The sequence below is a fragment of the Microbacterium sp. RG1 genome (assembly GCF_005347485.1).
Taxonomy (GTDB): Bacteria; Actinomycetota; Actinomycetes; order Actinomycetales; family Microbacteriaceae; genus Microbacterium; species Microbacterium binotii_A.
In genome coordinates, this window is record NZ_CP034121.1 from 2,871,540 (window position 1) to 2,927,297 (window position 55,758).

Genomic DNA, 55,758 nt, shown 5'->3' on the forward strand with positions numbered 1-55,758 from the left:
GTGCGCTGCTCGCGACGTGCGACGAAGCATGGCTCGACACATACCTTGCCGCCCCCCTCATGCCCGAGACGCGGCACTCGATCACCGACCCCGACGTGCTCCGTGCGGACATCGTGCTCACCCGACGCCGGGGCTACGCCGTGACCCGCGAGGAGATGACGCTCGGCAACATCTCGGTCGCCGCCGCTCTCGGCACGATCTCGGGGCTGCCGTCCACTGCGCTCGGCGTCGTCACGCACCTCGACGGCGCCGATGAGAGGCGTCTCGCCCCGCTGGTCGTGCAGGCGGCGAAGGATCTGACCAAGGCTCTCCGAGGATCTGATTCTCACTGAGTGAGAACGGAGGCGACCGGATGCGGCCCGCCGGTGCAACCCTGGACACCCCACCCGTGTGACGTCGAAGGAGACGGTTCCATGTCCACCCCTCCGCCCCAGGCTGCGGCTCCCGAGTCGCTGTTGGCCTCGGCCGACATGCCCACGCAGTCGAAGATCAACCAGGAGATCGCGGACGCTCACGCCGACGCCGCCCGTCGCGTGGCCGCCGGCGAGGACGTGCCCACCACGCTCTACGACTTCGCGCCCTACCGCTCGAGCCTGCTGCGCCACCCCACCAAGAACCCGCGGCTCGTCGACCCCGAGACCATCGAGCTGTTCTCGCCCGCGTACGGACAGCGCGACGTCGCGCAGATCGAGTCCGACCTGACGCTCCAGCACCGCGGCGAGCCGCAGGGTGAGCGCATCACCGTCACGGGGCGCCTGCTCGACAGCTGGGGACGTCCTCTGGCCAACCAGCTCGTCGAGATCTGGCAGGCCAACGCGGCCGGCCGCTACATCCACCAGCGCGACCAGCATCCGGCTCCGCTGGATCCGAACTTCACCGGTGCCGGCCGCACCATCACGGGCGACGACGGCGGCTTCACGTTCACGACCATCAAGCCCGGTCCGTACCCGTGGAAGAACCACATCAACGCCTGGCGCCCCGCCCACATCCACTTCTCGCTCTTCGGCGGCGGCTTCACGCAGCGCCTGATCACGCAGATGTACTTCCCCGGCGACCCGCTGTTCGCGCTCGACCCGATCTACAACACCATCCGCGATCAGCGCGATCGCGACCGCTTGATCGCCGCCTACGACCACGACCTCACGGTGCCCGAGTTCTCGATGGGCTACCGCTGGGACATCGTCGTCGACGGCCCGGATGCGACCTGGTTCGAGCCCGAGGGAGAGCACTGAGATGTCCGAAGCCACGCGCCTTCCCGCCACCTCCGGCCAGACGGTCGGACCCTTCTTCGCCTTCGGTCTCGAGTACCCCAAGATGCACGAGGTCGTCTTCCCGCACTCCAGCGGCGCGATCGTGCTGTCGGGGACGATCTACGACGGCGCGGGGGCTCCGATCCCCGACGCCGTGATCGAGATCTGGGGAGCCGACACCGACGGCACGATCTCTCGCGCGCGCGGCTCTCGTCGCCGCGACGACCACACCTTCACCGGCTTCGGCCGCAGCTTCACGACGGATGAGGGCGCGTACGACTTCTGGACGCGCAACCCCGGTCCGATCGACGGCAAGGCGCCGTTCTACGCGGCCGTCGTCTTCGCTCGCGGGCTCCCGAACAAGCTGCACACGCGCATCTACCTGCCGGACGACGAAGAGCTGCTCGCGGCGGACCCCCTGCTCTCCTCGCTCGAGCCCCACGAGCGCGCTACGCTCGTCGCGACGCGCACGCCCGAGGGTGATCTCACCCACGACATCCACCTGCAGGGCGAGAAGGAGACCGTTTTCCTTGCCTTCTGACGAACCCGGGGCGCCCTTCACGGATGTGGGGCTGCTCTCCCCGGTGACGGTGTCGCACGACTCCCTCGTGGCCGACGATGCCGTGGCTGCCGCTCTCGTGACCGCCGAGGTCGCCCTCGTGCGGGCCTGGGCCGTCGTCGGTGTCGCCCCGGATGCGGTCGCCGCTGCCGCATCCGAGGAGTTCGGGTGGTCCGGGGGTGGCGCGCTCGTCGACGCCGAGTGGCTCGACACCGCGCGGCTGGCGAGTGCGGCCGTCGCGGGCGGCAATCCCGTCATCCCTCTCATCGCCCGGCTCGACGATCGCGCATCGATCCAGGTGCGTCCCTGGCTGCACCGCGGTGCCACGAGCCAGGACATCCTCGACTCGGCACTCATGCTTGTCTCCCGGCGCGCGGGGCTGCATCTGCTGGGGGTTCTCCGGCAGGTCGAGGCGCAGCTCTCCGGGTTCGCCGTCGTCCATCGCGACACGGTCGCCGCCGCCCGCACGCTGACGCAGCATGCCGTGCCGACCACCGTGGGTGCTCGTGCCGCGGGCTGGTTGCGCGGTGTCACCCGTGCGCGCGTCCGGCTCGGCGATGCCGTCGGGCAGCTTCCCGCGCAGCTGGGAGGCGCGGGCGGCACCCTCGCCTCCTTCGTCGAGATCGGCGGGACGGATGCGGCATCCGCTCTCCCGTCCGCGTACGCCGCGGAGCTCGCGCTCGCCGCCCCCGACGCGCCGTGGCACGTCTCGCGCTGGCCCGTCACCGAGTTCGGCGATGCGCTCGTGCAGGCGATCGACGCTCTCGGCAAACTCGCGACCGATGTCGCGACCGGCTCGCGCACCGAGATCGGCGAACTCGCGGAGGGCGTCGGCGGCGGTTCGAGTGCGATGCCCCAGAAACGCAACCCCACCGGCGCCGTGCTCGTACGCTCGGCGGCGCTTCGGGCACCGCAGCTGGGAGCCACTCTGCACCTCGCGGCCGCGCTCGCCGCGGACGAACGCCCCGACGGTGCATGGCACGCGGAGTGGCCGACGCTGCGGGAGCTGCTGCGTCTCGCGCTCGGCGCTGCCGAGACGACACACGCGCTCGTGACCGGGCTGCAGGTCGACGAAGACGCCGTGGCCCGTGCGCTCGCCGTGACCGATGGCCAGCTGGTGTCGGAGCGGCTGTCCATCGTGCTCGCGCCCGTGATCGGCACCGACGAAGTGCGCCGCATCGTCGGTGCCGCGACCGCGGGCGGCGACCTCCGCGCGCTCGTGCGCCAGGCGCTCGAAGCGGCGCTGGACCGGGTGCCCGGCGCGCCGCATCCCGCCGACGACGTCGACGCCTTGCTGGATCCCGCCGCCTACACGGGACTCGCGGGCGCACTCGTCGACCGGGCTGTCGCCGACGCGCCGGCGGATGCCGCGCGCGAGAGCATCGAAGCGCCGACGGAGGAGCCTGCATGACGCAACCCGCGATCGCCCTGACCGAGCCGACCGGCCCTGCCGATGCGCCCCTGGTCGTGCTCGGTCCGTCGCTCGGCACATCCACGATCCTGTGGGAGGACGTCGTCCCTCTCCTCGTGGACGACTACCGGGTGGTGAGCTGGGACCTTCCCGGCCACGGAGCTGCGCCCGCGCCGACCGCGCCGTTCACGGTCGCCGAGATCGCCGATGCCGTCGCCGATGCGGTCCGCTCGATCGGTGGCGACCGCATCCTCTACGCCGGGGTGTCCCTCGGCGGAGCGACCGGACTCGAACTGCTCCTGCGTCACCCCGGTCTCGTGCGCGGCGCGGCGATCGTCGCCTCCGGTGCTCAGCTCGGCGACGCGGCGAGTTGGCACGAACGAGCCGCCCAGGTGCGCGCGCAATCGACCTCGTCGGTGATCATCGGCTCGGCGCAGCGCTGGTTCGCCCCGGGCTCGATCGAGCGCCGCCCGGAGCTGAGCGGCCGGTTGCTGCACGCGCTGCAGGATGCGGACGACGAGGGTTACGCCCGGTGCTGCGAAGCACTCGCCGCGTACGACGTACGCCCGCAGCTGGGTGAGATAGCGGCTCCCGTCCTCGCGGTCTTCGGGCGCGACGACCAGGTGGCACCGGAGGCGAAGAGCGTCGAGATCGCCGAGGGCGTGCGCGACGGGCGCGTCGCGGTGATCGAGTCCGCGGCGCACCTGCCGCCGGCCGAGGAGCCGGAGCAGACAGCGGCCGTGCTGCGCGAGTTCTTCCGTGAGGTCGCGCGATGAGCCGGCCGAGCGGGGAGGGCCGCAGCGACGAGCAGCGCTACGACGACGGGATGCGGGTGCGCCGCGAAGTGCTCGGCGACGCCCACGTCGATCGCGCCGTCGCCGGCACGGCCCCCGAGACCGCGGACTTCCAGGACCTCATCACGCGCTACGCGTGGGGCGATATCTGGTCACGAACGGGTCTGGCCCGGCGCGACCGTTCGATCGCGGTGCTGACGGCGCTGATCGCCCTCGGTCACCACGAGGAGTTCGCGATGCACGTGCGCGCCGCGCAGCGCAACGGACTGACCCGCGAGGAGATCGTCGAGGTCGTGCTGCAGTCGGCGATCTACTGCGGCGTGCCGGCGGCGAACACCGCGTTCCGCATCGTGAAAGACGTCTTCGCCGAGGAGTGATCAGCCGGCGGCGCCGTCGAGGAACCGCTTCGTCTCGGCGGCGATCTGCGCCGCGAGCGTGTGGTGCAGGTACTGGTCCCCGGTCATGACGACGAGCTCGCCGCGGTCCACCGATGCCGCCTGACGCTCGTGCAGCGACACCCAGTCCGCCACATCCGTGTCGTTCTCCCGGGCGAACAGCAGGACGGGAAGGGATGCGGGGAACCGCGCGCCGCTCGCATCCGCGAAGTTCCGGCTCGCGTGCTGCATCTCGTCGATCATGGTCGCGGCCGTCGTGTTGCGCGCGGCGAGCATGCGCATCTGCTGCTTCGTGAGCTCGTCGTAGGGGAGCCCATCGTAGGGATCGGGCGAGACGGTCTGCAGCGCGCGTGTGATGCCGAGGTCGTTCAGCAGCACGAGCGCGTCAGTGGGGATCGGCTCGTCCGATCCCGGCTGGTCCGGCACGCTGTTGTCGATGCCCACGAAGGCGGTCACCTCATCCGGGAAGAGCGAGGTGTAGGCGAGTGCGTAGATTCCGGCGATCGAGTGGCCCATGAGCGTGTACTTCTGCACCCCGAGCTGCTGCAGAGCCTCGTGCACCTCGCGGGAGATGTTCTCCGAGGTGCGGGGGACGTCGGTGGCGTCGCTGAGCCCCGTGCCGAACGGCTCGACGGCAATCACGCGGTAGCGGTCGTCGAGCTGGTCGATGAGCGGGGCGAAATCGAGACCGGGGGCTGCCGTCCCGAGTCCGGGCAGCAGCACGATCGTCTGCTCGTGATCGCCGCTGACGACGACGTTCATCTGGCGACCGTCGACGCTCACGCGCTGCCCGTAGGGCTCGATCCGGGAGGCTTCGGAGTTCGTGGCGATGGCATTCGCCGTGGCCATCGCGCCCACTGCGACCGCCGGTGCGGCGACGAGGATGGCGGCGACGGTGAGCGTGATCCTGGTGCGTTTCTTCATGGTGTCCTGGGTGCGGGTCTCCTGCGCGACGCGGGTGACATCGCCCCTTCAGGACATCAGCCGCGTGGCCGCCGCGGCAGTGTCACCGCGTCACCGCCCGCGGTGACAAATGTCACCGAACGGCGGGGGCGGCCGCATCCGGCCACGTCTTCGGGCGGGGGCCGTACCCGAGGGCGCGGTCTGCGCCGACGTGGAACAGCCAGCAGGCGGCGATGATGGCGAGGGCGGGCGCAGCGACGCCGGCGGCGGTCAGCCCGGTGTACACGCCCCAGAGCGCCAGGGGTGCCGCGTAGTTGTGGGCGATGTTGTAGGCGAGCGCGCCGATGCGGATGCCGAACGCGTAGCCCAGCATCGACAGATCGAACAGCAGGAAGAGCGCGGCCAACCACCACCACGCGAAGCCCGCCGTCACGAACACGACGACCGTGGCGACGGCGATGGCCGCGCCCTCGACCCGGTGGATGGGAGGTACCCGCGCGGAGGGTATCTCCGCCCCGTGATGCGCGGCGGTGGTCACGCCCGGCCCCAGGTCTCGAAGGATGCGGCGACGGTGTCGATCGTCCGCGCGAAGGTCCGCTCGATGTCGACGGGCAGCTCGAACGCGTGACAGGTCTCCAGCGAGAGGAAGCCGTGGAGGCTCGCGCGGAGGAAGCGGATCGCGTCGATCGCGTCGTCGCCCTCGAGGCCGTACCCGACGAGCACACCCGTGACCACCTCGAGAACGGATGCGGAGGCTCGCTCGTCCTCCGTGTCGCCCGCGACCGGGGCGGTGATCGTCAGCGGGTACTGGCCCGGGTGGGCGAGTGCCCAGTCGCGGTAGGCGTGCCCCATCGCGCTGATGGCGTCGCCCCGGGAGCGGCCCACTGTCGCGCGGGCGAGCGTGTGCCCGAGCTCGGTCTTGGCGCGGAGCATGACGCCCCGTTCCAGTCCCGCGAGGCCGTCGACGTGTTTGTACAGCGACGGTGCACGAACGCCGAGGTCGTCGGCGAGCGCGGCGAAGCTCAATGGTCCCGCATCCGGAGCGTCGAGCAAGGCGGCCGCGCGTTCGATGACGATCGCAGGTGTGAGCCCGGCCCTAGGCACGCTCGCTCCCCTCGTGCAGGAACGTGAGGATGGCATCGGCCGTGCGCTCGGGCTGCTGGGACTGCGGGTAGTGGCCCGCATCCTCGATCATGACGCTCGTGCCGTGCAGGGTCTCCGCGATCCAGGCGGCCTCGGCGGCGGGGTCGGCGAAGTCGGGGTCGGCGCTGCCCATGACGACCAGCGCGGGCGCGGTGACGCGTGCGAGGCTCCGCTCGGCGTCGCCGTGGTCGGTGCGCGTCGTGAGGCGGAAGGACCGCGCGTACCCGGGACGCCGCATCGCCTGGATCATCGCGGCGCGGTAGGTCTCGAAGTCGGCGGGCTTCGCGCCCGAGTACAGAGTGGGGAGGTACGCGTTCCAGGCTGCGACGGCCCAAGGGCGGGCCATCAGCAGTCGGAACATCAGGGCCGCGACCTTGCTCTGGTTCGGCGGGATGCGCACGAACGGCCCGACGAGCACGAGACCCGACACGAGCTCGGGGTGCTTGGCGGCGACGATCACCGCGGCGCCGGCCGCCATCGAGTTGCCGACGATGGTCGCGGCGGCGCCGAGGTGCCGGACGAGGGCGGCGATGTCGGATGCGGTGGGCACGTCGCCGTAGGCGCCGAAGTCCGCCGAGCTGTCGCCGTGACCGCGGAGGTCGGCCGTGGCGACGCGGTAGCCCCGCGCGATGAGCAGGGGGGTGAGATGCCGGTACGAGGAGCGAAGCTCGCCCATTCCGGGCACGAGCAGCAGGAGCGGGCCCTCGCCCGCGACGTCGAAGCCGATCTCGCCGCCGTCGACGCGGAGGCGCTGCGTCGACGGGGCGGAGGAGGATGAAGAGGTCATGTCCGAAACAATACATAGCTATAAAGCTATCCGCAATAGCCAAGCCGTCTTTCGCTGAGCGCTTATAGGTGACAGGGGATGGCGGCGGGTGAGGGCGCGCGGTAAGATGTTCGCTATACGCACTTGCGTTCGCAGAGCGAACACTTCCGAAGGGGGACGTGTGATCGACAAGACTGTCGCCGACATCGCGTCGGCGGTCGCCGGGATCGAGGACGGCTCCACCGTCATGATCGGAGGGTTCGGCCGTGCCGGCCAGCCCGTGGAACTCATCGACGCCCTCATCGCACACGGCGCGAGCGACCTGACGATCGTGAACAACAACGCCGGCAACGGTGACACGGGCCTCGCCGCCCTGCTCGCGGCCGGACGCGTGCGCCGCATCGTGTGCTCCTTCCCCCGGCAGTCCGACTCCTGGGTGTTCGACGACCTCTACCGCTCCGGCCGCATCGAGCTCGAACTCGTCCCGCAGGGCAACCTCGCCGAACGCATCCGCGCCGCCGGCGCAGGAATCGGCGCGTTCTTCTCGCCGACCGGCGTCGGCACCGCGCTCGCCGAGGGCAAGGAGCACCGCGAGATCGAGGGGCGCACCTACGTGCTCGAGCACCCCATCCGTGCGGACTACGCGCTGATCTCGGCACGCGCGGCGGATCGCTGGGGCAACCTCGTCTACCGCGAGACCGCCCGTAACTTCGGGCCCATCATGGCGGCCGCGGCGACGACGACGATCGTGCAGGTCGATGAGATCGTGCCGCTGGGCTCGATCGACCCGGAGAAGGTCGTGACCCCGGGTCTCTACGTCGATCGTGTGGTCGCCGTCGGCGAGCGGCGCTGGCTGAAGGACGGCGTGTTCGTCGGCGGCACCGACTTGGAAGGCCGCCCCCTCGAGAACCAGGAGCAGCGATGACCACCCGCATCCCCCGCGCGGACCTCGCCCGCCGCATCGCCGCCGACATCCCCGACGGCGCGGTCGTGAACCTCGGCATCGGCGCGCCGACGCTCGTCGCCGACCACCTGCCCGCCGACCGCGAGATCGTGCTGCACACAGAGAACGGTCTGCTGGGGATGGGGCCGGCGCCTGCGCCCGATCGCATCGACCCCGACCTCATCAATGCCGGCAAGCAGGCGGTCACGGCTGTCGCGGGTGCCGCGTACTTCCACCACGCCGACTCCTTCGCCATGATGCGCGGCGGGCACCTCGACGTGTGTGTGCTCGGGGCGTTCCAGGTCGCGCAGAACGGCGACCTGGCGAACTGGTCGACGGGTGAGCCCGGTGCGATCCCCGCCGTCGGCGGGGCGATGGATCTCGCGATCGGCGCCAAATCGGTCTATGTCATGACGGACCTGCTCACCCGCGCCGGCGAGCCGAAGCTCGTCGCCGCCTGCACGTACCCGCTCACCGGCGTGGGCTGCGTCTCGCGCGTCTACACCGACCACGCGGTCTTCGAGATCACGGATGCGGGTTTCGCCGTCACCGAGGCGTTCGGCGAGAACACGATCGATCAGCTGCGCGAGCTCACCGGGCTCACGCTCATCGATGCGACGGATGCGGCCGCCGCATCCGCGTCGGAGGAGGAGAAATGACCGCGAGCTTCGTGTACGACGCCGTACGCACGCCGTTCGGGCGTGCCGGGGGCGCACTCTCCGGCGTCCGGCCGGACGACCTCGCCGCACTCGTCATGCGCGCGGCCGTCGAGCGCACGGGCCTGGACCCGGCCCGGATCGACGACGTGATCTTCGGCGACGCGAACCAGGCGGGCGAGGACAACCGCAACGTCGCCCGCTTCGGCGCGCTGCTGGCGGGATTCCCGACGACCGTGACGGGCGCGACCGTCAACCGCCTCTGCGCCTCGTCGGTGGAGGCCGTCATCCAGGCGTCCCGCGCGATCGAGTCCGGCGACGCCGACATCATCCTGGCCGGCGGCGTCGAGTCGATGAGCCGCGCCCCTTTCGTCGTCGAGAAGTCGGCCAAGCCGTGGCCCGCCGTGGGCAACCAGACGCTGTGGAACACGGCGATCGGCTGGCGTATGACGAACCCCGCGCTGCCGAAGCCGTGGACGATCAGCAACGGCGAGTCGGCGGAGAAGATCGCGCGCGAGTGGGGCGTCTCGCGCGAGGCGCAGGACGCGTTCGCCGCACGCTCGCACCGTCTGGCCGCCGAGGCGTGGGCCGCGGGTGTGTACGACGGTGAGATCGTGCAGGTCCCCGGGGTTGAGCTCGCCCGCGATGAGAGCATCCGCCCCGACACCTCGGTCGAGAAGCTCGCGGGGCTCCGCGCGTTGTTCGCGTCGGACGGGGACGGCTCGGTCACCGCGGGCAACTCGTCGCCCATCAACGACGGCGCCTCCGCGGTGCTCGTCGCGGCGGAGGGAGCGCTGCCGGGCGAACCGTTGGCGCGCATCGCCGCCCGCGCCGCCCATGGCGTCGACCCCGATGTGTTCCCGATCGCGCCCATCGAGGCCGCCAACAAGGCTCTCGCCCGCGCCGGTTTCACGTGGGACGACGTCGACGTCGTCGAGCTGAACGAGGCGTTCGCCTCGCAGAGCCTCGCCTGCATCGCCGGCTGGCCCGATCTGGACCCTGAGCGGGTGAACATCCACGGCGGTGCGCTGGCCATCGGTCACCCCCTCGGCGCGTCCGGCGGGCGCATCATCGGCCACGCGGCGCACGAGCTCGCTCGTCGCGGCGGGGGCGTCGCGGTCGCCGCCATCTGCATCGGGGTCGGACAGGGCCTCGCGGTCGTGCTCGAGAGGTGACCGGCGCGGATATGGTGAGCGGATGAGTGAGCAGGGCGACGCATCCGGCGAGTTCGTGCAGTCCCTCGCCCGCGGCCTCGCCGTCATCCGCGCGTTCGACGTCGATCACGCAGAGCTCACCCTGAGCGACGTCGCGCGCCGTGCGGAGGTCACGCGCGCGGCGGCCCGCCGCTTCCTGCACACCCTCGTGAGCCTCGGCTACGTGCGCAGCGACGGACGCCTGTTCGCCCTCACGCCGCGGGTGCTCGAGCTGGGCTTCAGCTACCTCTCCTCCCTGTCGCTGCCTGACGTCCTCCAACCGCACCTCGAACTGCTCTCGCGCGAGGTGGGGGAGAGCGTCTCGGCGGCCGTGCTCGACGGTGCCGACATCGTCTACATCGCCCGGGTGCCTGCCCGACGCATCATGAGCGTGCGCATCACGATCGGCACGCGGTTCCCGGCGTACGCCACCAGCATGGGGCGTGTGCTTCTGGCGGCGCTGCCCGCGCCCGCACGCGCCGAGGCGCTGGCGCATCTGCATCCGCTCACCGACCGGACCCTGACGGATGCGGCGCGCCTCGGCGCCGAACTCGACAGGGTCGCAGCCCAGGGATGGGCGGTCGTGGACGGCGAGCTCGAGGCGGGGCTCCGCTCGATCGCCGTCGGTGTGCGCGATCGCAGCGGCGAGGTCGCGGCCGCGATCAACGTCTCGTCATCGGCGACCCGCGACAGCGTCGAGCACCTGGTGCAGCACTACTTGCCGGCGCTCGCGGCCACCGCCGATCGCGTGAGCGACGAGCTGCGCCGCGTCTGATCTCAGCGCACGCCCTTCATGAGACGCAGCACCGGCTTCACCGCCAGCAGCAGCACGACGCCGAGGGCGATCGCGATGAACCCGAGGATCGAGAAGTAGCCGACCTCGTTCTCGGGGTCGTAGAACTCGCCCAGCGCGCCGGCGATCGCCGTGCCCAGTGCGACCGAGAGGAAGAACAGCGCGACCATCTGGGTGTGGAAGATCGTCGGTCCGAGCTTGGTCGACACCGAAAGACCGATGGGAGAGATGAACAGCTCGGCGACGGTGAACACGAACAGGATGCCGATGACGCCCAGCAGGGGTGTGGCGTTCTCTCCGCCGTTCGCCCAGACGAGGAACAGCCAGAACGCGACGCCCATCACGATCGCGCCGATCGCGAACTTGACGGGCGTCGAGGGCTGCCGCCGGCCGAGCTTCGTCCAGAGGGCCGCGAAGACGCCGGAGAGCAGGATGATGAACACCGGGTTGATCGACTGCACCCACGAGACGGGCATCTCCCAGCCGAACAGATCCCGATTGAGGCGCTCGTCGGAGTAGATCGTCAGCACCGTGAACTGCTGTTGGTAGAGCGACCAGAAGCCGACGCTCACGATGAACAGCGGGATGAACGCGTAGACCCGCGAGCGTTCGGTCGCGTCGATACGCCGCGAGCTCAGGATGACGGCGAAGTAGGCGATCGCGGCCACGATCGTCACGACGATGACGACGAGAGCCAGATTGTCGGCGCGCACGAGGCCGAACAGCACGCTCGCCGCGATGACGACGACACCGGCCACGGCGATCCCGATCCACAGCGCGTGCCTCTCGCGCGGCAACGGATTCGGCACGGCGCGCGCCTCGGCGGGCAGCCCACGACGGCCGAAGGAGTACTGCACGAGACCGATGGCCATACCGATCGCCGCGAGGCCGAAGCCCCAGTGGAAGCCGGCGAGCGACTGCAGCAGCCCGGTCAGCAGCGCCCCGAAGAACGCCCCCAGGTTGATGCCCAGATAGAACAGCGAGAACCCGCCGTCGCGCCGGGGGTCGTCGTCGGTGTACAGCGTGCCGACGACGGACGTGGCGTTGGCTTTCAGCCCGCCGGAGCCGAGGGCGACGAGCGCGAGACCGATGCCCACGCCCACGAAGCCGGGCAGGACGGCGAGGGCGATGTGCCCCGCCATGATCACGATCGCGCTGAAGAACAGCACGCGTTCGGAGCCGAGCAGACGGTCGGCGATCCAGGCGCCGAGGATCGTCGACAGGTACACGGCGCCGCCGTAGGCGCCGACGATGCCGGTCGCGACGGCCTTGTCGAGGCCGAGCCCGCCCTCGGTCGCGGAGTAGTACAGGTAGATGAGCAGGATCCCCTGCATGCCGTAGAAGCTGAACCGCTCCCACATCTCCACGCCGAACACGTGGGCCAGCGCCCGGGGTTGCCCGAAGAAGCGGGTGTCGCGCGTGGTGCTCTCGGGCGCAGTCATAACCGCCACCGTAGCGCCGTGCGCGCCCCCGTCGCGCTAACCTGCCGCCATGATCCTCCGCGTATCCGAGGCGATCGTGCGCGCCGGTGCCGAGCGGGAGTTCCTCGCTCGGCTGCATGAGCTCGTCGCCGACTTCCCCGATCGACACCACGGCCTCGTGCGTCACGAGGTGCTGGTGGACGAGGCGGACCCGCGCCGCATCCAGTACGTCTCCGCGTGGCGCGATGAAGCGGATCTGATCTCCTACGCCGGCGCGGGCTGGCGCACCGAGCCGGTGACCTTCCCCGGTGAGGAACGGTATCTCGAGGCCCCGTTGGGCCTGCGTCACTTCCGGGTGGACGAGGCCGAGTGAGTGGTGCTCAGCCCGCGACCGGAACGGATGCGGTCGCCGCCGCCCTGAGCTCGCTTTCCACTGCATCCAGCCAGAGCGTGAGCGAGGCGCGCGCCTCGGGGGTGTCCGGGTAGCGGCAGCGCAGATGCAGGCCCGTGTCGTTGATGACGAACCAGATCATCACGCCGTTCGTGCGGATCACCGCGGAGATCCACGATGCCTGCGGGTCGTTGACCGAGACGGGCAGGCGTCGCGTGTCCAACCACGACAGCGCGAACATGCCCGGCGTGCGGGGCATCCCGCCGCGCGGTGCGAACACCGGAGCCAGCGGATGCGAGCCGAGCTGCAGTGCGCGGCGGACATCCGCGGCGCACGCCGCCGGGTCCCCGTCCTCGCACTCGATGACCGAGTTCGTGATGAACCAACCCACCGCATCCGTCCACCGGGGATCGTTGCGACTGTGCACGGGGAACACGGCGCGCAGGGGTGCGTCGGCGACGCGACGGGTGGCACGTGTGACCGCCGCGAGCGCGACGGCGGTCGGCCGTACACCGCGCTCGTCCGCGACGCGGGTCAGCTCCACGACCTGTGCGGGATCGAGCACGTCGCGCACCTCCACGAGCTCGTCGTGGGCGCGGCTCATGTCGCCGAGCGGAAGCGGGAAGCGCGGCATGGCCTGCCCGCCGGCGGCGAGCAGGCGCTCCCACTCGTCGCGCACGTCGGCGGGCGACTCGCCCATCGCCTCCAGCAGGGCGGTGTGCTCGGCGAACGGATGCGCGGGCTCCAGGCCCACCTCCGCGCCCGCCTGCACGCGGCGCAGCGCGCGATCCAGGTCGCGACCCAGCACCAGGAGCGACCACATGTCGACGTGCGCGTGGTCGCTGCCGATGATGACGACCGGCTCGCCCGCATCCGGCTCCACGAGACACAGCAGGAACGAGCCCGCGCCGTACGGGCGGCATCCGGTGTCGAAGGCCTCCCGCACCGCCTCGGCCATTCCGGCATCCGTCGGATGCGTACGCCAGGTGCCGGGGGCCTGCGATCCGGCGAAGAGCCGCACGCCGTCGTGGTCGCGGAAGACGGTGCGCAGTGTTCCGTGGCGGGCGACGACCGCATCCCATGCCCGACCCAGCGCTTCGCGCTCGGCAGTCGGGAGGTGGAACGACATCGCCATCCACGATCCCGGACGGTCGCCCTCGCCGACATGGCGGCCCTGGTCGAACGAGACGGGCAGCTCCTCGTCCGTCGCTTCGATCACGACGTCATAGCTGTGCAGCCGTCCGGCCGGGAGCCGGAGGTGGGCGACATTCGTGAGGCGCATGGCGCCGTAGTCTAAGGGGCGCAGATTGCGGGCAGTGGACGGGTGGGAACGGAGACGCGGATGCCGGCGCTACGTGTGCGGGGAGCGAGTCTCGACTACGACATCACCGGCGACGACGGTCCGCTCGTCGTGCAGTTGCACGGGCTCACCTCCAGCCGCAGCCGCGACGCGCAGCTGGGTCTGGACCTCGGTCGGGCACTGCGCGGTCACCGCATCCTCCGCTACGACGCGCGCGGCCACGGACGATCGAGCGGCACCGACCGTGAGTCGGACTACGGCTGGGACGCGCTGGCGGAAGACCTGCTCATGCTGCTGGACGCGGTCGCGCCCGGCGAGAAGGTGCACGGTGTCGGTCCGTCGATGGGGACGGGCACCCTGCTGCACGCGGCGGCCGCAGACCGGCGCCGCTTCTCGACGCTCACCCTCGTCACGCCGCCGACCGCCTACAAGCGACGTCGTGCGCAGGGCGACGTGTACCGGGCGAACGCCCAACTCGTCGAGCGCGGGGGTCTCGCCGCCCTGCTCGAGATCGGTGATACGGCTCCCGTTCCGCCGGCCCTCGCGGATGCGCCCGAGACGCGCCCCACCGTGCCGGCCGAGTTGCTGCCCATCGTGCTGCGCGGAGCGGCGGCCACCGACCTTCCACCGAAGAAGCGCATCGCCCGTATCGAGGTGCCGACCCTCATCCTCGCCTGGACCGGCGACCGCACGCATCCGCTCAAGACCGCGCGCACACTGCGCGAGCTCATCGACGACAGTCGCCTGATCGTCGCCCGCAGCCCCTACGGTGTGATGGCCTGGCCCGGCCTCTTCGCCGAGCACGTGACCACCCGCGCCTGAGGCCCGGCGTCGCAGGACCCTTGGGGTACTTTGGGGTCGGTGCCGGTGTGGGGTGCAGCGGTGGAGGGGGAATCAGACCGTGAGCGCGGAGTTGGAACCTCAGTCGTTCGTTCCCAGCATGATCATGGGCGCTTTGACATTCCTTGCAGGTCTCTTGGTTGTCTGGTTTCGCAAGCCACTTCTTGCCTCGATATTGCGGAGGGAAGAAGTACTTCTTCGCGGACGCGGCATGACATTCATAAGGAAGATGCAGCGCCCATGGTCGCTCGGGTTAGCCGGCGTTCTTACGAGTACGTTGGGCGTGTTCACATTCGTCGGAGCTCTCACTCAGCTCGTGAGTGCGAGATGAGGAGTCCTCGTCGCTGGGGGCGGTTCGTTTGAGTGGCGAGAGATTACTCGTGGGCTCTCGACGGGGCGTGAGAACCGTGGCGGTTACGAGCGCTGTACTGTATCTCACCGTCGGGGCCTACTGTGGCGTCTTGCTCGCGTCCGTGCCGTGGAAGGGCTGGTGGACATTTTCGCCGCTGGTCATCGCTTCCTTCTCGTGCTATCTCGACATTCGCGTGTGGTTCCTCGGCATGTATGTGACCGACCACAGCTTGATTTGCAAGAACTGGATCCGCACATTTGAAGTCCCGCTCGAGAAAATCGAGCGCATAAGAATATACTCCGTGAGTACGATGCTGACCGGAACGTTCGTCGGATGGTTTCCTTTCATAGGTCGGGTGGGAATGATCGTCATCTTCTACAAGAATGGCGAGCGTGAAAAGTCGTACTCTGCCACCAATGTCTACGGGAGAGCGCGTTTGATGCGTTCGCTCGCGATAGAAATCGCCGACGCGGCCGGTGTGAAGCAGCCATTCTTCTGATGATGCAGTTACCTGGTGGTCCCGATATACAGGGCGGCAGATTCTTGTGCCATGGAGCTTGAGGTAGTTGTTTTGAGCGACGGAAGAATGCTGCCAGAATCGGCGCGTGGCGTGAGAGTCTGGGCAAGCACCTGGTCGGCGTTGATGGGCATTTTGTCAATCTTCGTATTTCTGCTTCTGCTTAATACTCCAGGATCCGGCTGGTTGACGTTCCTCCCCATCATTCCTTCTGCGTTGTCAATATATGTCGCAACACGGTGTTGGAGTCTGGGTATGTATGTGACAGACCAAACCTTGCGCTGCCGAAATTGGATTCGCACCTTCGAAGTTCAGATCGAGAACGTCTCGGCGATCGAGCTTTGGGACGTGACGACGATGCTGACAGGATCTATGGTTTCCTGGGTTCCCTTTGCGGGCCGCGTGCGAATGATCGTCATCGTCTACGACAAGAACGGACGCAAACGGCGCTACATGGCCACGAGTGTTTATGGGCGTTACCGCACAATTCGCACCGTTGCCGACGAGATGCGCAAGATCGCCGGGCTTTCTCCGCCGTACTTCGATACCTGACATTTCCGGTTCTTTTCCGTCCGTGTCGCCGGGAGTCAGCCTGTGCACGCGCTGGGATAGCGCGCTGCCGCTGAAGCCTGCCTCGCCCACAAGTGGGGGCGACGGGCGCGCGGCCGGGCTCCTGGACCGGGCCGGATGCGGGCGCGTTCTACAGTGAGAGCATGCGGCTGCGGTTCTTCGGCGGTTTCGCGGCCGAGGATGCGGCGGGCTCGCCCATCGAGGTGCGCGGATCGCGCCAGCGTGCGCTGTTGCTGAGGCTGGCGCTGGACGCGGGGACCACCGTCAGCTACCGCGCCCTCGCGGAGGACGTGTGGCCCGACGACGCCCCGGACGACCCGCGCGCGTCGCTGCAGTCGCTGGTGTCGCGGATGCGGCGGACGCTGCCGGAGGGGATCCTTCGCGCGGAGCCCGGCGGATACGCGCTCGGCATCGCCCGCGACGACGTTGATCTCGTGCGCTTCGCGGACCTCGTGCAGGCGGCACGCGCCGGCGAGGACCCCGTACCCCTCGCCCGCGAGGCGCTCGCCCTGTGGCGGGGCGAGCCGTGGCTGGCCGACGGCTTCGACTGGGTGCTGCGCGACCTCCTCGAAGACCGCGCGCACGCCGAGCGGCTCTCCCGGGGCGCGGTGCCGTCGATGGCGGAAGCGCCGGAGCCCGTGCCCGCGATCCCGGCGGCTGTCACCCCGCTCGTGGGTCGTGCCGAGGAACTCGCCCTGATCGCCGCCCAGCTGAGCACCTTCCGCCTCGTCACCCTGCTGGGCCCGGGCGGCGCAGGAAAGACCACCCTCGCCCTCGAGACCGCCAGGAATCGGTCGCCAGCAGTGTTCGTGGAGCTCGCGCCGGCCCAGCCGGGCGAGGTCTGGGGTGCGGTGGTCACCGCGCTCGGGCGCAGCATCCGGCTCACGGACAATCCCGCGGGGGAGCTCCCCGCGGCGGACAGCGTGCTCGCCGCCCTTGCGGGTCGGTCCGTGCTGCTCGTGCTCGACAACGCGGAGCACGTGCTGCAGGAGACGGCCGAGGTCGCGGCGACCGTGCTCGCGGTGCCGGGCGTCACCGTGCTGGTGACGAGCCGCGAGCCCCTCGGACTGCCCGGTGAGGCGTTCGTCGAGCTCGGTCCGCTGCCGGATGCGGACGCCACCGATCTTCTCGCCGCCCGCATCCTGGCCGCTCGCGGCACGGCGCCCACTGGCGAGGAGCTCCCCGCCGTCGCGCGCATCGCGCGGCACCTCGACGGACTTCCCCTCGCCCTGGAGTTGGCGGGAGCCAAGGCGCGCACGCTCGGTGTGGACGAGCTGGAGTCGGGCCTCGCCGACCGGTTCGCGCTGTTCGACCGCGGTCCCCGCTCGGCGGCGGCCCGCCATCAGACCCTGCGCGCGGTCATCGACTGGAGCTGGGATCTGCTCGGCGAACCGGAGCGCGAGGGGCTGCTCGCCCTGGCCGTGTTCCCCGACGGTATCGACGCGGCGGATGCGGGTGCGGTCGCCGCGGCCTTCGCCCTGCCCGCGAGCGTGTTCGACGAGCTCGTGGACCGCTCGCTCGTACAGCGGACGCGCGGCCGCTTCCGCGTGCTCGAGACGGTGCGCGAGTACGGGCTCGAGCAGCTCCGTCGTCGCGGCTCCGAGGATCGGGCGCGCGATACGCAGGCGCGGGTGCTCGCGTGGCGGGCTCTCGAGCGCGATGCGGAGCTGCGCACACCCGCGGTGCGTTCCGCGATCGCCTGGTTCGATGCCAACGAGGAGAACCTGGCCGCCGCCACCCGCTGGAGCGGTGCGCGGGCGCAGATGAGCGAGACGGCCGTCGAGCTCGTGCGCGCGCAGATCTGGGCGTGGATCATGCGCGAGCGCCTGGAGGCCTTGCGCGCCGCCCTCGAACTCGTCGGTGCCGACGCCACCCTCGACTCCGAGGCGGGGGTGGTGATCACGGGGGTTCGACTCATCTTCGCCTCCGCCGACGCGCAGGTCTCGGGAGGCTTCACCGCGGAGGACGCCGACCGGATCGCCGAGGCCGCGGCGGCGCATCCGTCCGAGCTGTCGCTGATCCTGCCCGTCCTGCTGAAGGCGCAGGCACGAGCCATCGGCGACGGGCGCCCCGGCACGCCCTGGTTGCCGAACTTCCGCCTGGACCCCGCCGACCTCGTGGGTGCACCGACCTGGTCCCGTGGCGTCGTCGCCGCCATCGAGGCCGCCATCGCGCAGAACGGCGGCGATATCGAGCGCCTCGACCGCCAGAGCGAGGAGGCGCTGCGTCTGCTGCGAGACGTCGGCGACACCTGGGGCATCGCGCTCGCGAGCCAGATGCGCTCCGAGTGGCTCATGCTGCACGGCCGGCTCGAGGAGGCGCTGGAGATCACGGATGCCGCCAGCAGCGCGCTCGAGGGACTGACCTCCGTCTCCGACCAGCTGCAGCAGCAGGCTTTCGCGATCGTGCTGCTGGTGCGACTCGGCCGCACCCGCGAGGCGAGGGAGCGCCTGGCCGGGATGCAGGACGCCGCGCGCCGGGACGGATCCGACCGAGCGGTGCTTCAGGCATCCCTCACCGCGGTGACCTTCGAGGTGATCGTCGGAGACGGGGGCGCGGCTTTGGCGATCCTCGAGGCGATGCCGTTCGCGCTGCGGGACGGCTCCCTGCCGGGGATCCCGCCGCAGATCCACGCGTGGATGCACGCGCGTCATGCGCAGGCGCTCGTGCTGGTGGGGCGGATCGACGAGGCTCGTGACGAGGTGCGCGTCGGCATCGAACTCGCGATCGCTTCGGGCGACCAGCCGATCATGGCGGATGCGGCGCTCGCCGCCGCCGAGCTGTTCGCCGCGACCGACCGCCCCGACGACGCGCGGCAGGCTCTGGCGATCGGAGCGGTGCTGCGGGGTCGGGCCGACGAGACGGATCCCGTCGTGCAGCGCGTGCGTGCGGCGATCGGAACGGATCCGGGGCCGGACGCTCCCGCATCCGGCCCCGCCGATCTCACCGACCTGGTGGCGCTGCTCTGAATCAGGCCTTGCGCATGTAGGCGCGCACGGTCAGCGGGGCGAAGATCGCCACGATGACGGCCGCACCCGCGAGCGAGACGAACAGGTCGCCGCCGACGACTCCGGAGTTCGCGAGGTCGCGCACCGCGGTGATCAGGTGGGAGATCGGGTTGATCTCCGCGAACCACCGCAGCACATCGGGCAGCGTGTCGACCGGGACGAAGGCGTTCGAGAGGAACGTCAGCGGGAACAGCGCCAGCATCGAGATGCCCTGCACGCTGGCCGCGGTGCGGGCGATCACGCCGAAGAACGCGAAGATCCAGCTCATCGCCCACGACGAGACGATCACGAGCAGACCCGCGCCGATGACGGCGAGCACGCCGCCGCCGGGTCGGTAGCCCATGACGAAGCCCATGCCGAAGGTGAGGGTGGTCGCGATCGTGTAGCGCAGGGTGTCGGCCAGCAGCGCGCCCGACAGGGGCGCGATACGCGCGATCGGCAGGGAACGGAAGCGGTCGAACACGCCCTTGTCCATGTCCTCGCGCAGCTGCGTGCCGGTGACGACGGAGGTCGTGACGACGGTCTGCACGAGGATGCCGGGGATCAGCAGCGGCAGGTAGTTCTGCACGTCGCCGGAGATCGCGCCGCCGAAGATGTACGCGAACATCAGGGTGAAGATGATCGGCTGCAGCGTCACATCGACGAGCTGCTCCGGCGTGCGCCGGATCTTCACGAGACCGCGGTAGGCCATCGTGAGGGTGTTGCTCACCGTCTGCGACAGGCTCGTGCGGTTCTTCAGCGCTCGCTCGGTCGCGGGCACGATGCGGTGGGGTGCGAGGGTGGTCATGCGGTCACCATCTCTTTCGTCTCGGTTTCGTCGGCGGTGTCCGCTCCGGTGTCGTGACCGGTGATGGTGAGGAACACCTCGTCGAGGGTGGGTTTCTGCACGCTCATCTCGGCCAGACGCACGCCGCCGGTGCGCAGGGCGATGAGCAGGTCGGTGACACGGTCCGCATCCGCCATGGGAGCCGTGATGCGGGAGGCCTCGGGCGACAGCGTGGCGCGCACGCCGAGCACGCTCTCCACGATCTCGAGAGCGGATGCGGTGTCCGCCGTCTCCGAGACGCGCAGCTGCAGGCTGGCGGTGCCGATCGATGCCTTGAGCTCGTCCGAGGTGCCCTCGGCGACGACGCGGCCGTGATCGATCACCGCGATGCGGTCGGCGAGCTGGTCGGCCTCGTCGAGGTACTGCGTGGTCAGCAGCACGGTGGATCCGCCCGCGACGAGTTCACGGATCGTGTCCCACATCTGCCCGCGGGTGCGTGGGTCGAGCCCCGTCGTCGGCTCGTCGAGGAAGATGAGCGGCGGCTGGGCGATGAGCGAAGCCGCGAGGTCGAGGCGCCGCCGCATCCCGCCGGAGAACTTCTTCAACGGGCGGCGCGCCGCGTCGGTGAGGCCGAAGCGCTCGAGCAGCTCCGTGGACTTCGCGCGGGCATCGGCACGGCTGAGTCCCAGCAGGCGCGCGAAGATCGTGAGGTTCTCGGTTGCCGAGAGGGTCTCGTCGACGGAGGCGAACTGGCCCGTGACGCCGATGAGCTGGCGCACGACCTGCGGCTGGGTGGTGACGTCGTGGCCGAAGATCTCGGCGCGACCCGCATCCGGACGCATGAGGGTTGCGAGCATGTTGATGGTGGTGGTCTTGCCGGCACCGTTGGGGCCGAGCACGCCGTAGACGGTGCCGGTGGGAACGAGGAGGTCGACGCCGTCGACCGCGCGATTGTCGCCGAACACCTTGACGAGGCCTTCGGCCCGGACGGCGGGAGGGAGTGAGGTGGTCATGGGGAGCCTTTCTGCTGGCGTGCTCCCAGAGTGCGCCGCGTGCGCCGTCATGCCGCTGTCACGTCGCCCCCGCCGCTGTCACCGCGCTGTCACGCACCGCCCGCGGGGTCGTAGGGTGGCGGGATGAACCCGGACTGGACCCCGCACCGCCGCGACGACGGCGAGCTGCTCGGCTGGATCCGGCCGGAGGGATCCGGCTGGGTCGCCGTCGACCTCCTCGGACACGACATGACCGAGCCCGTCGAGTGGCTTGACGCGGAAGAGGCGCTCGAGGCGCGCGGGCTCGGCTGGCTCGCCGAGAAGTGGATGCTGGAGCGCGAGGGTGCAGCGCCTCTGGCGGTGCGGCTCGTGGAGGTGACCCCGGAGCGCATCGTGGTCAAGAGCGAGGACTTCGGCGCGATCGACGCGCCGCTTCGCACCTACGAACTCGGCTGGCCGGCGCCGGCCGCGCTGCGCCTTCGTGCGCCCGAGGACACCCCGCTCACCTTCTGACCGCGAGGTGGCAGCACCGCGATGGCGACGCCGATCAGCAGGACCGCGCCGCCGACGAGCTCGGCGGGTGCGGGCGTCTCACCGAGCGCGAGCCATGCCGCCGCGATACCCACCGGCGGCACCAGCATCGTGAACGGGACGACGGCGGATGCCGTGTGTCGGGCCAGCAGGGTGTTCCAGATGCCGTAACCGATCAGGCTCGCGAGCCAGGCCGTGTAGGCGGTGGACAGCAGCTGCGTCGTGGTGAGGTGCGTGAGTGCGGTGCCGACCGCATCCGGTCCGTCGAGCGCGACGGCGAGGAGAACCATCGGCACCGGCACGACGAGCGCCGACCAGACGGTGACCGACAGCCCCGCGAGCGCACCGCCGTGCCCCGCACCGCCGAGCCGGCGCGCGATGACGTTGCCGATCGCCCACGATGCGGCAGCAGCGAGGGTCACCACCAGAGCGAGTGCGGGGGTCGCCGCATCCCGTCCGGCGGCGACGATCCCGAGTCCGACGGCGCCGACGACCACGCCGATGACCTGCGCCCGACGCGGAGCCTCGCGCAGGGCGAGCGCGGCGAAGACGATCGTGAAGGCCACCTGGGCCTGCAGCACGAGCGAGGCGAGCCCCGGCGGCATGCCCATCGCGAGGGCCGTGTACAGCAGCCCGAACTGACCGAGGCTCATGAAGAGCCCGATGAGCAGGACGTCCCGCATCCGACCCCGCGGCCGCGGCACGAAGAAGATGGCGGGCACGAGGACGGCGGTGAAGCGCAGCGCGACGAAAAGTGCGGGCGGCATGCCGTCGAGCCCCGCGTCGATCACGACGAAGTTGACGCCCCAGATGACGGCGACGAGGGCGGCGAGAAGAGAAGAACGAAGGGGCACCCGCCCATCGTGTCGGAGCGTGTCCGTGCAGCACCAGCGCACGGTTCTGCATGGATCCGTGAAGCTCGGTGATACGGTCGACGCCATGATCGACCTCGCCGCCGTGGATGCGCTGCTCGCCCTCGCCCGCACCGGCACGGTCCACGCCGCGGCGGCCGAGCTCGACTACACGCCCTCGGCCGTGTCCCAGCAGATCAAGCGCCTCGAGCGCGACCTCGGTGCTCGGCTCATCGATCGGGAGGGCCGCGGTGTCGTGCTCACCGCAGCGGGGCGGCGCCTGGTCGAGGAGGGGGCGCAACTGCGTGCCCAGGTCGAGCAGCTGCGCTCACGACTGCACGACGCGGGCGCCCGCCCCACGGGAACGCTGCGTCTCGGCGTCTTCTCGACCGCCGTGCGCGGTGTCGTCCCCCACCTCGTGACACGAGCGGCCGCCGAGGCGCCCGACCTGCGCCTGACCGTCACCGAGATCGACCCGTGGGATGCGGTCGCGGCGGTGACCGCCGGCACGCTGGATCTCGCGATCGTGCACCACTGGGAGGGCGTCACGCTCACGCTGCCGCCGAGCGTGCGCAGCGTCGAGTTCCTCCGCGACACGGCGGATCTGCTCGTGCACCGCGACGACCCGCTCGCGTCGAGGGATGCGGTGAGCCCCGCCGATGTGCGCGATCGTGTGTGGTCCAGCACCCCCGACGGAACCATCTGCTACGAGTGGTTCTGCCACATGTTCCGGGGCGAGCCGCATCCGCCGCGCATCGACTTCTGGTGCCTGGAGTTCGCGTCGCAGATCGAGCTCGTGGCCCACGGGCTCGCGGTGGCGCTGGTGCCGAAGCTGGGGCGTGGGCGGCTGCCCGACTCCGTCGTCGCGGTGCCGGTGCGCGACCCCGAGCCGACGCGTCCGGTCGCGCTCGTGTGGCGCACCAGCATGACCGACTCGCCCGCGGTGCGCCTCATCCGCGATCTGCTCCCCGCATCCTGACCCCTGTTCCTCTCCTCGCGGGAAGGGCGACCCCGAGGGGTCAGTGGTGGGAGGGGGAGAAGGCCAGCTGGGCGGAGAGCAGACCCTGCTCGCGGCTCACGATCTGCGCGCGACCCGGTGCCGCAGGAGCGGCCTTGACGCGACCGATCAGCGGACCCTCCTCCGGGTTTCCGCCGAGCAGGATGCCGGTGACACCCAGATCGGTGAAGCGCTGGATGATCGGGTCGTAGGCTGCGCGGCTCGCACCGCCGGTGCGTCGGGTCAGGATCACGTGCAGGCCCAGGTCGCCGGCCTGCGCCAGCAGCGGCTGCAGCACGGCGAGAGGGTTGCCCTGGCTCGTCGCAACGAGGTCGTAGTCGTCGACCAGTACGAAGCCCTCGGCGCCCTTCCACCAGCTGCGCTCGCGCAGCTGTTCGGGGGTCACATCCGGCCCGGGGATGCGGCTCGAGAAGAACTGGGCGAGCTCGGCGAGGCCGCTCGTGGCGGGCTCGTGCGAGGTGAGGTAGGCGCCCAGGTACTCCTGCGGGATCTCGCCCAGCAGCGAGCGACGGTAGTCGACAGCGAAGATCTTCGCCTCGGTCGGGCCGTGCTTGCGCATGATCTCCTGCGCGATGCCCCGCAGGAACGACGACTTGCCCATGCCCGAATCACCGTAGAGGAACAGGTGGGCTTCCTTGCGGGGGTCGATGCCGAACGGTGCGAGCTGCGCTTCGTCGACACCGAGCAGGATGCGGGCGTCGTCCGGCGTGGTCTGCGCACGCACCTCGTCGAGGGTGATCATCTCCGGGAGCAGTCGCAGCTTCGGACCCGCCGGGCCCTGCCAGGCGGCGCCGACACGGGCGACCATGTCGTCGACGCCGTCGACGAGGGCCGCCACATCCGAGGATCCGTCGATGCGCGGCAGCGCGGCGAGCATCTGCAGACGCTTGGCGCTGAGGCCTCGCCCGGGCTGGCCGGCGGGCACGTTGGCCGCCTGCTTGCGGTCGATCTCGGAGTCCGTCGGGTCTCCCAGGCGCAGCTCGAGGCGGGTCTGGATCAGGTCCTTGAGGCTCGCGCGGATCTCGAGCCAGCGGTTGGCCGTCACGATCACGTGCACGCCGAAGCTGAGGCCTCGTGCGGCGATGGTCTGCACGCGCGTCTCGAGCGCCTCGTAGTCGGCACGCAGCGTCGCCCAGCCGTCGACGACGAGGAACACGTCGCCGTAGCCGTCGTCGACGACACCCTGGCTGCGGCGCAGGCGGTAGGTGTCGATCGAGTCGATGCCGTTCTGGCGGAAGTAGCGCTCGCGGTCGTCGATGATCGACTCCACCTCGGCGACCGTGCGGCGGATGGCCTCCGCCTCGGTGCGCGTGGCGACGCCGGCGACGTGCGGATGGCGCTGCAGACCCGTGAAGGTACCGCCGCCGAAGTCGAGCACGTAGAACTGCAGCTCGAGCGGTGTCGCGGTCAGGGCGAGCGCCGACACGAGCGTGCGGGCCAGCGTCGACTTGCCGCTCAGCGGGCTTCCGACGATCGCCACGTGACCGGCCGCGCCGCCGAGCGAGACCACGAGGTTCTCGCGGCGCTGCTCGAGGGGCACGTCGACGATTCCGAGCGGGACCGTGAGGGCGCCGGCTGCGCGCCAGCCGGGGGAGTGCAGACCCATCCGCGGGTCGACGACGAGATCGGGCATGAGCTCGTCGAGCGACGAAGGTTCCTCGAGCGGCGGAAGCCACACCTGATGGGCGGCGGGGCCGCGACCCTTCATCCGCTCGACGGCGATCTGGAAGGTCGAGCGCTCCTCGACCGGCTGCGACACGATGTCGCGCGAGGTGTCGACGGGCTCCTCGATCAGCTCGAGCGGCTGAGGTGCGGCTGTGAAGACCTCGATGCGGGTCGCCTCACCTGAAGTGTCGGCCGACTCGCTCGAGCGTCCGCCGGTGAGCTTCGTCTTGGGTGTTCCCGAGACATAGGCGGCGCGGAACTGCACGAGGTTGTCGGTGTCGGCCTTGAGGTAGCCGACGCCGGGCTCCTGCGGCAGGGTGTAGGCGTCGGGGGTGCCGATGATCGTGCGCGACTCGGCGGCCGAGAACGTGCGCAGACCGATGCGGTACGACAGGTACGTGTCGAGGCCGCGAAGCTTCCCCTCTTCCAGGCGCTGCGATGCCAGAAGCAGGTGCACCTGGAGCGAACGGCCGACGCGGCCGATGTTGATGAAGCTCTCCACGAACTCCGGCTTCGCAGCCAGCAGCTCGCTGAACTCGTCGGCCACGATCAGCAGCGCCGGAAGCGGCGCGAGGTCGGTGCGCCCGCCGCGGCGAGCCTTTTCGTAGTCCGAGACGTTGGCGAAGTTGCCGGCGGCGCGCAGCAGCTCCTGGCGGCGCACGATCTCACCCTGCAGGGCGTCCTGGAAGCGGTCGACGAGGGCGAGCTCGCTGCCGAGGTTGGTGATGATCGCCGAGACGTGGGGCATCCCCGCCATGCCGGCGAAGGTCGCGCCACCCTTGAAGTCGACGAGCACGAAGTTCAACTGCTCGGGCGAATGCGTCAACGCGAGGGCGAGCACGAGCGTGCGCAGCACCTCGGACTTACCGGAACCCGTGGCGCCGATCATCACGCCGTGCGGACCCATACCCTGCTGGGCCGCTTCCTTGAGGTCGAGCACGAGCGGGGCGCCCGTCGTGTCCTGACCGATCGGGACGCGGAGGCGGTCGCGTTCCAGGCGACCCGACCAGGTGCGGTCGAAGTCGATCTCGCGCACGTCGGGCATGCCGAGCAGTTCGACGAGTTCGCGCTGACCCTGCTGGGCGCCGGGCGTCTCGGCGAGCGCGGCCGGGTTCGAGTAGAGCGGCATGAGCCGACGCGCGGTGGCCTCGGCCACGGCGATCGAGGTGGTGTCGGGGGTGAAGGTGCGCGATCCCGACACCACGTCGATGAGTTCGGCGTGACGATCGGATGCGGCGGCCTCCGGCATGACGATGCGCAGGACGTCGGGGTTCTCGAGCTCGCCCCAGCGACCGGGAAGCTCCACCACGGTGACGCCCAGCATCCCGTCGCCGCCGACGACCGGGTCGCCCATCGGCAGCTGGACGCCGTCGACCACGAGGATGACGTGCGGGGTGGCGCCGCCGCCGCGGGCGAAACGCGCGCGTTCGCGGAGCCCGGTGGGCAGCAGGTCTTCGAGGTCGTCCAGCGATGAGGCGATCATGCGGGCGGGCCCCAGCTTGTCGCTGGAGCGCGACGAGAGCGCGTGCGGCAGCCACTTGGCCCACTCCCACGCGGGCAGCTGGTCGGGGCCGGCGAGGATCGCGACGACGACGTCCTCGGGGTCCTGCAGGGTCGCAGCTCCCACGACCATGGCGCGGGCGAGGGCGCGCACCGCATCCTCGTCAGGACCGACGACCTCGATGCGTGCGTAGTCGGTAAGGGTCACGCCGAGGGGCAGATCCGGCTGGATCTCGTGGGTGAGCATGAACCGGTGGGCCGCGGATGCGGCGACGGGGTCGAGCTGGGCGAGCGGGGGCAGATCCGGCGCTTCGAGCGAGATGCACAGCGGCTGGTCGCACGTTCCGATCCGGGTGAGGAGAAAGCCCTCGTCGCCGGGCTGGCGCTCCCAGACGCGGGTGCGTTCCTCGGCGATGAACGGCAGCGCGGACGGGGACGGCGTCACCCATGCGCCGTGGCGACGCTGCTTGCGCGCGGCCGTGCGGACGGTCTCGCGGAGGTCGCTGAGGTAGGCGAGGTACTCGCGGCGGTTACCGAGCACTTGGGCGTTGCGCTGCGCGCGCTGGCGCCAGCCGTTGACGGCGACGAATCCGAGCGAAGACAGCAGGAACATGCCGCCGGTGATGAAGCCGGTCGGTCCGGCGTTGGAGATCGTCACCATGACGATCGCGCCCACGCTGCCGAGCATCGGCAGCAGCGAGGTGAGCATGCTGCTGCCGCCCTCGTTCGGAACGAGCTCCGGCGGTGGCTGCACGACGATGCGACCACTCGGCACGGACGGCGGGGCCAGGCGTGGTCCCTTGCTCACGAAGCGGCTCCGATCAGTCGGCTGACGGTGAAGATGCGATTCCCGATCCGGATGCGGGTGTCGTCGTCGACGAAGGTGCGCGCGTGGGGCGCGAGAGGCACCACCTGGCCGTCATCGTCGAGCAGCTCTGTCCCGTTGGTCGAACCCGTGTCGGTGACCCAGAGGCCCGCGTGATCGAACTCGAGACGGAGGTGGGTCTTGGAGACGCTGGAGTCGGGATCCGTCACCGTCACCAGCAGATCGGTCTGCTCGGTCTGCTCGGGGCTGCGGCCGAGGTTGACGGCGACGGGCAGAGGCAAGCGGGCGCGCTGGCCCGTGTCGAAGATGAGCAGCAGCTCGCCGGTGGGGCGCTCGCCCGGGTCGGCCTGATCGACGATCGGTGCCGCGGCAGTGGGACCCGCCCAGCCCGCGACCGCTGCGGCGGGAGCCGGAACATCGGGTGCTGCTGCCGCGGCGGTGACGGGCGCCGCAGGCGGCTCGGGGGACACAGGCGCAGCGATCGGTCCCCGAGCCTTGCCGGATTCCACGGGAGCGGGCGACCACGGGCGTGCGATGACGGTCGGGGAGGGGACGGCGACGATCTCGTCGGCGGAGCGCCGTCTGCTCCGCCGCTCCGCCGCGGGGCGCCGCGGAGCGGCGACGACGACGGTCTGCGCGGCGCGGTCGGCCCAGGAGCGACGCAGGCCCGAGCGGTCGGCGGATGCGGATCCCTCGACGACCCACGCTCCCGCGCCGAACACGAGGGAGCCGATGCCCACCAGCAGGCCGCGCACGAAGCTGCGCCCCGCGCCGGGTGAGTACGGGCCGTCGAGGCGCGCGACGCGCAGCCCGAACAGGGCCTTGCCGGGACCGGATCCGGTGCGGGCCTGGAGGATCCACAGAGCCAGGACCGCCTCGGCGCTCACGAGCAGCCCGAAGACGGCCGACCCGCTCACGAGGGCGACGGTGACACCGATGGTGACCACGATGGCGACGTCGATCGTGAAGGCGGCGAGTCGTGCTCCGACTCCGGCGGGCTCGCCCGTGAACTGCGGCGGCAGACTCATGCGCCCATCATTCCACGCAGGATATCGACGGTATCGGCGGCGAGCAGGCCGGCGGGCAGTGACAAGGCGATCGCGATCCATTCGATGACGTCCCCGAACCGCGACCAGCGCAGGGACTGCGCGCCGCGGCTCGTGGGGATGATGACCAGCGCGGCGATCGCGCCGACGGCCAGGAAGATGCCCGCCAGCACGGTGAGCAGCACGGGGTTCGCCTCGCGGGTCGCGGTCAGTACCATGACGACGGCCACGGCGCCTGCGGCGAGCCGGGGCAGCCACCGCAGCAACGGGACCGAGAAGCGCCGCGCTCCGAGCAGGAGTGCGAGCACGACCGTGATCGCCAGCGCGATGCGCCCCGAGAGCACGAGCGGGTCGAAGTCGTCCATGTCCGGCAGCGCGAACGGGGCGCTGAGGGCGACGGCGAGCGTCAGCACGAACGTCCCGGCGACGAGACGCCCGGTCGAGCGCGCCACGAGGTCGCGGGCGTCGGCGGCGCCGATGGAGTGGATCTCCTCGGGCAGCTGCTGGCGCACGCTCCATCGCGTGGTCTGGTAGCGCTCGTAGTCGATGAAGATGCCGGGTGGAACGTCCACGAGGGTGGCCAGCAGGATGCGCAGCGCCACGGGTGCGAGGCCCAGCGTGACGGCGGTGGGCGCGGAAAGCGGCAGCGAGAGGATGAGCGAGAAACCCCACACCCCGGCCAGTACGAGCAGCAGCGTCGTGGCGGCCGACAGGCGCGCGTGCAGCCCTGCGGGGCGTCCGACGAGGGCCAGCATTCCCGCCAGCACCGCCGCCGAGAGCAGGCCGACGAAAACCTGCAGTGTGGAGGTTGCGGCGGGGAACGCGGGCACGATGCCGGCACCCGCGGCGAAGGCCAGTGTCAGGACCGCGACGAGAGCCGCATCCGTCCCATTCGCGACACCCGTCGCCCGCACGGCGAGCGCCATGCCCGCGGTGACGGCGAAGGCGCCCATCGCGACCGCCAACGGGAAGCGCAGCGACTCCCGGACGGCGTCGGGTGCGATGAGTGAGAACACCGCGAGCACGAGGGCGATGCCGCCGAGCACCCACCAGGCTCCGGGCGCCTCCCCGCGGGAGGGGTCACGACGGCGCCGGCGGTCCTGCTTCACCTTCTGCGACAGATCCACGAGCGCGAGCACCGTGCCGTCGCTGAGGTCGTCGACGCGCAGTAGCGGGCTCACCTCCCGTCCGTCGACCTCGAGGAGCACGTCGCGCCCGACTTCCTGGCGGATGCCGAGACTCGCGAGCGCGTCGGCGATGCTGGCCGCGGGAGGGATCAGGAGATCGTGGCGCGAGGCTCCGTCGACGATCGCGATCCGACGGCGTTCCTCGGTGTCGGCGGGCGTGGTCACTGCTGACCTCCAGCCACGGTGTATCGCCGCAGCGCCCGGTGTGCGCCTGCCATCGTCGTGCCGCCCCCACTTCTCACGTCTCGACAGCGTAACGCCCGGTGTCGTCGTGCGATGCCCGCGCGCGGATTGTCCACAGACCCGCTACGATTCTGCGCCCGCGTCGATCAGGCGCCCAGCGCCGTCGCAGCGATCGCTCGGGTGGCCTCGATGTCCCGCATCCACAGGGGGGCGACGACCGGCCGGATCCCGACAGCGTCCACGGAGGCCGCGGATGCGGCATCCTCCTCCGCCAGCAGCCATGCATCGAGGACGCCGCCGGCGCTGCGGCTGCCGTAGTGGGCGGCCACCGCCGCCGCGGAGGTCTCGACACCGATCGCGGTGAGGCAGACATCCGCCATGCCGCGCACGACGCGCCCGCCGATGATGGGCGAGACGCCGACGACCCGGGCCGAGGTCGCGGACAGTGCTTCTCGGATGCCGGGAACGGCGAGTACGGGCCCGATCGAGACCACGGGGTTGGAGGGGGCGAGCACGACGACGTCGGCCTGCACGATGGCTTCGACGACACCTGGCGCGGGGGCGGCCGCGTCCATTCCGGGGTTCTCGAAGGCGCGGGGCGCGAGCGTGGCGCGGTGGCGTGTCCACCACTCCTGGAAGTGGAGGCGCCCGCCGTCCTCGAGAAGCACGTGGGTGTCGACCTCGGCGTCGGTCATCGGCAGCAGGCGCACGCCCAGCGGCCACCGTTCGGACAGCCGCGCGACGACCTCGGAGACCGTGGCGCCCTCGCGCAGCCACCCGGTCCGTGCGAGGTGCGTGCCGAGGTCCAGGTCGCCGAGGGTGAACCATGGCCAGCCTGCTCCCCAGGCCTGCAGCTCCTCGTTGACCCGCTCGGTGTCGCCCGCACGGCCCCAGCCGCGCACGGTGTCGTTCTGCCCCGCGAGGCGGTAGAGCACCGAGTCGATGTCCGGCTGCAGGCGCACACCGGACAGCCACAGGTCGTCGCCCGTGTTGACGATGATCGTCGCGGGCTCAGCGCCGCGGCGGGCCAGCTCCGCCCGCATCCCCTCGCTGAACGTGGATCCGCCCACGCCTCCCGCGATGACGACGACCCGGGGTTGCTCGCTCTGTGCCATCCCGTGATTCTCCCAGAGCGCGTCGCCCGCGGCGGGCCGTTACGCTACGCGCATGCTGCCGTTCGGGAAGAAGCGCCGCGAGGCGGATGCGGCCGCTCGCCGGGCCACGCGTCCGGTGTTCGAGGCTCGCGGGTGGACGTGGGAGGACGCGACCCCGCCACCCGCCATCGAGATCGCCGAGGCGGTGATGCGGGCGCGTCGCTCGCAGGACATCTGGCCGACCGGGATGAGCGAGGTCGTCACCGGGCAGGCGCATGGACGTCAGGCGGGCGCCGCGCGACTCGTCGGCTACGAGTTCCGCACCGGGAGCGGCGGCAACTCCTGGGGCGACCGCCGTGAGGTGAACCTCGTCTGGATGCGGCTGCCCGCATCCCTTCCGGAGATCCGCTTCGGCGACGCCACGCTCGGGCGCGGCAAGGACTACGGCATCAGGCTGCCCTGGATCCCGCCCATGGGCCCGAACTGGCCGAGCTCCCGCTGGAGCGTCGAGGGGTTCATTCCCGCGTTCGCGGTGGACCTTCTCACGCCGGGGTTCCGCGGCGCCCTCGAGGTCGCACCCACCCGCTGCCCGATCGTCATCCGCGCCGGATCCATCCTGACCTACGGCTGCGAGGCACTCGACGTCGCCACCGTGGACGCGCGACTCGCCCTGCTGGCGGCGCTGATCGAACAGGTCCCCGCGTCTTGCTGGGGCCGCGCGAACGCGCTCGTGGCGGGGACGGGGATCTTCCCGCAAGAGCTCGCGGACGGCTCCGGTCTGCGCCTGGAACAGCGTCTCGTCGCGCGCGACTGGAAGGGCTACGGCTTGAACAAGGTCGACTGGCGTGACACTCCCACCGCGGAAGGGATGTTCTCCCTGAAACTCGGCGAAGCGCACGACGTGTGGGAGAACACGCCGCCGGCCGACGGTGCGATCGGTATCCGCATCGGCAAGGTGCGCCTGCTCGGAACCCCCACCGATCGGGGCATCCCCACCGTCGCGTCGACGCTGGATCAGTCCTGAGGTCTCGCCTCGGCCGCCGCACGCGCGGCGCCGGGGAGCGCCGCGAGCACCGCGGCGAGGGCGTCGTCGTCGTGTGCGGCGGTCAGGAACCACGCCTCGTACACGCTCGGCGGCAGGGAGACCCCCGCATCCAGCATCGCGTGGAAGAACGCCGGATACCGCCACGCCTCCTGCGTCTGCGCGGCCGCGTACGACAGCGGCGCCTCCGGCAGGAAGGCCACGCCGAACAGTGAACCCGCCCGCGGGACCGCGTGCGTCACGCCCGCCTGCTCCAGCGCGCCCGACAGTGCCGTCGCGACAGCGGATGCGGCGGCATCCACCCGGGCGTACACCTCGGGCGTGGCGAGCCGCAGCGTCGCGAGACCGGCGGCGACCGACAGCGGGTTCCCCGACAGGGTGCCCGCCTGGTACACCGGCCCCACCGGAGCGAGGGTGTCCATCACGTCGGCGCGCCCGCCGAGGGCGGCCAACGGCATCCCGCCGCCGACGACCTTCCCGAAGGTGAAGATGTCGGGCGCGTAGTGCTCGCCGGCATCCTGCTGCAGTCCCCAGAAACCGGCCGGGTGCACGCGGAAGCCGGTCAGCACCTCATCGAGGATGAGGAGCGCGCCGTGCCGGTGAGCGATGTCGGCGAGGGCGGCGTTGAAGCCCGGCGCGGGCGGCACGACGCCCATGTTGGCGGCCGCGGCCTCCACGATGACGGCCGCGATCCGGTCACCGTGCACGGCGAACACCTCGCGCACCTGGGTGAGGTCGTTGTAGTCGATGACGAGCGTCTGGGCCGCGATGGGGGCGGGCACCCCCGCCGAGCCGGGAAGCGCAAGCGTCGCGACGCCGGATCCGGCCGCCGCCAGCAGTCCGTCCGAGTGGCCGTGGTAGTGGCCGGAGAACTTCACGAGCAGGTCGCGGCCCGTGTAGCCGCGGGCGAGCCGGATGGCGGTCATCGTCGCTTCGGTGCCGGTGGAGACGAGGCGCACGCGGTCGATGGGTGCGGCGTCGCCCACACGCACCCGGTCGGCGATCAGCGCGGCCAGGTCGACCTCGGCCTCCGTCGGCGCGCCGAAGGAGAGCCCGCGCGCCGCAGCCTCTTGCACGGCCGCGACGACCTCGGGATGCGCGTGGCCGAGCAGCGCCGGACCCCACGACGCCACGAGGTCCACGTACCGGCGACCGGCCGCATCCGTCACGTACGGCCCGGCGGCCGACGCGAGGAAGCGGGGCGCCCCGCCCACCGAGCCGTAGGCGCGAACAGGGGAGTTCACACCGCCCGGGATGACCTCGCGGGCGTGCGCGAAGAGTTCGTCGTTGCGGTCGGTCATGACTCGTCCTTCCGAGGATCTCGCCGCATCCTGCGCCGTGGGAGAGGCGCGGATCGGATGCGGTGTCAGCGGCTCTCGCGCAGCCAGCCGGCCGCCTCGAGCGCCCAATAGGTGAGAATGGCGTCGGCGCCGGAGCGGCGGATGCCGAGCAGCGACTCCGTGATCGCACCCCGGCGGTCGATCCAGCCGTGCGCGGCAGCGGCCTCGATCATCGCGTACTCGCCCGACACCTGATAGGCCCACACCGGGACCTCGACGGATGCGCGCACATCGGCGAGCACGTCGAGGTAGGGCAAAGCGGGCTTGACCATGACGATGTCGGCGCCTTCGGCGACGTCCACGACGGCCTCGCGCACGCCCTCGCGGCCGTTGCCGGGGTCGAGCTGGTAGGTGCGGCGGTCGCCCTTCAGCTGCGAGTCGACGGCCTCGCGGAAGGGGCCGTAGAAGGCGCCCGCGTACTTCGCCGCGTAGGCGAGGAGAATGGTGTCGGTGAAGCCTTCGGCGTCGAGGGCGGCGCGCACGTGGGCGACCTGGCCGTCCATCATCCCCGACAGCCCCAGCAGGTGGCTGCCGGCGGATGCCTGTGCGATGGCCATCGCGGCGTAGCGCTCGAGGGTCGCGTCGTTGTCGACCGCGCCCCGCGGGGTGAGTACGCCGCAGTGGCCGTGATCCGTGAACTCGTCGAGGCAGAGATCGCTCTGTACGACGAGGGCGTCACCGACCTCCGCCACGAGTGCCGCCGTGGCCACGTTCAGGATGCCGTCCGGGTCGTCCGCTCCCGAGCCCACGGCGTCACGGACGGTCGGCACGCCGAACAGCATCACGCCGCCGACGCCGGCGGCCGCCGCATCCGCCGCCGCGCGACGCAGCGAGTCGAGCGAGTGCTGCACGACTCCCGGCATGGAGCCGATCGGCTGCGGTTCACTCACTCCCTCGCGCACGAACATAGGCAGCACGAGCTGCGACGGTGCCAGGTGCGTCTCGCGGACCAGGCGCCGGACGGCGGGGGACTGGCGGAGCCTGCGCAGACGATGTGCGGGAAAGCTCACGGCTGGAACTCGTCGGCGGCGTGCGGGAGCGCGAAGTGCGAGACGGCTTCGATGAGCGCGTCGACGGTCTGTCGGTCGGCGACGACCGAGACGCCGAGTCCGGCACGGCGTGCATCGTTCGCGGTCTGCGGACCGATCGCGGCGATGACGGTCGATTCGGGGATGTCGGGGAACTGCAGCTGCACCTGCTCGGCGACCGACCCGCTCGTGACGAGGATGGCGTTGATCCGGCCCGACGCCACGTCGTGGGCGATGCGCTCGGTGACGGGCACGCCGACCGTGCGGTAGGCGACGACGCTGCGCACATCGTGACCTGCCTCGGTGAGCTTGCGGGTCAGCACGGGCTTGGCGATCTCGCTGCGCAGCGTGAGGATGCGGCGCGGCTCGGGCTCGAGCGCGATCATCTGCTCGGCCATGCCGGCGGCGGAGTTGTCGCGGTCGGGAACCAGGTCGACGCGGTAGCCGGCAGCCTGCAGCGCGGCCGCGGTGGTCTCGCCGACGGCGGCGACCTTGGTGGAGGGGGGGATCACGGCGCGGTAGGCGAAGAGCACGTCGACCGTGGTCGCGCTGGTCATGGTGACCCAGTCGAAGCGGCCGGCGGCGAGGTCGGCGAGGGCGGCTTCGAGCGTCTGCTCGTCATTGGTCGGGGCGAAGTTGATGAGGGGAGCTACGACCGGCACTGCACCCTGCGAGCGCAGTGTCGCTGCCACCCCGTCGCCCCAGGGGCCGCCGCGGGGCACGAGTACGCGCCAGCCCGTCAGGGGCTTGGCGGCTTCGTGCCGTCGGGGCTCTTCGTGCATGGCTTCGGCTTTCATGGTGAGACCTCGGCTGCTCCATGCTCGAGCAGCTCGCGTGCGACGTCACTCCCGGTTTCGCGTGCACCTGCGATCGGGTCGTCATCGCCGGCAGCTCTCGCACCATCGCTGCTGCCCGTCGGCCCAGCATACCCGTCCCTCACGCACAGGTTTCTCTCAGCTTCGATCGCGCGACTTCCGTCGGCGGCGTACACCGTGGCGCGCACGTGCAGTCGATCTCCCTCGAGCACGGCGTGCACCCCGACCGGCGCGGAGCAGCCGGCATCCAGGCCTGCGAGCACCGCTCTCTCGATCGTGACCGCGACGCGGGTCGCGGCGTCGTCGAGTCGACCGATCGCTGTGAGCAGGTCGGCGGGCGCATCCTGGCGCGCCTCGACGGCGAGCGATCCCTGACCCGGCGCGGTGGGCCACTGCGCGAGTGCGAGGGGCTCGGTGAAGAGCTCGCCGGTCGCACCGCCGAGACGGGCGAGGCCGGCCGCGGCGAGGATGACCGCATCCAGCTCTCCGTCGCGTACACGCGACAGGCGCGAGTCGACGTTGCCACGCAGATCCTGGGCGACGAGTCCGGGGTTCCGCCGCCGCAACTGGGCGATGCGGCGAGGGGAGCCGGTTCCGATGACGCTGCCGGCGGCCATCTCGGCGATCGGAGTGCCGTCACGGGTGATCACGACGTCGCGGGCGTCTTCTCGCCGCGGGGTGGCGGCGATCACGAGCCCGGGCGCCTCGGCCGTGGGGAGGTCTTTGAGGGAATGCACCAGCAGGTCGCATTCACCCGCCAGCAGCGCCTCGCGCAGGCGCGTCGCGAACACGCCACGACCGCCAAGCTGCGACAGCGAGGCGCGCGAGACGTCGCCCTCGGAGGTGATCGGGACGAGCACGACCTGGCGCCCGGACACCGTCGCCAGCAGATCGGCGATCTGCTGCGACTGCGCGGTCGCGAGGGCGCTGCGCCGAGTGCCCAGGCGCAGCGGTGCGCTCACACCCCGCTCCGGTGCCGACATCCGCGGGTCACGACAGAATCTCGGCGATGGCCGAGGTCGGGACGAGGCGGCCCGTGAAGAAGGGGACTTCCTCGCGCACGTGGCGACGCGCCTCGGTGTAACGCAGTGCCCGCATCATGTCGACCAGGTCGCTCAGCTCGTCCGCCTCCATGGGCAGCAGCCACTCGTAGTCGCCGAGGGCGAACGAGGCGACGGTGTTCGCGACGACGTTCGTGTACGCCGCGCCCTTGCGGCCGTGGTCGGCCAGCATGGCGCGGCGCTCCTCCTCCGGCAGCAGGTACCACTCGTAGCTGCGCACGAAGGGGTAGACCGTGAGCCACTCGCGGGCGTGCTCGCCGCGGAGGAACCCGGGCACGTGCGAGCGGTTGAACTCGGCGTCGCGGTGCACGCCCATCGCGTTCCACACCGGAAGGAGGTCCTGCAGGAGGTCGGTGCGTCGCAGGCGTCGCAGGTCGCGCTGCAGGTCCTCGGCGACAGGCCCATGCATCCAGACCATCAGATCGGCGTCGGCGCGAAGTCCGCTGACGTCGTAGAACCCGCGGATGGTGACGCCACCGGCCTCGATCAGCTCGACGAGAGCGGCGAGCTCGGTGTCGTCCGTCGCGGTGACGGGCTTCGCGGGGTCGCGGCGGAACACCGCCCAGAGGGTGAACTGCGTGGACGTCGACTCGGGTGCGGAGCTCATGACCTCCAGTCTCACCCCGTCGTCGCCAGACGCCAAACGGCGCCGGCCAGTGCTATCCGCGATGCGTCGGTGCGGGGGAGCGAATCAGCGCACGTAGGCGCGGATGGCGCCCCACACGATGACGCCGACGGCAGCCGCCGTACCGATGACGGCGAGCGTCGCCGCCGTCGGTTCCTCGCGCGCGAAGCGGCGGAACTGGGCGATGCGACGCTCGGCCGCCGTGCCCACGCGGCGCGGGACGTTGGCCTTCTCCTCGATCGCGGCCAGCGTGGCCTTGAGCTCCGCACGCGCCTTCTCGACGGGGTCGGTGATGCCCAGGGGGACACCGGTGCGGGGAACGGGAACCGGAGCAGTCATTCGCCTGCCTCCTTCACGACGCGCACGTCTTCGGCGATGTGGGATGCGGGGTTGTCCTTGCCGATCCTGCGGAAGCGCAGGTACCCGAGCAGGGCCAGCACGACGGCGATGAGCAGCATCGCGCCGAACAGCACGAGGGCGGCGACCCACGGCTGCCACCAGGACGAGAGCCCGATGATGATGAACGCACCGAGCGCCGGGATCGACCAGAACAGGATGATCAGGGCGCCGAGCATGAGGCCGCCGCCGATACCGGCGTTCTTCGCCGCCTTGCCGAGCCACTTCTTCGCGGAGTCGATCTCCGCCGTCACGAGGTTGCGGACGAGCTCGGGGACCTCGCCGACCAGGGTCAGCAGGCTCTTCTCCGACTTGTCACGGAAGCCGCGGGGGGTGGTCATGTCACTTCCCGCCCGACGAGGAGCCGCCCGTGCTGCGCTTGGCGGCAGGGCGCTTCGCGGTCGTGGACGACGTGGACTTCTTCGCGGCCGTCGCCGTGGTTTCGGCGGCGTCCGCGACGTCCTCCGCTGCGTCGGCGCCGGCGTCGAGCGCGGCATCCAGACGCTGGCCGGGGGTGCCGTCGGTCGTGACGGCCTTGGTGACCTTCACCGCGCCGCTGAACAGGGCGCTCGGCACCGCGAGCAGTGCCCACTTGCCCACCTCCTGCAGCTTGCCGACCTGCTTCTGCACGGGCGCCAGGTTCCACACCTTCTGCGCCTGCGTCTTGATCTGTTCGTAGCGCTCACGGCCTGCGCGCGTTCCGAGCACGTAGCCCGCTGCCAGTCCGATGACGAGTCCAGCTTTGCCCCTCATGGGGTCTCCTCACGTTCGGGGTGGATCAAGCGAGTGTGCGCCCAGCGTAGCGCTGTATGCCGTTCGGGTTATCCGGTTGACATGCGCGCTCACTCCTGAGAACGCGGCGACCCCCACAGCGCCGAACGGCGCAGCCGATCGGTCTCTTCACGAGCGTCGGGGACGACCTGGGCGAGCCCGGTTCCCGACAGCCACGCACCGACGGCGCCGAGGCCGGGCACGGCCCGGATGGCTCCGCGTGCGGCGGCGGTGTGCTCCGCGCGCCCGATGACGGATGCGGGCTGCGACTGCACCCATCGAGCGCGATGCGAACCCCGGACCGACGCCGGGTCGAGGCGAACACCGAGCAGGGCGGAGGCCTCATCGAGCGCGAGCGCCGCAGCGGCGTCGTCGGTGAGCTGAGCGGTCGCCGGGTCTTCACCCTGGGCGCCGAAGGAGACGCGGACGACGTGCACGCCGGGGCCCGCCGCATCCGCGATCCACTCCCATTTCGCGCTGGCGTGCGTGAGCGCTTTCGCCCGGTGCGAGCCGGGCACCGTGAGCACGCCGGTTCCGCGCGGTGGGATGTCCAGGCCCGGCTCGTGCACGACGAGGGTGATGATCTCGACCACGGGTGGCGCGGTCGTCATCGGCTCGAGCGTCGGGACGACCGGCACGAGCAGGCGGCGCGCCTCGTCCTCGGTGGTCGCGACGACCACGAGATCGGCCTCGAGGCGTTCCTCCGCGTCGAGCTGGACAGACCAACGTGCGTCGTCGCGCTCGAGCGCGGTGACGGCCGCATCCGTGCGCACGTCGACGCCCAGCTCCTCGAGGCGGGTGACGAGGGCGTGCACGAGGCGGGTCATGCCGCCCCGCAGCCCGGCGACAGCGCTCCCCGGGGTGGCGGTGCTGCGTCCGCGCAGGTCGCTGACGGCGCCGCTGAGCGAACCCGCGCGGGTGAGTGCGGCGTTCAGGCCGGGGGCTGCGAGGTCCACGTCGATGTCGTCGGGGCGGGCCGAGTAGACGCCGCTCGTGACGGGGGCGACGAGGCGGTCGAGTACGGCCTCGCCCATGCGGCTGCGCACGAGGTGACCGAGGCTGCGGTCGTGACCGATCGTCAGCGGCGGGCGGAGGCGATCCAGGTAGGCGCGCCAGGCGCCCGACCAGCCGATGATGCGCCGCACGCTCGGATCGAACGGGTTCTCCGGGATGCCGAGCACGCCGCCGCGCGGCAGGGGTGCGGCTCGTCCGCCGGGAAGACCCGCGACCCAGGCGCCGCCGGCGGCGGGGGTCACCACCTCGTCACCGATGCCGAGCTCGTCGATCAGCGCGCGCACGGTGCCGCCGCGCGTCGCGTAGCTCTCCGCTCCCACATCCACCGAGAGGCCCGCGACCTCGGCGCCGCGCAGCACGCCGCCGGGCTGCGCCGATGCTTCGAGCACCGTCACGCGGAAGCCGAGCTTGGCGAAGTCGAGCGCTGCGACCAGACCGGCGACGCCGCCGCCGACGACCGCGACGCGGGTGGCCTCGGCCCGCGCGGCGAGATCGTCGAGATCCGCCGCGCTCACACCTGCTCCTCGTGCGCCAGCTCGACGATGCGTGTCAGCACGTCGGGGTCCGTCTCGGGCGGGACGCCGTGCCCCAGGTTGAGGATGTGTGCGCGCGCCGCACGTCCGCGCGCGATCACGTCGCGCACGTGCTCCTCCACGATCTGCCACGGCGCCTGCAGAAGGGCGGGATCGATGTTGCCCTGCACGGTGACGCCCTGTCCGAGGATCGCGGCGGCCTCGTCGAGCGGTGTGCGCCAGTCGACGCCGACCGCATCCGTCGTGCCATCCAGTCGCATGTCCGTCAGCAGGTGTCCCGTGCCGACGCCGAAGTGGATGCGGGGCGCGTCCGCACCGGCGAGAGCTGCCCGCGAGTGGGGGGCGACGTACGTGCGGTAGTCGGCGACCGACAGCGAGCCCGCCCACGAGTCGAACAGCTGCACGGCGGACGCGCCCGCATCCGTCTGCGCAGCGAGGAACGTGCGCGAGACCTCCGCGAGCCAGCCCGCGAGCGCGTGCCACGACTGCGGGTCGGCATGCATGAGCGCCCGGGCGCGCAGGTGCTCCTTCGACGGCCCGCCCTCGACGAGGTACGCGGCGAGAGTGAAGGGCGCGCCCGCGAACCCGATGAGCGGGGTGTCGCCGAGCTCGTCCACGACGATGCGCACGGCCTCGCGCACCGGTTCCGCCGCGGCGGCGACCGCCTGCGGGTCGATGTCCACGATGCGGGCGACGTCGGATGCGGTGCGCACCGGGTCCGGGAACACCGGGCCGCGTCCGGGCTCGATCTCCACGGCGATGCCGGCGAGGCGCAGCGGCACGACGATGTCGCTGAAGAAGATGCCCGCGTCCACTCCGTGACGGCGCACGGGCTGCAGGGTGATCTCGGCCGCGAGGTCGGGGGTCAGGCAGGCATCGAGCATGCGGGTCCCCACGCGCAGGTCGCGGTACTCGGGCAACGACCGCCCCGCCTGACGCATGAACCAGACCGGGAGGCGGTCGGTGCGCTCGCCCTTGAGGGCGCGGATGAGGGGGGAGGAGGCGGGTCCGGTGGAGCTCACTCCGACATCCTCCCATCCGGTGGGTGAGCGCCACATGTCGAGCGACTGCACGTTCGTGCGCAAGCTCCCGCGGCCGGTGATATCGACGCGGCGTACAATCGAGGGGTGCTGTTGTGTGTCAGCGCGAGTCACAAGACCGCGTCCTTCGAGCTCCTCGAGCGACTCAGCATCCACACCACCCGCGTCGCCCCTTTGATCGCCGAGCACGACGAGTGCGTGCAGGGTGCCGTCGTCGTGGCGACCTGCAACCGCTTCGAGGCCTACGTCGACATGGACGAGCCCGTCACCGCGGCCGAGGCCGTGGGGCTCGAGGCGGCGTTGTCGGCGATCGAGTCCGCCACGGGCGTCTCAGCCGATGAGTTCTCCGGTTCGTACGAGGTCATCTCCGGCCCGAGCGTCGCGCAGCACCTGTTCGCCGTCGCGTCCGGTCTCGAATCCGTCGTCGTCGGCGAGGGTGAGATCGCCGGTCAGGTACGCCGTGCGCTGACGGAGGCGCGGGGCGACGGTACGACCTCCCCCGAGCTCGAGCGCCTGTTCCAGCGCGCGTCCGAGACGCAGCGCGGCGTCAAGAACAGCACGGCGCTCGGCCGCGCCGGCCGCTCGCTCGTGCGTCTCTCCCTGGATCTCGCGTCGGCGCGGTTCGCCGACTGGGCGACGCTGCGCGTCCTGCTCGTGGGCACCGGTGCGTACGCGGCCGCCACTCTCGCTGCGCTCCGTGAGCGCGGCGTCACCGACATCACGGTGCACTCGCCGTCGGGCCGGGGTGAGCGCTTCGCCCGCAAGCACGGCCTCGCTGTGGCGGATGCGGCGGGCTTCGCCACGGCCGCCAAGCTGTCGGACCTCGTCATCACCTGCACGAGCGTCGAGCACCCCGTGCTCAGCGCCGCGACCTTCGGCGACGAGGCGTCCATCTCGCGGACGGCTCCCGGCCATGACCGACACCGCCGCCTCGTCATCGATCTCGGCCTGCCGCGCAACGTCGACCCCGATGTCGCGACCGTCAGCGGCACCGACCTGCTCGATCTCGAGACCATCCGTGTCCACGCGCCGCTCGAAGAGCTGCAGGCGACGGATGCGGCACGCGCCCTCGTGGCCGACGCCGCCCAGCGCTTCACGGTCGTCGGCGAGCGTCGCACGGTCGCGCCCGCCGTCGTCGCCCTGCGCACGCACATGTTCGAGCTGCTCGAGGCGGAGATCGCCCGCGGACGTCGCCGCGGCGACGACGAGCGGACCGAGCAGGCGCTGCGCCACCTGGTGGGTCGCCTGCTGCACACCCCCACGACCCGCGCGCACGCGCTCGCCGAGCAGGGGCGCGCCGATGAGGTCTTCGCCGCGCTCGAGGTGCTCTACGGTCTCGCGCCGGAGGATGCCGCATCCGAGGACGACGGCGACGCCGCATCCGAGCTCGCCGGCTGACCCGCCCGCGCTTCGTCGCCGGGCTGGATGGCGCTGCCCGCACGTCCCCGTGCCGCCCGTCCCCGTCCCCGTCCCGCAGGTCGCCCGATCCTGCCCGCACCGCCGGTCGCCCGTCCCGCCGCTCGCCCGATCCTGCCCGCACCGCCGGTCGCCCAGCCGGGCCGGCTAGCGCGGCCCACCTGACCAGCTCGCCTGTCAGAGATCGACGCGTTGGCGTCGATCTCTGACAGGCGAGCGTGCCGGGCTGATGTTCCTCTGTCTCAGATCGACGCGTTGGCGTCGATCTGAGACAGAGGAACAGGTCGGGGGTGCACCCGCAGCGCCCCCAGCCCTTCGCACCCATCCCTGCCGCCGCGGTCGGGGGACTGGCACCATGGAGGCATGAGCGCCGAACCGCCCGCCGCCTGGGCACCTGACGTCCGCGAAGCCATGAAGGGCGTCACGAACTTCAGGGTGAGTGCGCCGATCACGCTGATCGCGGGGTGCCTGTGGGATTTCGGGGAGGACGAGCTCGCCGAACGCGCGCTCACCATGAGCGCCGATGATCACGCCGCCATCCTCCGGATCGCCGCGGTCTACGAGAACCCCCGCTACCCGCTTCCCGTGGTGGGGCGCAACATCACCCACGGCCATGTGGATGCCCTGGCGGCGATCGCCTACTTCGAAGGCGCACTGCGGCCGCTCGCGCAGAATCGGCGCCGGCCGCAGAAGAACCGGCCGGATCGGTTCCGCACACCCGTACCTGTTCGCGATCCCGAAGGAGACGCATGAGCGCCGACCTGCACATCACCGCCGACGAGAACGCCGACGCGCTGTTGACGCGCGACCCGTTCGCCCTGCTGATCGGGATGCTGCTCGACCAGCAGGTGGCGATGGAGACCGCCTTCGCCGGACCGCTGAAGATCCTCGACCGCGTCGGCGCGCTCGACCCGGCCTCGCTCGCGGCGTACGACCCGGAAGCCTTCGCCGCGGCGTTCGGGCAGACCCCCGCCGTGCACCGCTTTCCGGGTTCCATGGCGGAGCGCGTGCAGAAGCTCAGCGCCGAGATCGCCGACCGCTGGCACGGGGATGCGGCGGCGATCTGGACCGAGGGTGACCCCGACGGTCGGGAGGTGCTGAAGCGGCTCAAGGCGCTACCCGGCTTCGGTGAGCAGAAGGCCAAGATCTTCGTCGCGCTGCTGGGCAAGCAGCGCGGCTTCACGGGCGGCGGGTGGCGCGAGGCCTCCGCTCCGTACGGCGAGGACGGCTCGTTCCGTTCGGTCGCCGACATCACGAGTCCCGAGTCCCTCACGAAGGTCCGTGAGACCAAGCGGGCCGCGAAAGCCGCCGCCAAGAGCTGAGCGCTCAGGGAAGCCATAGGCACCCCCCGGATACAGTGCAGGTATGTCGAACGGGGGAGATGCCGCGTCTGCGAGGTCCGCGCGCCGTGCGGCGGCGCGGACCGGAGCGACGGCAGCAGCGCTGCTGATCGCGGCTCTCGCGCTCACCGGATGCGGCGCGCAACCTCGTCCCGCGCCCAGCGCGACGGCGCTTCCTTCCGGCATCACCGCCACTCTGCTGCCCGCGACACCTGCCCAGAGCGCCGACGAAGTGCGACTGTGGGTCGAGAACACGACCGACGAGAATCTCGCGCTCACCCGCATCCGCATCGACGCTCCGGGCTTCGCCGGCATCGGCCGCAAGGTCGGCTCCGGGAGCATCGAGGTCGAGGCGGGGCAGAGCGCGGAGATCGTGGTGTCGCTGCCGCAGATCCGTTGCGAGGCGGACGCGAGTGCGCCCGCGGGGGCGGATGCGGCGCCGCTGCCCACTCCCTCGCCGTCGGCGAGTGGTGCGAGCGAAGACCCCACGGCGACGATCGGTTTCGCGCTCGGCGCCGCCATCGGCGTCGCGGTGACGCCGCTCGCCGACCCCGAGGGAGTCGTGGCGGCACGGATCGCCGCCGCGTGCACGTCGGCGCCCGCCGGCTGACGCTCGCAGAACGCGCGGCGGAGCGCCGCACCGGCGCGGATAGAATCGGATGATCCCGCGCCGCATCCCCGATGCGCCCGCGCGCCCTTCGCACAGCGACCATTGGAGCCACCGTGGCCGAGCAGTCCCGTCTCGACAAAGTCATCGCCCTCGCCCGCCATCGCGGGTTCGTCTTCCAGGCGGGCGAGATCTACGGCGGATCGCGTTCCGCGTGGGACTACGGCCCCCTCGGTACGGAACTCAAGGAGAACATCCGCCGCGAGTGGTGGCAGACCTTCGTCCGAGGCCGCGGCGACATGGTGGGTCTCGACTCGTCGATCATCCTGCCCAAGCGCGTCTGGGAGGCATCCGGCCACGTCGCCACCTTCACCGATCCGCTGGTGGAGTGCCTGCACTGTCACAAGCGGTTCCGCGCCGACAACCTCATCGAGGACTTCGAAGCGCGTAAGGGACGCCCGGCGGAGAACGGTCTGGCCGACATCCCGTGCCCGAACTGCGGCACCAAGGGGCAGTACACCGAGCCGAAGGCCTTCTCCGGCCTCGTGAAGACCTACCTCGGCGTCGTCGACGACGAGTCGGGGCTGTACTTCCTGCGCCCCGAGACCGCGCAGGGCATCTTCATCAACTTCTCGAACGTGCTCACCGCGAGCCGAAAGAAGCCGCCGTTCGGCGTCGGCCAGGTCGGCAAGGCGTTCCGCAACGAGATCACGCCCGGAAACTTCATCTTCCGCACGCGCGAGTTCGAGCAGATGGAGATCGAGTACTTCACGCCGCCGGCCGAGGCGAACGAGTGGTTCGAGCACTGGGTGGAGGCCTGCTGGAACTGGTTCATCGATCTCGGCATCGACGCCGACAACATGCGCCGCCTCGACGTTCCCGAGGAAGACCGCGCGCACTACTCCGCCGGCACGATCGACGTCGAGTACCGCTTCGGGTTCCAGGGTAAGGAGTGGGGCGAGCTCATGGGCGTCGCCAACCGCACCGACTACGACCTGTCGAGCCACGCGGAGGCGTCGGGCACGAAGCTCGCGTACTTCGACCAGTCGTCGAACACCACGTACACGCCGTACGTCATCGAGCCCTCGTTCGGCCTCACGCGGGCGATGATGGCCTTCCTCGTCGACGCCTACCGTGAGGAAGAGGTGCCGAACGCGAAGGGCGGCGTCGACACCCGCACGGTGCTCAAGCTCGACCCGCGCCTCGCGCCCGTCAAGGTCGCGGTGCTGCCGCTGAGCCGCAACGAGAACCTCTCGCCGCTCGCACGACGTGTGGCGGATGAGCTGCGCGGTCGCTGGAACGTCGACTTCGACGATGCCGGCGCCATCGGCCGCCGCTACCGCCGCCAGGACGAGATCGGTACGCCGTTCTGTGTCACGGTCGATTTCGACTCGCTCGAAGACGACGCCGTCACGGTTCGCGATCGCGACACCATGACGCAGGAGCGCGTGCCGCTCGACACGCTGCACGGCTATCTGGCGGAGCGCCTGCGCGGCGCTTGAGGCCGGCCGGCATCGGAGCGGGCGCATGGGAACGGACGGGGGGCGCCACTTCCCGACCGACGGCGGCGTCTTGATCAAGCCGACCTGGATCGTGCGAACGACGGCGCCTGCATCGGTAGCGCTGGATGCGTTCACTACGGCGCTGGTGGATGCGAAGTACCGCATGGTCGACTCCGCGCTGTCGACGCGCCGGTTGAAGGCCGGCTCGGCGCTGCGGTTCATCGCCTCGAATGTGGTCGGTGTCGAACTCATCCCCGGGATGCGGTCATGGGGATTCGAGGCGAGGGCGACGCTGACGGCCCAGGCGGATGCGGGGCGCACCCGCATCCTGATCATGCTCGACCGGCTCGCCCACGGAAGCATCATCGCGTTGCCCTACACGGCCGACGCTCTCGACCGCGGCGCGGCGGCGCTGGTCGAGGGAGGGCATGACCTCGTGGTCGCTCCACTGACGGAAGGCAAGGGGCTGCGTCCGTCGGATGCGGGCCGGTAGCGTGGAATGAGGGCCCTTCTGCGTGCGGCCCGAGGGGAGACGGGGTATCCGTGGATGACAGCTCGGTCGTGCTGACCGTCGTGATCGTCGTCGCCGTGCTCGGCGGCATCTTCGCCGCGGGTTGGCACGTCTGGTATGCCATCGGCCTCTCTCGGGTTCTTCAGGAGCGCGAGACCGAGCCATGGCGTGCCTGGGTGCCGATCATGAACGAGGCGGAGCTCTTCCGGCTCGGCAATGTCGACCCCGTCAAGGCCGCGCTCCTGCTCGTCCCCTTCGTCAACGTCTACGCGCTGATCCTCAAGATCATGGCCGTACACCGCATCAACAGCGAGGCCGGCCGCGGCGCCGGAAGCACCGTGCTGGGAGTGCTGCTGCCGCCCGTGTGGGCAGCGGTCCTCTCCGGCGGTCGCCCTCCGGCCGCACCCCAGCAGCCCGTGGTCGCGCCCGGACGTCCCGCGCCCGTGTTCGCCGTCGCCCCGCCGGCACAGCGCCCGCCCGCCATCCCGGATGCGGTCGTCGCGCCCCCCGTGCCCCCGGTCGCTCCCGCCCCGATCGCGCCCGGCGCGGTTCCCGTGGCCCCCGCTGCCGCGCCCGCGGCGCCCGCGCCGAGTGGATACGGCCCCAAGCGACGCGGCGTGACCCCGGGAGCCCCCGCGGCTCCGACTGCAGCGGTGCCCCCCGGGGCTGCGCCGTCGGCGGCCCCCGCGCCTGCCGTCGCTCCCGCGGCAGCGCCGGTCATACCGCCCACACCCGCTGCCGACGCGCCGCCGACTCCGATCGCCCAGCCGCAGAGCGCGCAATCGCCCGCGCCCGCCCAGCCCGCACCGGTCCTACGCTCGGGACCGGTCGAGCCGGAGCCCGCTCCCCTCACCCGTCGAGCCCGTCGCGGCGCGGAAGAGACGCCTGTGCCCACCGGATGGTCGCTCGCGCTGCCGTCCGGTGAGATCGTCGCTGTCGCCGCTGCGGCCCTCGTGCTCGGACGCAACCCGCGCGCGGCAGAGAGCGGTGTGCAGTACGTCGCGGTCACGGATGAAGCGCGAACCGTCTCGAAGGAGCACGCACGTCTCGTCTGGGACGGCACGGCGTGGACGATCACCGACCTGGGCTCCACGAACGGCGTCAGCCTGCTGGACGCCTCCGGCGCCGAGCAGGCCGTCGCGGCGGGCGGATCCGCCCCGGTGACCGATCGCTTCGTGCTCGGAGACGCCGTGGTGCAGATCCGCCGCGCGAGCTGAACGGTCTCAGTCGCGCGGTTCGTCGTCGCGGTAGAGCCCGCCCCCGTGCCGCACAGGCTGCGGGGCCGTCGACGCCTGTCGGCGACGGGAGACGAACACACCGAGCGCCCCGGCGCCGCCGATCGCGATGAGCGCCCCGACCGCAGCCGTGGTCCCGAAGAGGATGGCCTCCTCGTCGGGTGCGGGCTTGTGCACCACGACGACGGGATCGGCGGCAAGTTGCTCCGGCGCGGCGGACTCGCTACCGGGGAACGGACTCGCGGGTCCGCGAAGTCCCGGTCCCGGTTGCATCACGATGGCGTCGTACGGTTGCACGACTCCCCAGCCCGCTCGGTCGTCACGGGTGTCGGGGTCGCTGCGCACGGCCGTCGCCGTGAGACGGTAGGCCCACTCGGCGGGGGTCTCGTCAGGGTGCGCCGCCGCCACGAGCGCCGCCGCCGCCGAGACGTATCCCGCGGAGTAACTGGTGGCAGGGGCGCTGTCGGCGTACACGCAGTCGCCGCCGAACTGGGATGTCGTGATGATGCTCTGCCCGGGAGCGGCGATCGCCACATGCGAGCCGTGGATGCTGTCGTCGGTGACGACGCCCTGCAGATCCGTGGCGGACACCCCCAGCACCCCCGGATAGTTCGCCGGATAGCGCGGAACATCGGCGTCGCTCTGAACGAAGGAGAGCACGTTGTTGCGGTTGCCTGAGCTGCCGATCACGAGACTGCCCCGAGAGGTCGCGTAGGCGACCGCATCCGCCACTTCCGGCACGTCGTCGGTCGTGCTCATCGACACGTTGATGATCTGCGCCCCGGCGTCGGCCGCCCAGCGGATGCCGGCGGCCAGCTTGCCGATCTGCGGGCCGAAGCCGGCCTCCACCGTCTGCTTGTCGTCGCTGGCGAAGACCCGTACCGAGAGGATCTTCGCCTCCGGAGCGAGGCCTTCGACGCCCGACGCGTCGAGCTTGCGCGCCGCGATCTGGCCCGCGATGGCCGTGCCGTGACCGTACACGTCGGTCGAGCCGTCGGGTACCTGCCCGTCGCCGACGAGATTCACTCCGCCCGCGAACGCGTCAACGAGATGGGGGTTGATCGCGAGGACGCCGGAATCCACGACCGCGACGGTGACGCCCGCGCCTCTGGTGATCGTCCACGCCAGATCGCTCTGCAGCATCGACAGTGCCGGGGGTGCTGCTCCGATACGCGTCGCGGCGTTGCAGCCCTGCGAGGACTGTGCGGATGCGGCGGGCGCCTCGACGGGGACGGCACCCAGCAGCACGCCCGCCAGGGCCGCTGCGGAGACCGCGGCAGCGACACGTCCTAGCGGTCGCGCACTCGTCGCGTGGGCGGAACGCACGCGATCAGCCTCCCGCCGTGGGTGTGGGCAGGGGGCGGGTTCCGTCCGTCGACAGGCCGGCCGCCTCCTCGGTCAAGGCCGGCCCGGTGCGCAGCAGGTCGATCCACACGTCTGCGGCGGTGCCGATGTCGTCGGGAGTGAAGCCGAGTCGGGCGATCGTCTCCTCGGTGGCACCGGGGAGCGCATACGACGTGCCGGTGGCGTCAACGAGCGTCACCAGGGCAGTGTTCTGATCGCCGCGCCCGCCCGACCGCACGACAGCACCGGCGCCTGCGGTCACGCGTACCTGGGCGGTGACGCTGTCCGAGCGTGGCTGAGTGGCCAGCACGGTGCGGGTCTCAGCGTTGTCGCCGATGAGTGCGGCGCAGGGCCGGTCGTCGGTGTCGATGGCGGTGAAGCTCTGCGTGGGCCAGTCCGCTCCGCCGGCACGCTTGTCGGCGGAGGGAAGACTGCCCGTCTCGGCTTGCGTGACCTCGCGCACCTGTGAGGTCTGGCCGCCGAGCTGGTAGAGCTGCCAGGCGAGCGGTGTGAGCTCGGCGAGGGTGCCGTCCGACTGCACGAGGGAGCGCTTGTCTTCGGGCTCGCCCGTGGCGTGCACGACGTCGCCGACCCGCAGCGACGTCCCTTGCACGGCGGCGCCCGCGTTCGATACGCGCAGGGGGGCGAGGTCCGCGCCCGGCGTGAACAGGTTGAGCCAGTCGACCGGCACCTTCACCGGGTTGAGCGTGCCGATGCCGGCGGCGCGCAGAATCGCGTCGCCGTCGTTCGCGGCAACGGCGAAGCGCAGCCCGTCGGAGATCACGTAACGCGAACCGGCGGCGTCGACGACGACGGCCCGCCCGCTCGCTTCCTGGGGGGCAGTGCCACCGATGCGCACGTCCAGGGCGGCGTCGTCGGTGACGCAGGCGCCCCAGCCGCTGTTGGTCAGGCCCGCGGGAGTGGGGATCTCGTCGGGTGCGCCGACGATGCCGAGCGTGGGCCCGAGACGGACTCCTTCGAGATTCTGTTGATCGGTGTCGATCACCTGGAAGTCGCTGGAGGGCAGGATGAGGCGGGCGCTGGCGGTGTTGATGACGGGGTAGAGCACGCCGTCCTGGGTGATGAAGCGCGACCCGGTGTCCTTGACGATGATGAGCTTGCCGTTGTCCCAGCCGTTGGGCAGCCCCGGTCGGATGAGCCCGTAGAACACGCCGACCAGGACGACGCCGACCGTCAGTGCGATGGCGGCGATGACCGCGCGAAGGGGAGCGGTGGGCTCGAGTTCCTTACCGCCGGGCGCGCCGCTGACGAAGGCGGTGAGCAGGCGGCGGCGCGAGAAGGTCTGCGCCTCGATGAGGTCGTTCTTGGTCGCCATGGATCAGGCCAGCCCCGCCGCGATGACGCCCAAGGGCAGCAGCAGCGCGAGCAGCACGAGCTCGACCGTGTCGGACACCCGCGCCAGACGCGTGCGCGCCTTGGGGGAGAGCAGGGTGACGGTGACCACGATCGCTGCGGCGACGCCGAGCGCGATGAGCAGCGCCGTGCGCAGCCCGGGCTGCGTGAGCGAGATCGTCAGACCGGATGCGGCGAGGCCCGCGGTGCCCACGGCCATGATCGCCAGCACACCCGAGCGGGCGTAGGTCTGGCGCGACGGGAACATCATGCCGAGGAACGCGAGCGTGCAGAGGATCGCGCCCACAACGCCGTCGGAGGCCACGAGCGGGGTCGCGGCGAGCACGGCGATCCCGAGTGCGACGCGCAGAGCGACGAGGGTGCGCTGTCCCCGCGCCGTGCGCGCCCGCACGTCGGCGGCGTCGATCGGCTGCGGGTCGGCGAACATGTCGGCGTCGCTCTGGGGCGAGATGACGCGCAGTCTCGTGGAGCTGAGCACCAGCCAAGGCAGTGTGCCGGAGAGCGTGCCGACGATTCCGATCATGAGTGCGTAGGGCGCGACCGTCCCTTGAGGCAGCAGCGCCGTGATGGCCGCGGCGATCCCGACCACTCCGCCCAGCGCCACGGGAACGAGTTGCACCTCGGCGCGGTCGGGCATGAGTGCGAGCGTGGCCCCTCCGACCACGAGCATTCCGAGCCCCGCGGCGGCGAGCGGCCAGCCCCACAGATCCAGCGATGCGGGGACGGCGAGGTATCCCGAGAGGGCGGCGAAGACGGATGCGGCAATGCCCAGCCCCTGGCCTGCCTCGAGCTGCCCGAGCCGGGCGACGACGGCGGCGACGGTCGCGAGGATGACGGCTCCACCGCCAGCGATGAGTGCGCCGAGCCCCAGTGAGGGACCCGCCGCCAGAAGGAGAAGTGCACAGAGTCCGAGGAGGGTGAGGCTGACGGCCAGAGCCGTGCGGGCGTTGTCTCGTGCCGTCCACGGCCGGTTCTGCTGTCCGGTGGCGTCGATGACCGCTTCGACGATGTCGTCGTACACCCGCGGCTGTGCGATGAGCCCCCCACGAGCCAGCGTGAGCACGTCGCCGTCGGACACTCCCTGCGACGCCGCACCCTGCGCCGCATCCAGCACCGTGCCGTCGGCCTTCTGCAGCGCGTAGCCCGCGTAGGTCATTGTCGGATCGAGCACACCGAGGCTCCGGGCGAAGCCGGGCATGAACTCGATGAGCGGCACGTGCGCGGGCACGCCGATGTCGAGTCGGCGTCCCTCGCTCTGCACGGAGATCCGAAGTAGCGCGCGCGGCGCGCTGATCGTCTGGGCCACGGTGCGGGCTCCCCCTCCGGCTCGGGCGACAAGATGCGCTGTCGTCGCGCGCCGCCATTCTATGGTCCCGTGCGCACGGGGCACGGTTGCTGGACGGCACAGCGCCGGTGGGTTATAACGTGAGAGAAGTCTCATGGCAATGCCCTGTGGAGAGCTTGCCCACTCCTCGAAAACCTCCCTAGCTTTAGATCGGTCGGTTTCCTACGCCCTTCACCTCGCGAAGAGCGGCCGGCTGGCGGGAACGCCGATGATGAGGGATGAGGGGGAAGTCGTGGCAGATGTGATCTCCGCTGAAGAGGGTGCTCTCAAGCGCGGCGCCCAGGCAGTCAACACGGCCAAGGCCGGTGTCGACCAGCAGGTCAAGAAGGTCCGTTCCGAGATCGAGCAGGTCTCCGGATTCTGGACGGGCGCCGCAGCCGGCGCTTACACGCAGCTCATGGCGCGGTGGAACCAGGAGACCACCAAGCTCAACGAGGTGCTGGTGACGCTCGAGGAGGCCCTGTCGGGCACGGAGCGCGACCAGGCCGCCTCGGAAGAATCGCACCAGCAGACGATCTCCGGTCTCAACTCGATGATGGGCGCCTGACGCTTCGGCGCAGGCTTTCGGAAAGGAAACTTCCATGCAGTCCATGTCCGTCCGTCCCGAGCAGGTCATCGCGCTCTCGCAGCAGATCCGCGGCGGCGCCAACGGGATCAAGTCTCAGCTCGAGACCCTCGAGTCCGAGGTCGGCAAGCTTCGCGCTTCCTGGAACGGTGAGGCGCAGAACGCTTACGACGATGCTCAGCGCAAGTGGAACCAGTCGCTGATCGCCCTCAACACGCTCCTCGAGCAGATCGCGGCGAAGACCGAAGAGATCTCGCAGGGCTACGTCTCGACCGACCGTTCGGCCGCCGGGCGCTTCGCGCTCTGACACACCTCGTGTTGCGGGTCGGCCGGTGAGAACCGCGCCGGCCCGCATCCGGCTTTCAGATACAGACTTTTCCGGGGGAACACCATGAGCTCCATCACTCAGATCGCGTTGGACCTGGCGCAGCTCGCGCAGAACATCGCTCGTCTCCAGGAGCAGGCCAACGCGATCCCTGCCAAGGGTGAAGTGGCGCAGGTGGAGGGGGCCAACCAGGAGCACGCACAGGCAACCTACCTGCAGAGCCTCTCGCGGCTGGCGACGGCGATCAGCAAGAAGACGGAGACGGTGCGTCTCTACGTGGAGACGAACGCCGAGGCCCTGCAGAAGGCCGCCGACGCGTTGCAGAACACCGATGGTGACAATTCGCTCGCAGCCCGGCGTGCGTCAGCGTTCATCGACGCCTCCGTGGCCAACGCCTCTGCGTCGCCCGCGTCCACCGGTGGTTCCGGCACCTCGTCCTCCGGTGCGACGTCCGGCCGGACTCCTCAACCGTGGTGAATGGCTCCGAACGGCGAGCTCGACCTCGCCCACGCCTGGGTGGCCTTCTCGCGCTCTCGTGCGTCGGCTTGCTGGTCTTTGGCGCGTCCGCGCCCGCGGCGGCCGCCGATGAGGACGGGCAGTGGTGGTATCAGGCATACGGCGTCGCCGACGTGCATGCCGAGGGGTGGACAGGCAAGGGCGTGAAGATCGCGGTCGTGGATACGCAGATCAATCCGGATCTGCCCGACTTCCAAGGCGCGGATCTGACGGTCGCTGATGGCTCCGCATGTGCCGGCGACGACCCGTCGTCGTCGGTCGCGAGCGCAGGGGCTCAGCACGGATCCACGGTGACGGCGATGCTGATCGGCAACGGCGCAGGTGTGGCGGGGACGAAGGGGATCGTTCCGGATGCGTCGGTCACGTTCTACGGGGTCGGGGCGACGGCGGATTGCGAGCCCCTCCCCGAGGTCGCCGAGTCCAAGCTGACGCCGATCATGTGGATGGTCAAACGTGCGCTCGATGACGGTGCCGACATCGTGTCCGTCTCGATGGTCACCGGTGAGGGCGGTCTGCCCGACGACCTCGTGCTCGCCGAGGCCGCCGCGAAGAAGGTGCCCGTCGTCGCTGGTAATCCGAACGACACCTTCAAAGAAGGCGCCTTCCCGGCCGGACTGAACTCCGTCGTCGGCGTGAGCGCGGTCGGTTCGGATCAGAAGCTGCCGATCGGCGCCTTGGGCGTGGAGAATCAAGTCACCGACACGACGGTGGTCGCTCCGGGCGTGGACCTCGCGACCATCGGTGACGGCGCCGATCCGGGGTCGTGGGGCGTGTCGGGTCGCGCCACCGGAACGTCCTTGGCGACGCCGCTGGTGGCGGGGATCCTCGCCGCGGCGAAGCAGAAGTACCCGGACGCGACGGGCGACCAGTTGATCCAGTCCCTGATCCACAACACGGGTCCTGAGGACCACGAGCTGCAGTACAGCGACACCGACGGTTACGGATACGGAGTCGCGTCGCTGCGCCACACACTGAGCAAGGATCCGACGCAGTACGAAGACGTCAACCCGCTCCTGAACAAGGGGGCTGGGCCGACCCAGGCGGACATCGACGAGGCCGCCGCGGCCCTCTCGTCGCCGGCACCTTCGGAGCAGCCCGCTCCCGGAGGTGCGAATGCACTCATGCCGGTCCTGATCGGCGTCGGAGTGGGCATCGCAGTCTTGATCATCGCGGGGGTCATCGTGACCGTCGTGCTCGTTCGAAGAAGTAATCGCACCCAGCGAAAGGGGCAGTCATGAGCGAATGGGAGCAGCGCCTTCGCAACCTCGCGGAGGGCCCGGCGTGGCAGATGCCGAATCTCTCGGCGGTGGGACCAGCGTTGAGCTCGCTGACCACGCTGATGAACCGCGTGGCCAGTGAGACCGGGTTCACCGGTGAGACCGAGCGCGAAGCCGTCGATCAGATGCAGAAGGCCAAAGCGGACATCGAGGATCTACGACGCTATGTCGAGCAGGACCTCCCCACGGCGATCAACGCCGCGAACACCCGCAGGGAGGACGCGCAGCGCCACCTCGAGGCGCTCGACTCGGGTTCTCTGAGCGCAGACGCGCAGCAGACGATCCGCAACGCCGCCGCCGGTGCGACGATCGTCTTCCCGGGCTTCTCGGTGATCGCCGGTGAGGGGGCGATCGCAGCCGCCAACTGGTTCCTCGGCTCGCAGCGAGAGGCCCAGGCGAAGTCGGCCGTCGAGGCGGTGAGCAACGCGCTCGATCAGGACTCCGCCGCGTTCCCGGATCTGCCGCCGATGGAGAACGTCTACGGCAGCATCCCGAACATCCCCGACGAGCTGCGCGACACGAACATCGACACGGGCGGACCTTCCACGCCGAGCGCGCAGAAGTATCCCGACTACAACGTGCCGACGGGTGTCCCCCCGGGGCAGGGCGGCGTGATCATGCCGGATCCAGACGGGGGTGGCCCGCGCTTCGTACCCAACGATCCCGACGGCGGAGGCAGCGGCGGCCCCCAGGGCACGGCTCGGCCGCCGATCTACAACGCCCTGCCGGCTCCGGGTGTCATCGTGCATCCCGACGGCCCCGTGGGCAACGGTATCGGTACCTACCCCGGTGGTGGACAGACGCCGCTTCTTCCGGGCGGTCCGGGAGGTTCTGGAGGTCTGGGCTCGGGAGGTCTGGGCTCCGGGGGTATGTCGAGCGGCTTCGTGGCAGGCGCCGGTGGGGCAGCTGCTCTGGGCGGCCTCGGTAAAGCGGCCGCGGCCGGTGGTCTCGGCGGACTTCGCGGTGCAGGTGGTCTCGGCGGCGCAGGGCTTGCCGCGCGCGGCGGTGCCGGCGGTCTCGGCGGTGGCCTGACCGCCAACGCCGGGGGCGGCGCCGGTGGTGGGCTGCTCGGCAAGGGCGGTGCGGGTGGCGCCGGCGTCGGTGCAGGGGCGGCGGGTGAAGCCGCGGGCGGCTCGCGCGGTGCGACGGGCATGATGGGCGGCGGCGGTGCCGGAGCGGGCGCTGGCGGCGGAGGCCGAAGCGACAAGAAGGGTCGCGGTCTCGGTGGTCCGATCGCGCCGTCGATCGAAGACGATGCAGAGTTCGGTCCTCGATCCGAGGGTGCGGGCGCAGGGGGAAGGGACTGACACATGAGCGAGAAGATCTCCGCAGAAGAGGGAGCGCTGCTGCGCGGCGCCGAGGCGGTCTCCGCGACCTACCTCGATATCGCCGACAGCACTCGACGCGTGATCGCTGAGCTCGACCAGATCCAGTCGATCTGGCAGGGGGAGGCTTCGCAGTCCTACGCGCAGATGATGCAGACGTGGACGGCGGGCGCGCAGAAGATCAACCAGACGCTGGTCCACCTGGAGGAGGCGTTGCGCTCCACGGAGCGTTCGCAGAACGCTCTGGAGGAGCAGCACCAGTCCACCATCGGTGGCCTGGGCGCGATGATGGGAGGAGCGTGAGATGGGCGATCTGAGCATCACTCCGGCGGCACTGACCGCATCCGCAGGTGAGTTGCGCCGCGAGTCGCAGCGTATCGAGGGTGCGCTTCGCGCTCTCGAGCAGGAGGCGAACCGCCTCCGCGGCAACTGGGACGGCGCGGCGCGCGTGGCCTATGATAACGCGCAGCGCGCGTGGTCGATGGAGTTCGAGCACATGAAGACGGTGCTTGCGCGCATCGCGTCGGCGACCGAGTCGATCGCGGAG

The 55,758-nt window shown here is 70.9% G+C and carries 58 protein-coding genes (2 of these 58 running past the window's edge); 32 read left to right on the forward strand and 26 right to left on the reverse strand.

All coding sequences use genetic code 11. The features are described 5' to 3' along the window. From EHF32_RS14025 to pcaC, 6 genes are all read left to right on the forward strand, one after another. Window positions 1–332 carry the final stretch of an IclR family transcriptional regulator gene (locus tag EHF32_RS14025; RefSeq protein WP_137418758.1) on the forward strand. 430 nt of this gene lie to the left of the window's left edge, so 332 of the gene's 762 nt are visible here — the last part of the coding sequence; its start codon lies beyond the left edge, outside the window; the stop codon is at window positions 330–332. An 81-nt stretch (window positions 333–413) separates the two neighbouring features. Next, a complete protein-coding gene (gene pcaH, locus EHF32_RS14030) occupies window positions 414–1,232 on the forward strand; it encodes a protocatechuate 3,4-dioxygenase subunit beta (RefSeq protein ID WP_137418759.1) in 819 nt (272 codons plus the stop codon). A gap of 1 nt (window position 1,233) precedes the next feature. Beyond that, window positions 1,234–1,791: a protocatechuate 3,4-dioxygenase subunit alpha gene (gene pcaG / locus EHF32_RS14035; RefSeq protein ID WP_137418760.1), complete on the forward strand. Its 558-nt coding sequence runs from the start codon at window positions 1,234–1,236 to the stop codon at window positions 1,789–1,791. Beyond that, on the forward strand, window positions 1,781–3,220 hold the full coding sequence (locus tag EHF32_RS14040) for a lyase family protein (protein WP_238343719.1): 1,440 nt from the start codon (window positions 1,781–1,783) through the stop codon (window positions 3,218–3,220). The genes pcaG and EHF32_RS14040 overlap by 11 nt, the downstream gene beginning before the upstream one ends. Next, complete coding sequence (locus EHF32_RS14045) at window positions 3,217–3,996, forward strand: alpha/beta fold hydrolase (RefSeq protein WP_137418761.1); 780 nt, start codon at window positions 3,217–3,219, stop codon at window positions 3,994–3,996. Before EHF32_RS14040 ends, EHF32_RS14045 begins: the two co-directional genes overlap by 4 nt. Further along, complete coding sequence (gene pcaC, locus EHF32_RS14050) at window positions 3,993–4,391, forward strand: 4-carboxymuconolactone decarboxylase (protein WP_137418762.1); 399 nt, start codon at window positions 3,993–3,995, stop codon at window positions 4,389–4,391. Before EHF32_RS14045 ends, pcaC begins: the two co-directional genes overlap by 4 nt. Here pcaC and EHF32_RS14055 read toward each other — a convergent pair whose 3' ends face one another. From EHF32_RS14055 to EHF32_RS14070, 4 genes are all read right to left on the reverse strand, one after another. Continuing rightward, window positions 4,392–5,333 carry an alpha/beta fold hydrolase gene (locus EHF32_RS14055; RefSeq protein WP_137418763.1) on the reverse strand — a complete coding sequence of 314 codons (942 nt, stop codon included), beginning with the start codon at window positions 5,331–5,333 and terminating at the stop codon, window positions 4,392–4,394. It abuts the gene before it with no gap. A 112-nt stretch (window positions 5,334–5,445) separates the two neighbouring features. Beyond that, window positions 5,446–5,850: a DUF4260 family protein gene (locus EHF32_RS14060; RefSeq protein ID WP_238343720.1), complete on the reverse strand. Its 405-nt coding sequence runs from the start codon at window positions 5,848–5,850 to the stop codon at window positions 5,446–5,448. Further along, a complete protein-coding gene (locus EHF32_RS14065; RefSeq protein ID WP_161594128.1) occupies window positions 5,847–6,416 on the reverse strand; it encodes a TetR-like C-terminal domain-containing protein in 570 nt (189 codons plus the stop codon). Before EHF32_RS14065 ends, EHF32_RS14060 begins: the two co-directional genes overlap by 4 nt. Continuing rightward, window positions 6,409–7,242, reverse strand: coding sequence for an alpha/beta fold hydrolase (locus EHF32_RS14070; RefSeq protein WP_137418765.1), 834 nt, complete (start codon window positions 7,240–7,242; stop codon window positions 6,409–6,411). Before EHF32_RS14070 ends, EHF32_RS14065 begins: the two co-directional genes overlap by 8 nt. A gap of 160 nt (window positions 7,243–7,402) precedes the next feature. Here EHF32_RS14070 and EHF32_RS14075 point away from each other — a divergent pair, with 160 nt between their 5' ends. From EHF32_RS14075 to EHF32_RS14090, 4 genes are read left to right on the forward strand one after another with little or no spacing between them, the layout of a single operon-like run. Further along, a complete protein-coding gene (locus tag EHF32_RS14075) occupies window positions 7,403–8,146 on the forward strand; it encodes a 3-oxoacid CoA-transferase subunit A (RefSeq protein ID WP_192900653.1) in 744 nt (247 codons plus the stop codon). After that, window positions 8,143–8,823 (forward strand): 3-oxoacid CoA-transferase subunit B, encoded by a 681-nt coding sequence (locus tag EHF32_RS14080; RefSeq protein WP_137418767.1) that lies wholly within the window; start codon window positions 8,143–8,145, stop codon window positions 8,821–8,823. Before EHF32_RS14075 ends, EHF32_RS14080 begins: the two co-directional genes overlap by 4 nt. Next, on the forward strand, window positions 8,820–9,995 hold the full coding sequence (locus EHF32_RS14085) for a thiolase family protein (protein WP_137418768.1): 1,176 nt from the start codon (window positions 8,820–8,822) through the stop codon (window positions 9,993–9,995). The genes EHF32_RS14080 and EHF32_RS14085 overlap by 4 nt, the downstream gene beginning before the upstream one ends. A gap of 22 nt (window positions 9,996–10,017) precedes the next feature. Beyond that, the gene (locus EHF32_RS14090) at window positions 10,018–10,788 is read left to right on the forward strand and encodes an IclR family transcriptional regulator domain-containing protein (RefSeq protein ID WP_137418769.1); all 771 of its coding nucleotides are present in this window, start codon (window positions 10,018–10,020) and stop codon (window positions 10,786–10,788) included. A 2-nt stretch (window positions 10,789–10,790) separates the two neighbouring features. On the opposite strand, the gene EHF32_RS14095 is transcribed toward EHF32_RS14090, so the two are convergent. Further along, the gene (locus EHF32_RS14095) at window positions 10,791–12,248 is read right to left on the reverse strand and encodes a peptide MFS transporter (protein WP_137418770.1); all 1,458 of its coding nucleotides are present in this window, start codon (window positions 12,246–12,248) and stop codon (window positions 10,791–10,793) included. A gap of 49 nt (window positions 12,249–12,297) precedes the next feature. Between EHF32_RS14095 and EHF32_RS14100 the strand changes: the two genes are divergently transcribed. Then, window positions 12,298–12,600, forward strand: coding sequence for an antibiotic biosynthesis monooxygenase (locus EHF32_RS14100; protein ID WP_137418771.1), 303 nt, complete (start codon window positions 12,298–12,300; stop codon window positions 12,598–12,600). A 7-nt stretch (window positions 12,601–12,607) separates the two neighbouring features. On the opposite strand, the gene EHF32_RS14105 is transcribed toward EHF32_RS14100, so the two are convergent. Beyond that, window positions 12,608–13,900, reverse strand: coding sequence for a condensation domain-containing protein (locus tag EHF32_RS14105; protein ID WP_137418772.1), 1,293 nt, complete (start codon window positions 13,898–13,900; stop codon window positions 12,608–12,610). Window positions 13,901–13,960: 60 nt separating this feature from the next. Between EHF32_RS14105 and EHF32_RS14110 the strand changes: the two genes are divergently transcribed. From EHF32_RS14110 to EHF32_RS14125, 4 genes are all read left to right on the forward strand, one after another. Beyond that, window positions 13,961–14,740 (forward strand): alpha/beta fold hydrolase, encoded by a 780-nt coding sequence (locus tag EHF32_RS14110; protein WP_137418773.1) that lies wholly within the window; start codon window positions 13,961–13,963, stop codon window positions 14,738–14,740. A gap of 479 nt (window positions 14,741–15,219) precedes the next feature. Next, on the forward strand, window positions 15,220–15,609 hold the full coding sequence (locus tag EHF32_RS14115) for a hypothetical protein (RefSeq protein WP_137418774.1): 390 nt from the start codon (window positions 15,220–15,222) through the stop codon (window positions 15,607–15,609). 51 nt (window positions 15,610–15,660) lie between these two features. After that, window positions 15,661–16,179, forward strand: coding sequence for a hypothetical protein (locus EHF32_RS14120; RefSeq protein ID WP_137418775.1), 519 nt, complete (start codon window positions 15,661–15,663; stop codon window positions 16,177–16,179). Window positions 16,180–16,340: 161 nt separating this feature from the next. Then, window positions 16,341–19,166, forward strand: coding sequence for an ATP-binding protein (locus EHF32_RS14125; protein ID WP_137418776.1), 2,826 nt, complete (start codon window positions 16,341–16,343; stop codon window positions 19,164–19,166). 1 nt (window position 19,167) lies between these two features. Here the strand turns inward: EHF32_RS14125 and EHF32_RS14130 are convergent, their stop codons facing one another. Continuing rightward, window positions 19,168–19,992, reverse strand: a complete 825-nt coding sequence (locus tag EHF32_RS14130; RefSeq protein ID WP_137418777.1) for an ABC transporter permease — start codon at window positions 19,990–19,992, stop codon at window positions 19,168–19,170. Beyond that, complete coding sequence (locus EHF32_RS14135) at window positions 19,989–20,984, reverse strand: ATP-binding cassette domain-containing protein (protein WP_137418778.1); 996 nt, start codon at window positions 20,982–20,984, stop codon at window positions 19,989–19,991. Before EHF32_RS14135 ends, EHF32_RS14130 begins: the two co-directional genes overlap by 4 nt. 123 nt (window positions 20,985–21,107) lie before the next feature. Between EHF32_RS14135 and EHF32_RS14140 the strand changes: the two genes are divergently transcribed. Continuing rightward, on the forward strand, window positions 21,108–21,476 hold the full coding sequence (locus EHF32_RS14140; protein ID WP_137418779.1) for a hypothetical protein: 369 nt from the start codon (window positions 21,108–21,110) through the stop codon (window positions 21,474–21,476). Here EHF32_RS14140 and EHF32_RS14145 read toward each other — a convergent pair. Beyond that, a complete protein-coding gene (locus EHF32_RS14145; protein ID WP_137418780.1) occupies window positions 21,404–22,348 on the reverse strand; it encodes an EamA family transporter in 945 nt (314 codons plus the stop codon). The two genes, EHF32_RS14140 and EHF32_RS14145, sit on opposite strands and share 73 nt — an antisense overlap. 19 nt (window positions 22,349–22,367) lie before the next feature. Between EHF32_RS14145 and EHF32_RS14150 the strand changes: the two genes are divergently transcribed. Then, window positions 22,368–23,324: a LysR family transcriptional regulator gene (locus EHF32_RS14150; protein ID WP_161594129.1), complete on the forward strand. Its 957-nt coding sequence runs from the start codon at window positions 22,368–22,370 to the stop codon at window positions 23,322–23,324. Between the two features lie 40 nt (window positions 23,325–23,364). Here EHF32_RS14150 and eccCa read toward each other — a convergent pair whose 3' ends face one another. The 4 genes from eccCa to cofD all read right to left on the reverse strand — a co-directional run bounded on the left by eccCa (window position 23,365) and on the right by cofD (window position 30,885). Further along, window positions 23,365–27,336 carry a type VII secretion protein EccCa gene (gene eccCa, locus EHF32_RS14155; protein WP_137418782.1) on the reverse strand — a complete coding sequence of 1,324 codons (3,972 nt, stop codon included), beginning with the start codon at window positions 27,334–27,336 and terminating at the stop codon, window positions 23,365–23,367. Next, window positions 27,333–28,382: an RDD family protein gene (locus EHF32_RS14160; RefSeq protein WP_161594130.1), complete on the reverse strand. Its 1,050-nt coding sequence runs from the start codon at window positions 28,380–28,382 to the stop codon at window positions 27,333–27,335. The genes eccCa and EHF32_RS14160 overlap by 4 nt, the downstream gene beginning before the upstream one ends. Continuing rightward, the gene (locus tag EHF32_RS14165) at window positions 28,379–29,752 is read right to left on the reverse strand and encodes a hypothetical protein (protein ID WP_137418783.1); all 1,374 of its coding nucleotides are present in this window, start codon (window positions 29,750–29,752) and stop codon (window positions 28,379–28,381) included. Before EHF32_RS14165 ends, EHF32_RS14160 begins: the two co-directional genes overlap by 4 nt. 164 nt (window positions 29,753–29,916) lie before the next feature. Next, a complete protein-coding gene (cofD, locus tag EHF32_RS14170) occupies window positions 29,917–30,885 on the reverse strand; it encodes a 2-phospho-L-lactate transferase (RefSeq protein WP_137418784.1) in 969 nt (322 codons plus the stop codon). Window positions 30,886–30,937: 52 nt separating this feature from the next. Between cofD and EHF32_RS14175 the strand changes: the two genes are divergently transcribed. After that, the gene (locus EHF32_RS14175) at window positions 30,938–31,888 is read left to right on the forward strand and encodes a hypothetical protein (protein WP_137418785.1); all 951 of its coding nucleotides are present in this window, start codon (window positions 30,938–30,940) and stop codon (window positions 31,886–31,888) included. Here the strand turns inward: EHF32_RS14175 and hemL are convergent. From hemL to hemE, 10 genes are all read right to left on the reverse strand, one after another. After that, window positions 31,879–33,207 carry a glutamate-1-semialdehyde 2,1-aminomutase gene (gene hemL / locus EHF32_RS14180; RefSeq protein WP_137418786.1) on the reverse strand — a complete coding sequence of 443 codons (1,329 nt, stop codon included), beginning with the start codon at window positions 33,205–33,207 and terminating at the stop codon, window positions 31,879–31,881. The two genes, EHF32_RS14175 and hemL, sit on opposite strands and share 10 nt — an antisense overlap. A gap of 65 nt (window positions 33,208–33,272) precedes the next feature. Further along, window positions 33,273–34,256 carry a porphobilinogen synthase gene (gene hemB / locus EHF32_RS14185; protein WP_137418787.1) on the reverse strand — a complete coding sequence of 328 codons (984 nt, stop codon included), beginning with the start codon at window positions 34,254–34,256 and terminating at the stop codon, window positions 33,273–33,275. After that, window positions 34,253–35,056: a uroporphyrinogen-III synthase gene (locus tag EHF32_RS14190; protein WP_137418788.1), complete on the reverse strand. Its 804-nt coding sequence runs from the start codon at window positions 35,054–35,056 to the stop codon at window positions 34,253–34,255. The genes hemB and EHF32_RS14190 overlap by 4 nt, the downstream gene beginning before the upstream one ends. A gap of 11 nt (window positions 35,057–35,067) precedes the next feature. Next, the gene (hemC, locus tag EHF32_RS14195) at window positions 35,068–36,051 is read right to left on the reverse strand and encodes a hydroxymethylbilane synthase (RefSeq protein WP_137418789.1); all 984 of its coding nucleotides are present in this window, start codon (window positions 36,049–36,051) and stop codon (window positions 35,068–35,070) included. Window positions 36,052–36,079: 28 nt separating this feature from the next. Then, window positions 36,080–36,757, reverse strand: coding sequence for a hydrogen peroxide-dependent heme synthase (hemQ, locus tag EHF32_RS14200; RefSeq protein ID WP_137418790.1), 678 nt, complete (start codon window positions 36,755–36,757; stop codon window positions 36,080–36,082). Window positions 36,758–36,841: 84 nt separating this feature from the next. Further along, entirely contained in the window at window positions 36,842–37,114 is a 273-nt protein-coding gene (locus EHF32_RS14205; protein WP_137418791.1) for a DUF3618 domain-containing protein, read from the reverse strand. Next, window positions 37,111–37,512, reverse strand: a complete 402-nt coding sequence (locus EHF32_RS14210) for a phage holin family protein (RefSeq protein ID WP_137418792.1) — start codon at window positions 37,510–37,512, stop codon at window positions 37,111–37,113. Before EHF32_RS14210 ends, EHF32_RS14205 begins: the two co-directional genes overlap by 4 nt. Before the next feature lies 1 nt (window position 37,513). Beyond that, entirely contained in the window at window positions 37,514–37,924 is a 411-nt protein-coding gene (locus EHF32_RS14215; RefSeq protein ID WP_137418793.1) for a hypothetical protein, read from the reverse strand. Between the two features lie 89 nt (window positions 37,925–38,013). Continuing rightward, window positions 38,014–39,471, reverse strand: a complete 1,458-nt coding sequence (gene hemG, locus EHF32_RS14220; protein WP_137418794.1) for a protoporphyrinogen oxidase — start codon at window positions 39,469–39,471, stop codon at window positions 38,014–38,016. After that, window positions 39,468–40,547, reverse strand: coding sequence for a uroporphyrinogen decarboxylase (gene hemE / locus EHF32_RS14225; RefSeq protein WP_137419265.1), 1,080 nt, complete (start codon window positions 40,545–40,547; stop codon window positions 39,468–39,470). The genes hemG and hemE overlap by 4 nt, the downstream gene beginning before the upstream one ends. Window positions 40,548–40,616: 69 nt before the next feature. On the opposite strand from hemE, the gene EHF32_RS14230 reads away from it, so the two are divergent. The 7 genes from EHF32_RS14230 to EHF32_RS14260 all read left to right on the forward strand — a co-directional run bounded on the left by EHF32_RS14230 (window position 40,617) and on the right by EHF32_RS14260 (window position 47,122). Beyond that, a complete protein-coding gene (locus EHF32_RS14230) occupies window positions 40,617–41,927 on the forward strand; it encodes a glutamyl-tRNA reductase (protein WP_137418795.1) in 1,311 nt (436 codons plus the stop codon). A 381-nt stretch (window positions 41,928–42,308) separates the two neighbouring features. Beyond that, window positions 42,309–42,698, forward strand: coding sequence for a hypothetical protein (locus EHF32_RS14235; RefSeq protein ID WP_137418796.1), 390 nt, complete (start codon window positions 42,309–42,311; stop codon window positions 42,696–42,698). Beyond that, window positions 42,695–43,267 carry an HhH-GPD-type base excision DNA repair protein gene (locus EHF32_RS14240; RefSeq protein WP_137418797.1) on the forward strand — a complete coding sequence of 191 codons (573 nt, stop codon included), beginning with the start codon at window positions 42,695–42,697 and terminating at the stop codon, window positions 43,265–43,267. The genes EHF32_RS14235 and EHF32_RS14240 overlap by 4 nt, the downstream gene beginning before the upstream one ends. Window positions 43,268–43,310: 43 nt before the next feature. Further along, a complete protein-coding gene (locus tag EHF32_RS14245; protein ID WP_137418798.1) occupies window positions 43,311–43,895 on the forward strand; it encodes a hypothetical protein in 585 nt (194 codons plus the stop codon). A gap of 113 nt (window positions 43,896–44,008) precedes the next feature. Continuing rightward, entirely contained in the window at window positions 44,009–45,394 is a 1,386-nt protein-coding gene (locus tag EHF32_RS14250; protein ID WP_137418799.1) for a glycine--tRNA ligase, read from the forward strand. Between the two features lie 25 nt (window positions 45,395–45,419). Beyond that, entirely contained in the window at window positions 45,420–45,887 is a 468-nt protein-coding gene (locus tag EHF32_RS14255) for a hypothetical protein (protein WP_137418800.1), read from the forward strand. A 50-nt stretch (window positions 45,888–45,937) separates the two neighbouring features. Continuing rightward, entirely contained in the window at window positions 45,938–47,122 is a 1,185-nt protein-coding gene (locus EHF32_RS14260; RefSeq protein ID WP_137418801.1) for an FHA domain-containing protein, read from the forward strand. Window positions 47,123–47,128: 6 nt separating this feature from the next. Here the strand turns inward: EHF32_RS14260 and EHF32_RS14265 are convergent, their stop codons facing one another. Genes EHF32_RS14265 through eccD form a run of 3 tightly spaced genes read right to left on the reverse strand, consistent with a single transcriptional unit; the run spans window position 47,129 to window position 51,164 of the window. Then, window positions 47,129–48,466 (reverse strand): S8 family serine peptidase, encoded by a 1,338-nt coding sequence (locus tag EHF32_RS14265; RefSeq protein ID WP_137418802.1) that lies wholly within the window; start codon window positions 48,464–48,466, stop codon window positions 47,129–47,131. 4 nt (window positions 48,467–48,470) lie between these two features. Beyond that, window positions 48,471–49,820 (reverse strand): type VII secretion protein EccB, encoded by a 1,350-nt coding sequence (eccB, locus tag EHF32_RS14270; RefSeq protein WP_137418803.1) that lies wholly within the window; start codon window positions 49,818–49,820, stop codon window positions 48,471–48,473. 3 nt (window positions 49,821–49,823) lie between these two features. Then, a complete protein-coding gene (eccD, locus tag EHF32_RS14275; RefSeq protein ID WP_137418804.1) occupies window positions 49,824–51,164 on the reverse strand; it encodes a type VII secretion integral membrane protein EccD in 1,341 nt (446 codons plus the stop codon). Window positions 51,165–51,435: 271 nt separating this feature from the next. Between eccD and EHF32_RS14280 the strand changes: the two genes are divergently transcribed. The 7 genes from EHF32_RS14280 to EHF32_RS14310 all read left to right on the forward strand — a co-directional run. Next, window positions 51,436–51,750: a WXG100 family type VII secretion target gene (locus EHF32_RS14280; protein WP_137418805.1), complete on the forward strand. Its 315-nt coding sequence runs from the start codon at window positions 51,436–51,438 to the stop codon at window positions 51,748–51,750. Between the two features lie 34 nt (window positions 51,751–51,784). Then, a complete protein-coding gene (locus EHF32_RS14285) occupies window positions 51,785–52,075 on the forward strand; it encodes a WXG100 family type VII secretion target (protein ID WP_234073807.1) in 291 nt (96 codons plus the stop codon). A gap of 84 nt (window positions 52,076–52,159) precedes the next feature. Beyond that, on the forward strand, window positions 52,160–52,570 hold the full coding sequence (locus EHF32_RS14290) for a hypothetical protein (RefSeq protein WP_137418806.1): 411 nt from the start codon (window positions 52,160–52,162) through the stop codon (window positions 52,568–52,570). Between the two features lie 68 nt (window positions 52,571–52,638). Then, window positions 52,639–53,847: a S8 family peptidase gene (locus EHF32_RS14295; RefSeq protein ID WP_161594131.1), complete on the forward strand. Its 1,209-nt coding sequence runs from the start codon at window positions 52,639–52,641 to the stop codon at window positions 53,845–53,847. Next, entirely contained in the window at window positions 53,844–55,193 is a 1,350-nt protein-coding gene (locus EHF32_RS14300) for a hypothetical protein (protein WP_137418808.1), read from the forward strand. Before EHF32_RS14295 ends, EHF32_RS14300 begins: the two co-directional genes overlap by 4 nt. 3 nt (window positions 55,194–55,196) lie before the next feature. Further along, a complete protein-coding gene (locus EHF32_RS14305; RefSeq protein ID WP_137418809.1) occupies window positions 55,197–55,514 on the forward strand; it encodes a WXG100 family type VII secretion target in 318 nt (105 codons plus the stop codon). A gap of 1 nt (window position 55,515) precedes the next feature. Then, window positions 55,516–55,758, forward strand: the 5' portion of a protein-coding gene (locus tag EHF32_RS14310; RefSeq protein WP_137418810.1) for a WXG100 family type VII secretion target. Its footprint extends 48 nt past the window's final position; the window shows 243 of its 291 coding nt (coding positions 1–243); its start codon is at window positions 55,516–55,518; the stop codon falls past the right edge of the window.

Coding starts and splice junctions, on each gene's coding strand:
- EHF32_RS14290 (WP_137418806.1), top strand. CDS start 52,160: ATGAGCTCCATCACTCAGATCGCGTTGGACCTGGCGCAGCTCGCGCAG.
- cofD (WP_137418784.1), bottom strand. CDS start 30,885: ATGGCACAGAGCGAGCAACCCCGGGTCGTCGTCATCGCGGGAGGCGTG.
- EHF32_RS14140 (WP_137418779.1), top strand. CDS start 21,108: ATGAACCCGGACTGGACCCCGCACCGCCGCGACGACGGCGAGCTGCTC.
- EHF32_RS14080 (WP_137418767.1), top strand. CDS start 8,143: ATGACCACCCGCATCCCCCGCGCGGACCTCGCCCGCCGCATCGCCGCC.
- EHF32_RS14090 (WP_137418769.1), top strand. CDS start 10,018: ATGAGTGAGCAGGGCGACGCATCCGGCGAGTTCGTGCAGTCCCTCGCC.
- pcaH (WP_137418759.1), top strand. CDS start 414: ATGTCCACCCCTCCGCCCCAGGCTGCGGCTCCCGAGTCGCTGTTGGCC.
- EHF32_RS14300 (WP_137418808.1), top strand. CDS start 53,844: ATGAGCGAATGGGAGCAGCGCCTTCGCAACCTCGCGGAGGGCCCGGCG.
- EHF32_RS14125 (WP_137418776.1), top strand. CDS start 16,341: ATGCGGCTGCGGTTCTTCGGCGGTTTCGCGGCCGAGGATGCGGCGGGC.
- EHF32_RS14245 (WP_137418798.1), top strand. CDS start 43,311: ATGTCGAACGGGGGAGATGCCGCGTCTGCGAGGTCCGCGCGCCGTGCG.
- EHF32_RS14240 (WP_137418797.1), top strand. CDS start 42,695: ATGAGCGCCGACCTGCACATCACCGCCGACGAGAACGCCGACGCGCTG.
- hemL (WP_137418786.1), bottom strand. CDS start 33,207: ATGACCGACCGCAACGACGAACTCTTCGCGCACGCCCGCGAGGTCATC.
- EHF32_RS14085 (WP_137418768.1), top strand. CDS start 8,820: ATGACCGCGAGCTTCGTGTACGACGCCGTACGCACGCCGTTCGGGCGT.
- pcaC (WP_137418762.1), top strand. CDS start 3,993: ATGAGCCGGCCGAGCGGGGAGGGCCGCAGCGACGAGCAGCGCTACGAC.
- hemQ (WP_137418790.1), bottom strand. CDS start 36,757: ATGAGCTCCGCACCCGAGTCGACGTCCACGCAGTTCACCCTCTGGGCG.
- EHF32_RS14285 (WP_234073807.1), top strand. CDS start 51,785: ATGCAGTCCATGTCCGTCCGTCCCGAGCAGGTCATCGCGCTCTCGCAG.
- EHF32_RS14100 (WP_137418771.1), top strand. CDS start 12,298: ATGATCCTCCGCGTATCCGAGGCGATCGTGCGCGCCGGTGCCGAGCGG.
- EHF32_RS14105 (WP_137418772.1), bottom strand. CDS start 13,900: ATGCGCCTCACGAATGTCGCCCACCTCCGGCTCCCGGCCGGACGGCTG.
- pcaG (WP_137418760.1), top strand. CDS start 1,234: ATGTCCGAAGCCACGCGCCTTCCCGCCACCTCCGGCCAGACGGTCGGA.
- EHF32_RS14235 (WP_137418796.1), top strand. CDS start 42,309: ATGAGCGCCGAACCGCCCGCCGCCTGGGCACCTGACGTCCGCGAAGCC.
- EHF32_RS14055 (WP_137418763.1), bottom strand. CDS start 5,333: ATGAAGAAACGCACCAGGATCACGCTCACCGTCGCCGCCATCCTCGTC.
- EHF32_RS14135 (WP_137418778.1), bottom strand. CDS start 20,984: ATGACCACCTCACTCCCTCCCGCCGTCCGGGCCGAAGGCCTCGTCAAG.
- EHF32_RS14305 (WP_137418809.1), top strand. CDS start 55,197: ATGAGCGAGAAGATCTCCGCAGAAGAGGGAGCGCTGCTGCGCGGCGCC.
- EHF32_RS14130 (WP_137418777.1), bottom strand. CDS start 19,992: ATGACCACCCTCGCACCCCACCGCATCGTGCCCGCGACCGAGCGAGCG.
- EHF32_RS14160 (WP_161594130.1), bottom strand. CDS start 28,382: ATGAGTCTGCCGCCGCAGTTCACGGGCGAGCCCGCCGGAGTCGGAGCA.
- EHF32_RS14175 (WP_137418785.1), top strand. CDS start 30,938: ATGCTGCCGTTCGGGAAGAAGCGCCGCGAGGCGGATGCGGCCGCTCGC.
- EHF32_RS14120 (WP_137418775.1), top strand. CDS start 15,661: ATGGAGCTTGAGGTAGTTGTTTTGAGCGACGGAAGAATGCTGCCAGAA.
- EHF32_RS14210 (WP_137418792.1), bottom strand. CDS start 37,512: ATGACCACCCCCCGCGGCTTCCGTGACAAGTCGGAGAAGAGCCTGCTG.
- EHF32_RS14215 (WP_137418793.1), bottom strand. CDS start 37,924: ATGAGGGGCAAAGCTGGACTCGTCATCGGACTGGCAGCGGGCTACGTG.
- EHF32_RS14070 (WP_137418765.1), bottom strand. CDS start 7,242: ATGACCTCTTCATCCTCCTCCGCCCCGTCGACGCAGCGCCTCCGCGTC.
- EHF32_RS14045 (WP_137418761.1), top strand. CDS start 3,217: ATGACGCAACCCGCGATCGCCCTGACCGAGCCGACCGGCCCTGCCGAT.
- EHF32_RS14190 (WP_137418788.1), bottom strand. CDS start 35,056: ATGCACGAAGAGCCCCGACGGCACGAAGCCGCCAAGCCCCTGACGGGC.
- EHF32_RS14255 (WP_137418800.1), top strand. CDS start 45,420: ATGGGAACGGACGGGGGGCGCCACTTCCCGACCGACGGCGGCGTCTTG.
- EHF32_RS14095 (WP_137418770.1), bottom strand. CDS start 12,248: ATGACTGCGCCCGAGAGCACCACGCGCGACACCCGCTTCTTCGGGCAA.
- EHF32_RS14205 (WP_137418791.1), bottom strand. CDS start 37,114: ATGACTGCTCCGGTTCCCGTTCCCCGCACCGGTGTCCCCCTGGGCATC.
- eccB (WP_137418803.1), bottom strand. CDS start 49,820: ATGGCGACCAAGAACGACCTCATCGAGGCGCAGACCTTCTCGCGCCGC.
- hemE (WP_137419265.1), bottom strand. CDS start 40,547: ATGTGGCGCTCACCCACCGGATGGGAGGATGTCGGAGTGAGCTCCACC.
- EHF32_RS14110 (WP_137418773.1), top strand. CDS start 13,961: ATGCCGGCGCTACGTGTGCGGGGAGCGAGTCTCGACTACGACATCACC.